54 protein-coding genes and 2 pseudogenes (2 of these 56 only partly in view) are annotated in these 55,463 nt (G+C 71.8%); 25 read left to right on the top strand and 31 right to left on the bottom strand.

The window, feature by feature from the left end; translation table 11 throughout:
* On the top strand, positions 1-121 hold the 3' portion of the coding sequence (locus ACIRJR_RS16155; RefSeq protein WP_403780359.1) for an ArsR/SmtB family transcription factor. It extends 257 nt beyond the left edge of the window; only the last 121 of its 378 coding nucleotides appear in the window; its start codon lies off the left edge, out of view; the stop codon is at positions 119-121.
* Between the two features lie 8 nt (positions 122-129).
* On the opposite strand, the gene ACIRJR_RS16150 is transcribed toward ACIRJR_RS16155, so the two are convergent.
* A complete protein-coding gene (locus ACIRJR_RS16150; protein WP_403780356.1) occupies positions 130-792 on the bottom strand; it encodes a DUF305 domain-containing protein in 663 nt (220 codons plus the stop codon).
* A 181-nt stretch (positions 793-973) separates the two neighbouring features.
* Between ACIRJR_RS16150 and ACIRJR_RS16145 the strand changes: the two genes are divergently transcribed.
* Complete coding sequence (locus ACIRJR_RS16145; RefSeq protein ID WP_403780032.1) at positions 974-2,464, top strand: LVIVD repeat-containing protein; 1,491 nt, start codon at positions 974-976, stop codon at positions 2,462-2,464.
* Between the two features lie 171 nt (positions 2,465-2,635).
* Here the strand turns inward: ACIRJR_RS16145 and ACIRJR_RS16140 are convergent, their stop codons facing one another.
* From ACIRJR_RS16140 to ACIRJR_RS16120, 5 genes are all read right to left on the bottom strand, one after another.
* Positions 2,636-2,815, bottom strand: coding sequence for a hypothetical protein (locus tag ACIRJR_RS16140; protein ID WP_403780029.1), 180 nt, complete (start codon positions 2,813-2,815; stop codon positions 2,636-2,638).
* A gap of 80 nt (positions 2,816-2,895) precedes the next feature.
* Positions 2,896-3,621, bottom strand: coding sequence for an HAD family hydrolase (locus ACIRJR_RS16135; protein WP_403780026.1), 726 nt, complete (start codon positions 3,619-3,621; stop codon positions 2,896-2,898).
* Positions 3,622-3,650: 29 nt separating this feature from the next.
* Complete coding sequence (locus ACIRJR_RS16130; protein ID WP_403780023.1) at positions 3,651-4,346, bottom strand: phosphatase PAP2 family protein; 696 nt, start codon at positions 4,344-4,346, stop codon at positions 3,651-3,653.
* A 34-nt stretch (positions 4,347-4,380) separates the two neighbouring features.
* Positions 4,381-5,316 (bottom strand): M56 family metallopeptidase, encoded by a 936-nt coding sequence (locus tag ACIRJR_RS16125; RefSeq protein ID WP_403780020.1) that lies wholly within the window; start codon positions 5,314-5,316, stop codon positions 4,381-4,383.
* An 87-nt stretch (positions 5,317-5,403) separates the two neighbouring features.
* Positions 5,404-5,994, bottom strand: coding sequence for a DUF5134 domain-containing protein (locus ACIRJR_RS16120; RefSeq protein WP_403780017.1), 591 nt, complete (start codon positions 5,992-5,994; stop codon positions 5,404-5,406).
* 180 nt (positions 5,995-6,174) lie between these two features.
* Here ACIRJR_RS16120 and ACIRJR_RS16115 point away from each other — a divergent pair, with 180 nt between their 5' ends.
* Entirely contained in the window at positions 6,175-6,723 is a 549-nt protein-coding gene (locus ACIRJR_RS16115; protein WP_403780014.1) for a GNAT family N-acetyltransferase, read from the top strand.
* A gap of 41 nt (positions 6,724-6,764) precedes the next feature.
* On the opposite strand, the gene ACIRJR_RS16110 is transcribed toward ACIRJR_RS16115, so the two are convergent.
* On the bottom strand, positions 6,765-7,415 hold the full coding sequence (locus ACIRJR_RS16110; protein WP_403780353.1) for a glycerophosphodiester phosphodiesterase: 651 nt from the start codon (positions 7,413-7,415) through the stop codon (positions 6,765-6,767).
* A 280-nt stretch (positions 7,416-7,695) separates the two neighbouring features.
* Here ACIRJR_RS16110 and ACIRJR_RS16105 point away from each other — a divergent pair, with 280 nt between their 5' ends.
* From ACIRJR_RS16105 to ACIRJR_RS16095, 3 genes are read left to right on the top strand one after another with little or no spacing between them, the layout of a single operon-like run.
* Positions 7,696-9,093, top strand: a complete 1,398-nt coding sequence (locus ACIRJR_RS16105; protein ID WP_403780011.1) for a DUF6421 family protein — start codon at positions 7,696-7,698, stop codon at positions 9,091-9,093.
* A gap of 26 nt (positions 9,094-9,119) precedes the next feature.
* Positions 9,120-9,884, top strand: coding sequence for an SDR family NAD(P)-dependent oxidoreductase (locus tag ACIRJR_RS16100; protein ID WP_403780008.1), 765 nt, complete (start codon positions 9,120-9,122; stop codon positions 9,882-9,884).
* A complete protein-coding gene (locus tag ACIRJR_RS16095; protein WP_403780005.1) occupies positions 9,863-10,945 on the top strand; it encodes a threonine aldolase family protein in 1,083 nt (360 codons plus the stop codon). Before ACIRJR_RS16100 ends, ACIRJR_RS16095 begins: the two co-directional genes overlap by 22 nt.
* 136 nt (positions 10,946-11,081) lie before the next feature.
* Here ACIRJR_RS16095 and ACIRJR_RS16090 read toward each other — a convergent pair whose 3' ends face one another.
* Complete coding sequence (locus ACIRJR_RS16090; protein ID WP_403780002.1) at positions 11,082-11,804, bottom strand: lysophospholipid acyltransferase family protein; 723 nt, start codon at positions 11,802-11,804, stop codon at positions 11,082-11,084.
* 219 nt (positions 11,805-12,023) lie between these two features.
* Here ACIRJR_RS16090 and ACIRJR_RS16085 point away from each other — a divergent pair, with 219 nt between their 5' ends.
* From ACIRJR_RS16085 to ACIRJR_RS16065, 5 genes are all read left to right on the top strand, one after another.
* Complete coding sequence (locus ACIRJR_RS16085; protein ID WP_403779999.1) at positions 12,024-12,350, top strand: TlpA family protein disulfide reductase; 327 nt, start codon at positions 12,024-12,026, stop codon at positions 12,348-12,350.
* A 197-nt stretch (positions 12,351-12,547) separates the two neighbouring features.
* On the top strand, positions 12,548-13,054 hold the full coding sequence (locus ACIRJR_RS16080) for a flavin reductase family protein (protein ID WP_403779996.1): 507 nt from the start codon (positions 12,548-12,550) through the stop codon (positions 13,052-13,054).
* A 201-nt stretch (positions 13,055-13,255) separates the two neighbouring features.
* A complete protein-coding gene (locus ACIRJR_RS16075) occupies positions 13,256-14,041 on the top strand; it encodes an electron transfer flavoprotein subunit beta/FixA family protein (RefSeq protein ID WP_033305351.1) in 786 nt (261 codons plus the stop codon).
* A gap of 57 nt (positions 14,042-14,098) precedes the next feature.
* Positions 14,099-15,061 carry an electron transfer flavoprotein subunit alpha/FixB family protein gene (locus ACIRJR_RS16070; protein WP_403779993.1) on the top strand — a complete coding sequence of 321 codons (963 nt, stop codon included), beginning with the start codon at positions 14,099-14,101 and terminating at the stop codon, positions 15,059-15,061.
* Positions 15,062-15,232: 171 nt separating this feature from the next.
* Positions 15,233-16,531 carry a DUF6986 family protein gene (locus ACIRJR_RS16065; protein ID WP_403780350.1) on the top strand — a complete coding sequence of 433 codons (1,299 nt, stop codon included), beginning with the start codon at positions 15,233-15,235 and terminating at the stop codon, positions 16,529-16,531.
* A 6-nt stretch (positions 16,532-16,537) separates the two neighbouring features.
* On the opposite strand, the gene ACIRJR_RS16060 is transcribed toward ACIRJR_RS16065, so the two are convergent.
* Positions 16,538-17,569: a LacI family DNA-binding transcriptional regulator gene (locus ACIRJR_RS16060; protein WP_403779990.1), complete on the bottom strand. Its 1,032-nt coding sequence runs from the start codon at positions 17,567-17,569 to the stop codon at positions 16,538-16,540.
* Positions 17,570-17,748: 179 nt separating this feature from the next.
* On the opposite strand from ACIRJR_RS16060, the gene ACIRJR_RS16055 reads away from it, so the two are divergent.
* Both ACIRJR_RS16055 and ACIRJR_RS16050 read left to right on the top strand, forming a co-directional pair.
* Positions 17,749-18,726, top strand: a complete 978-nt coding sequence (locus ACIRJR_RS16055) for an ROK family protein (protein WP_403779987.1) — start codon at positions 17,749-17,751, stop codon at positions 18,724-18,726.
* Between the two features lie 144 nt (positions 18,727-18,870).
* Positions 18,871-19,914 (top strand): NUDIX domain-containing protein, encoded by a 1,044-nt coding sequence (locus ACIRJR_RS16050; RefSeq protein WP_403779983.1) that lies wholly within the window; start codon positions 18,871-18,873, stop codon positions 19,912-19,914.
* A gap of 16 nt (positions 19,915-19,930) precedes the next feature.
* On the opposite strand, the gene ACIRJR_RS16045 is transcribed toward ACIRJR_RS16050, so the two are convergent.
* Together ACIRJR_RS16045 and ACIRJR_RS16040 are read right to left on the bottom strand one after the other, a co-directional pair.
* On the bottom strand, positions 19,931-20,611 hold the full coding sequence (locus ACIRJR_RS16045; RefSeq protein ID WP_403779980.1) for an MBL fold metallo-hydrolase: 681 nt from the start codon (positions 20,609-20,611) through the stop codon (positions 19,931-19,933).
* Positions 20,612-20,700: 89 nt separating this feature from the next.
* The gene (locus ACIRJR_RS16040; protein ID WP_403779977.1) at positions 20,701-22,065 is read right to left on the bottom strand and encodes a dipeptidase; all 1,365 of its coding nucleotides are present in this window, start codon (positions 22,063-22,065) and stop codon (positions 20,701-20,703) included.
* 194 nt (positions 22,066-22,259) lie between these two features.
* Here ACIRJR_RS16040 and ACIRJR_RS16035 point away from each other — a divergent pair, with 194 nt between their 5' ends.
* Positions 22,260-23,525 carry a geranylgeranyl reductase family protein gene (locus ACIRJR_RS16035; RefSeq protein WP_403779975.1) on the top strand — a complete coding sequence of 422 codons (1,266 nt, stop codon included), beginning with the start codon at positions 22,260-22,262 and terminating at the stop codon, positions 23,523-23,525.
* Here ACIRJR_RS16035 and ACIRJR_RS16030 read toward each other — a convergent pair.
* Positions 23,509-23,964, bottom strand: coding sequence for a nitroreductase family deazaflavin-dependent oxidoreductase (locus tag ACIRJR_RS16030; protein WP_403779972.1), 456 nt, complete (start codon positions 23,962-23,964; stop codon positions 23,509-23,511). The genes ACIRJR_RS16035 and ACIRJR_RS16030 overlap by 17 nt on opposite strands.
* Before the next feature lie 130 nt (positions 23,965-24,094).
* Here ACIRJR_RS16030 and ACIRJR_RS16025 point away from each other — a divergent pair, with 130 nt between their 5' ends.
* A complete protein-coding gene (locus ACIRJR_RS16025) occupies positions 24,095-24,829 on the top strand; it encodes a TetR/AcrR family transcriptional regulator (RefSeq protein WP_403779969.1) in 735 nt (244 codons plus the stop codon).
* Positions 24,830-25,220: 391 nt separating this feature from the next.
* Here the strand turns inward: ACIRJR_RS16025 and ACIRJR_RS16020 are convergent, their stop codons facing one another.
* The 4 genes from ACIRJR_RS16020 to ACIRJR_RS16005 form a co-directional block, all read right to left on the bottom strand.
* Complete coding sequence (locus ACIRJR_RS16020) at positions 25,221-25,514, bottom strand: DUF6332 family protein (RefSeq protein ID WP_403779966.1); 294 nt, start codon at positions 25,512-25,514, stop codon at positions 25,221-25,223.
* 81 nt (positions 25,515-25,595) lie between these two features.
* A complete protein-coding gene (locus ACIRJR_RS16015) occupies positions 25,596-26,342 on the bottom strand; it encodes a maleylpyruvate isomerase family mycothiol-dependent enzyme (protein WP_403779963.1) in 747 nt (248 codons plus the stop codon).
* Between the two features lie 24 nt (positions 26,343-26,366).
* Entirely contained in the window at positions 26,367-26,735 is a 369-nt protein-coding gene (locus tag ACIRJR_RS16010) for an SCO4225 family membrane protein (RefSeq protein ID WP_403779960.1), read from the bottom strand.
* Positions 26,736-26,815: 80 nt separating this feature from the next.
* Complete coding sequence (locus ACIRJR_RS16005; protein ID WP_403779957.1) at positions 26,816-28,057, bottom strand: MFS transporter; 1,242 nt, start codon at positions 28,055-28,057, stop codon at positions 26,816-26,818.
* A gap of 122 nt (positions 28,058-28,179) precedes the next feature.
* On the opposite strand from ACIRJR_RS16005, the gene ACIRJR_RS16000 reads away from it, so the two are divergent.
* Entirely contained in the window at positions 28,180-29,394 is a 1,215-nt protein-coding gene (locus tag ACIRJR_RS16000) for an ROK family protein (protein ID WP_403779954.1), read from the top strand.
* Between the two features lie 373 nt (positions 29,395-29,767).
* On the opposite strand, the gene ACIRJR_RS15995 is transcribed toward ACIRJR_RS16000, so the two are convergent.
* Together ACIRJR_RS15995 and ACIRJR_RS15990 are read right to left on the bottom strand one after the other, a co-directional pair.
* A complete protein-coding gene (locus ACIRJR_RS15995) occupies positions 29,768-30,292 on the bottom strand; it encodes an ATP-binding protein (RefSeq protein ID WP_403779951.1) in 525 nt (174 codons plus the stop codon).
* Between the two features lie 214 nt (positions 30,293-30,506).
* Entirely contained in the window at positions 30,507-30,869 is a 363-nt protein-coding gene (locus tag ACIRJR_RS15990; protein WP_403779949.1) for a hypothetical protein, read from the bottom strand.
* 227 nt (positions 30,870-31,096) lie between these two features.
* Between ACIRJR_RS15990 and ACIRJR_RS15985 the strand changes: the two genes are divergently transcribed.
* Positions 31,097-32,230 carry a PLP-dependent cysteine synthase family protein gene (locus ACIRJR_RS15985; RefSeq protein WP_403779946.1) on the top strand — a complete coding sequence of 378 codons (1,134 nt, stop codon included), beginning with the start codon at positions 31,097-31,099 and terminating at the stop codon, positions 32,228-32,230.
* 90 nt (positions 32,231-32,320) lie between these two features.
* Here ACIRJR_RS15985 and ACIRJR_RS15980 read toward each other — a convergent pair whose 3' ends face one another.
* The 3 genes from ACIRJR_RS15980 to ACIRJR_RS15970 form a co-directional block, all read right to left on the bottom strand.
* The gene (locus ACIRJR_RS15980) at positions 32,321-33,454 is read right to left on the bottom strand and encodes a PP2C family protein-serine/threonine phosphatase (protein ID WP_403779943.1); all 1,134 of its coding nucleotides are present in this window, start codon (positions 33,452-33,454) and stop codon (positions 32,321-32,323) included.
* 77 nt (positions 33,455-33,531) lie between these two features.
* The gene (locus ACIRJR_RS15975) at positions 33,532-33,966 is read right to left on the bottom strand and encodes an SRPBCC family protein (RefSeq protein WP_403779940.1); all 435 of its coding nucleotides are present in this window, start codon (positions 33,964-33,966) and stop codon (positions 33,532-33,534) included.
* Between the two features lie 67 nt (positions 33,967-34,033).
* Positions 34,034-34,864, bottom strand: coding sequence for a DeoR/GlpR family DNA-binding transcription regulator (locus ACIRJR_RS15970; RefSeq protein ID WP_403779937.1), 831 nt, complete (start codon positions 34,862-34,864; stop codon positions 34,034-34,036).
* A 141-nt stretch (positions 34,865-35,005) separates the two neighbouring features.
* Here ACIRJR_RS15970 and ACIRJR_RS15965 point away from each other — a divergent pair, with 141 nt between their 5' ends.
* Positions 35,006-37,519, top strand: coding sequence for a hypothetical protein (locus ACIRJR_RS15965; protein WP_403779934.1), 2,514 nt, complete (start codon positions 35,006-35,008; stop codon positions 37,517-37,519).
* On the opposite strand, the gene ACIRJR_RS15960 is transcribed toward ACIRJR_RS15965, so the two are convergent.
* From ACIRJR_RS15960 to ACIRJR_RS15940, 5 genes and pseudogenes are all read right to left on the bottom strand, one after another.
* Positions 37,489-39,924, bottom strand: coding sequence for a right-handed parallel beta-helix repeat-containing protein (locus tag ACIRJR_RS15960; RefSeq protein ID WP_403779931.1), 2,436 nt, complete (start codon positions 39,922-39,924; stop codon positions 37,489-37,491). The genes ACIRJR_RS15965 and ACIRJR_RS15960 overlap by 31 nt on opposite strands.
* Positions 39,925-40,130: 206 nt before the next feature.
* Positions 40,131-40,748 (bottom strand): hypothetical protein, encoded by a 618-nt coding sequence (locus tag ACIRJR_RS15955; RefSeq protein ID WP_403779928.1) that lies wholly within the window; start codon positions 40,746-40,748, stop codon positions 40,131-40,133.
* 149 nt (positions 40,749-40,897) lie between these two features.
* On the bottom strand, positions 40,898-41,722 hold the full coding sequence (locus tag ACIRJR_RS15950; protein ID WP_403779925.1) for an MOSC domain-containing protein: 825 nt from the start codon (positions 41,720-41,722) through the stop codon (positions 40,898-40,900).
* 45 nt (positions 41,723-41,767) lie between these two features.
* Positions 41,768-42,250: a DUF6643 family protein gene (locus tag ACIRJR_RS15945; RefSeq protein WP_403779922.1), complete on the bottom strand. Its 483-nt coding sequence runs from the start codon at positions 42,248-42,250 to the stop codon at positions 41,768-41,770.
* Between the two features lie 522 nt (positions 42,251-42,772).
* A pseudogene (locus tag ACIRJR_RS15940) lies at positions 42,773-42,934 on the bottom strand (transcriptional regulator); the annotation flags it as partial.
* Here ACIRJR_RS15940 and ACIRJR_RS15935 point away from each other — a divergent pair.
* Both ACIRJR_RS15935 and ACIRJR_RS15930 read left to right on the top strand, forming a co-directional pair.
* Positions 42,929-43,207, top strand: a pseudogene (locus tag ACIRJR_RS15935) (hypothetical protein); the annotation flags it as partial. The pseudogenes ACIRJR_RS15940 and ACIRJR_RS15935 sit on opposite strands and share 6 nt — an antisense overlap.
* 35 nt (positions 43,208-43,242) lie before the next feature.
* A complete protein-coding gene (locus ACIRJR_RS15930) occupies positions 43,243-44,526 on the top strand; it encodes a TerD family protein (RefSeq protein WP_403779919.1) in 1,284 nt (427 codons plus the stop codon).
* 27 nt (positions 44,527-44,553) lie between these two features.
* Here ACIRJR_RS15930 and ACIRJR_RS15925 read toward each other — a convergent pair whose 3' ends face one another.
* A complete protein-coding gene (locus ACIRJR_RS15925) occupies positions 44,554-45,735 on the bottom strand; it encodes a glycosyltransferase (RefSeq protein WP_403779916.1) in 1,182 nt (393 codons plus the stop codon).
* A gap of 58 nt (positions 45,736-45,793) precedes the next feature.
* Between ACIRJR_RS15925 and ACIRJR_RS15920 the strand changes: the two genes are divergently transcribed.
* From ACIRJR_RS15920 to ACIRJR_RS15905, 4 genes are all read left to right on the top strand, one after another.
* On the top strand, positions 45,794-46,585 hold the full coding sequence (locus ACIRJR_RS15920; RefSeq protein WP_403779913.1) for a glutamate racemase: 792 nt from the start codon (positions 45,794-45,796) through the stop codon (positions 46,583-46,585).
* Positions 46,586-46,654: 69 nt separating this feature from the next.
* Entirely contained in the window at positions 46,655-47,227 is a 573-nt protein-coding gene (locus ACIRJR_RS15915; protein ID WP_403779910.1) for a hypothetical protein, read from the top strand.
* A 76-nt stretch (positions 47,228-47,303) separates the two neighbouring features.
* Entirely contained in the window at positions 47,304-48,935 is a 1,632-nt protein-coding gene (gene lnt, locus ACIRJR_RS15910; RefSeq protein ID WP_403779908.1) for an apolipoprotein N-acyltransferase, read from the top strand.
* A gap of 9 nt (positions 48,936-48,944) precedes the next feature.
* Positions 48,945-49,424 carry an NUDIX hydrolase gene (locus ACIRJR_RS15905; RefSeq protein ID WP_403779905.1) on the top strand — a complete coding sequence of 160 codons (480 nt, stop codon included), beginning with the start codon at positions 48,945-48,947 and terminating at the stop codon, positions 49,422-49,424.
* A gap of 66 nt (positions 49,425-49,490) precedes the next feature.
* On the opposite strand, the gene ACIRJR_RS15900 is transcribed toward ACIRJR_RS15905, so the two are convergent.
* Positions 49,491-50,879: an MFS transporter gene (locus ACIRJR_RS15900; RefSeq protein ID WP_403779902.1), complete on the bottom strand. Its 1,389-nt coding sequence runs from the start codon at positions 50,877-50,879 to the stop codon at positions 49,491-49,493.
* 593 nt (positions 50,880-51,472) lie between these two features.
* Here ACIRJR_RS15900 and ACIRJR_RS15895 point away from each other — a divergent pair.
* Positions 51,473-52,393: an AEC family transporter gene (locus ACIRJR_RS15895; protein WP_403779899.1), complete on the top strand. Its 921-nt coding sequence runs from the start codon at positions 51,473-51,475 to the stop codon at positions 52,391-52,393.
* A gap of 75 nt (positions 52,394-52,468) precedes the next feature.
* On the opposite strand, the gene ACIRJR_RS15890 is transcribed toward ACIRJR_RS15895, so the two are convergent.
* The 3 genes from ACIRJR_RS15890 to ACIRJR_RS15880 form a co-directional block, all read right to left on the bottom strand.
* The gene (locus ACIRJR_RS15890) at positions 52,469-53,611 is read right to left on the bottom strand and encodes a polyprenyl synthetase family protein (protein ID WP_403779896.1); all 1,143 of its coding nucleotides are present in this window, start codon (positions 53,609-53,611) and stop codon (positions 52,469-52,471) included.
* Complete coding sequence (locus tag ACIRJR_RS15885) at positions 53,608-54,696, bottom strand: tetratricopeptide repeat protein (protein WP_403779893.1); 1,089 nt, start codon at positions 54,694-54,696, stop codon at positions 53,608-53,610. Before ACIRJR_RS15885 ends, ACIRJR_RS15890 begins: the two co-directional genes overlap by 4 nt.
* A 371-nt stretch (positions 54,697-55,067) precedes the next feature.
* A protein-coding gene (locus ACIRJR_RS15880) for a hypothetical protein (protein WP_403779890.1) crosses the window boundary here: on the bottom strand, positions 55,068-55,463 show its 3' portion. 105 nt of this gene lie beyond the right edge of the window; only the last 396 of its 501 coding nucleotides appear in the window; its start codon lies off the right edge, out of view; its stop codon occupies positions 55,068-55,070.

The raw sequence follows: 55,463 nt of genomic DNA, 5'->3' as shown, positions 1-55,463 counted from the left end.
CCGCGGCACGGCCAAACTGAGCTGTGTGCGGACGGAAGACCTGGACGCCCTCTTCCCCGGCCTGCTGGACAGCGTCCTCGGGGGAGCGGACCTGCAGGCCGAGCGCCTCGGCCAGGGCTGACGGCCCCCTCAGGTCATCAGCCCGCGCATACGGTCGATCTCCACGGTCTGCTGCGCGACGACGTCGTTGGCCATCTCCTCCACCAGTACGTTGTTGCCGTCCGCGAGAGCCTCGGTCGCCATGGTGACCGCCCCCTGATGGTGGGTGATCATCAGCTCGAGGAAGAGCCGGTCGAAGGCCTTGCCCCGCTCGCCGCGCAACTGCTCGATCTGCTTGTCCGTCGCCATGCCGGGCATCGCGTCGTGGTCGTGGGTCTCCTCGCGCTCGTCACCACCGTTGTTCTTCAGCCACCCCTCCATCGCGCCGATCTCGGGCTTCTGGGCTGCCGATATGCGCTTCGCGAGACGTCCGACCGACGTGGAGGACCCGCGCCCGGGAACGAGAGCGGTGAGCACGAGGGCCTGTTCGTGATGCTCGATCATCATGCGGGCGTACCGGAAGTCGGCGGAGTTGGGGGTGTCGTCCCCTGCGGCCTTCGCCGCTTCCTCGGCCGACAGCGTCCTGGCCGGCTCGCCGGGCTTCCCGGGTGCCAGGACCGGAGGCCCCGCGTCCGCACCGGTCTCCACCCCGTCGCCGCCGCTGCCCCCGTCGCAGCCGCCCAGGGTGAGGACGGCGGCCGCGAGCGCCGCCAGCAGGGCTGTCGCGCGTCCGCTGCGTGTCCGACGGGGCATCAGCACGGTGACCTCCATTGCCACATGAGTGTGTTGCAGACCGTCCTAACACCTATCACCGGTCGATGATCAAAAACTTTTATTACGTCTCTGTTGCCATCTGTTGGTGTGTACACGCGAGGGACGATACTGCCGGGGTCCATGAACCGTTGTTCGACGGACGGATACAAGGGAGGACGCAGTGACCTCGTTGCACACCACCAGCGTGCGGCGCAGACGTCTGGGAGTGGCGGCAGCCGCGGCCGGGCTCATCGCCACGCTGTTCACGGCCGGACCCGCGGCTGCGACACCCGACCCGGGCGACAGCGCCACCACCCCCAGCGGTGTCTCCGTGAGCGAACAGGCCGAAGCCAGGGCCGCCATCCGGAGCGGTGAGATACCCGGCGTGGACGAGATAGTCCACAGCGACAACATCGAGCACCTCACGAACATCCCCAAGGACGCGCTCCAGGGGCTCAACACGGACCTGGCCTTCCAGGGCACCTATGCCTACGCCGGCAACTACGACGGGTTCCGGATCTTCGACATCCGCAACCCGAAGAAGCCGAAGACCGTCGCGCAGGTTCTCTGCCCCGGCTCGCAGAACGACATCTCCGTCTCCGGGAACCTGCTCTTCCTGTCGACCGACTCCTCGCGCAGCGACGACTCGTGTGCCAGCACCACCCAGCCGGCAACGGAGAAGTCCTCCTGGGAGGGCATGAAGGTCTTCGACATCAGCGACAAGCGCAACCCGAAGTACGTCGCCGCCGTCGAGACCGCCTGCGGCTCGCACACCCACACGATCGTTCCCGAGCGCAAGGACGTGTACGTCTACGTCTCGTCGTACTCACCGAACGAGACGTTCCCGGACTGCCAGCCGCCGCACGACGGCATCTCCGTCATCAAGGTGCCGCGCGGCGCGCCCGAGCGCGCCCGGATCGTGAACTTCCCCGTGCTCTTCCCGGACGGCGGCAATCCGGGCGCACCGGACAACCCGGGCGTCTCGAAGACCACGGGCTGCCACGACATCACCGTGCTCCCCTCGAAGGACCTGGCAGCCGGGGCGTGCATGGGGGACGGTCTGCTGTTCTCCATCAAGGACCCGGCGAACCCGAAGATCATCGACCGGGTCCAGGACAACGTGAACTTCGCGTTCTGGCACTCCGCGACCTTCAACCAGGGCGCGGACAAGGTCGTGTTCACCGACGAGCTCGGCGGCGGCGGCGCGGCCACCTGCAACGACGAGATCGGCCCGAACCGCGGCGCCGACGGCATCTACGACATCACGGGCCGCGGCGACCACCGCAAGCTGGTCTTCCGCAGCTACTTCAAGATCGACCGCCCGCAGGCCGACACCGAGGTCTGCGTCGCGCACAACGGCTCGATCATCCCGGTCAAGGGCAAGGACCTGATGGTCCAGGCCTGGTACCAGGGCGGGGTCTCCGTGTGGGACTTCACCAACTCGTCCAAGCCGAAGGAGATCGCGTACTTCGAGCGCGGTCCCGTCTCCACGGACGCCGTCACCACGGCCGGCCCCTGGTCGGCGTACTACTACAACGGCTACATCTACTCCAACGACATAGCCAAGGGCTTCGACGTCCTGAAGCTCGACGACCGGCGCACGGACCCGGCGAAGAAGGTGCGGCTGCCCGAGCTCAACGTGCAGACGCAGCCGGACTACTTCGACCGCTGAACGACCCGCTGACTCCGCGGTGAGAACGAGTGCCCCGCCGGGCGGACACGTCCGGCGGGGCACCACGATCTCCATTGACCCGCGGGCGGCACGGGGACATGCTGTACCCCTGACTCCGGCGATGCGGGGGATCGCCGGAATCAGGCGGGGCGCAGCACGCCGCCCCGAGGCTCAGGCGGCCGGCCGGACACTCGTTCCCGCGGCCGCGGCCCACTCCACGAGCAGTCGCTGATACGTCGTCTCGTCGTCCGGGGACAGCAGTCCGCCCGCGCGCTTCCACAGGGTCCGGATCTCTTCATTGACCACGGAGGCGGGGCGCACGGCGACGGACGGGTTCGGATACGGGGACATGTCCACCAAGCTAAACCCCCGCAGGGCGCTCGACCCCACTCAGGGGCAGGGATATCCCTCACACTTCCTCCCGGAATCCTTTACGAACCGGGCCTGTGGGGCCCCTTCCCGGTCATTTCCGACAATCCGAGAGACCGCAGCCCGTCCGGTCGCTCCGTGACGGGCAGATGGTCCACGAAACGCACCTCACACCCGAGAACGGCCGCGCCCGCGTCCGCGTGGCGGTCGTCACCGATCATGACCACGTCCGCGGGATCGTGCCCCAGCAAGGCGCACGCCGTGCGGAAGAGGCGCGGATCGGGCTTCCGGGCGTCGTGCTCGTAGGACAGGACGTAGGCGTCCACCAGCTCGTCCAGGCCGTGCGCGCGGAAGACGGGACGCAGGTCCCAGCCGATGTTGCTCACGACGCCGACCGCGACGCCGTCGCGGCGGAGCCCGCGCAGCACCTCGGCCGCGTCCGGGTAGGGCTGCCAGGCATCCGGGCTCATGTGGCGCTCGTACAGCGCGTCGTGCAGGGCGGGGTCCGGCAGGTCCACCTGGCGGGCCAGACCGGTGTACGCCGCCCGGTGCAGCTCGGCACGGAGGTCACGGCCCGCCCACGCGGTGGCCAGCTCCGGTGGGATCCGCCCGGGCGGCGGGCCTCCCGGGAGCGCTCCGGAGGCGGTCAGGTCACGTGTGAACCGTTCGAAGTCCGCCTGTCCCACGATGACGCCCCGCGAGTCGAGGACGGCACGGAGCCACGTGGCGACGGACTCGATCCGGAAGAGGGTCCCGGAGAAGTCGAAAAGCGCACCCTTGATCTGCATGACGCGATGATGGCCGCTCGCCGAGGCGCCTACAAGGGCGGGTCCTGCTCGTCGGCCGGCCGGCGGGTGCGCGCGGTGTACCCGCCGTAGGCGGCCGTGGAGAGCGCGACCACGGTGCCTCCCAGCAGCGCGCCGCCCAGTACGTCGGTCAGCCAGTGCACGCCCAGGTACACGCGTGTCCACGCCACACCGGCCACGGAGACGGCGGCGAGCGCCGACGCGCCCCACCACAGAGGGGCCTGCGCGCCGTGGAGGCGCAGCAGCCACAGCAGCAGACCGCAGGTCACGGCCGCGGTCATGACATGGCCCGAGGGGAAGGCCGCGTACTGCGCCGAGTCCACCGGGTCGGCCCATCGTGGACGGTCCTTGCCGACTGCCGCCTTCAGCCCCTGCTGGACGAGCGTGGCGAGCAGACTGGTCGCGGCGACCCAGCCGGCGAGCAGCCGTGAGCCGCGCCACCACAGGGCGAGGACGACGGCGGCGGTCAGCACCCGCATCGTCCAGGGATCCCATACCCAGTCCGTCAGCACTCGGTTGACATGGACCCACCCCGGTTCGGTCACCGCGCGGCGGTGCAACGCCTCGGCCACCGTGGTGTCCAGTGAGGTGAGGGGCGACCAGCCTGCCGCGACCAGCACGAGCAGCGCGAGTGACAGGGCGGCGCAGACGAGGCCCGTGACGAGCTGGGGGGACCTGGTGCGTGGAGGGTGAGGGGGGGAGTGCATGGAGCCGATACTCGTTCACGACCCGCGCGTGAAGCTATCCCAGAGCGCTGAGTCCCGGCACGAAGGCCACCAGTAGCGGTACGACCGGCACCAGTGCGGCGGCGGCCGTCAGCCGCAGCCGCCGGCCCGCGGTCAGGCGTTCCACCGGTGTGAGCAAGCGGTTGACCCTGAGGGGGACATGGGCTCCGGATGCGGGCGCCGGTCCGAACACGCCCCGGTCCTCGTTCAGTTCGACCAGGGCGAGGGCGATCGTGAGGCGGCCGAAGCGCCGGGAGGCGACATCGTCCGCGGCCAGCTCGACGAGACGGTGCATCTCGTCGCGGAAGGCGGCGAACACCGGCACCTGCGGGAATCCGGTCGCGAGCGCGTCCGAGCAGTGCAGGAGCCAGTCGTGCCGGGCCTGCGCATGGCCCTGTTCGTGTGCCAGCACGGCATCGAGCTGACGGCCTTTCAGCCGGCCGAGTGCCGCGGTGGTGATGACCAGTTGGGGTGCCGAGCCCGGCAGCCACCACGCATCGGGCCGCTCCCCCTCCAGCACCACGAGGCGTCCGCCGCCGGGCTCCTCGCCCGGCAGCAGCGGGGCGCGGACCAGCAGTTCACCGCGCCGCTGCCTGCGGCGGGACCGGGCCCGGTGGATCTCCCGTACGAGCATGGCGGCCGTCCACATCCCGCCCAGTGCCAGCAGGACCGCGATGACCGCCGACCACGGGCCGTACGCGCCGAAGGCGTAGGCCTCCACCACGCCACTCGGGGCGGGGGCGAATACATGGCCGCGGACGGCCTGCCAGGCGGCGGCCGCGCTGAGTGTCATCGAGAGTCCGAACGACAGCAGGACCCCCGCGACCACGCACTGCCAGACCCACAGGGCCACGACCGGCTCACGCTCCGGCCAACGGGCCCTCGCCATCAGGCCCGGGGCCGCGACGGCGGCCAGTGCACCGAGCAGCAGCAGCGCGAGGGAGACCAACATGGGCGTCAGCCTATGAGTGCCGCGGTACCCACGGGTATGGCAGCGCACGCCAAGTGACGTACGACACGGGGCCGGGGACCCGCTGTCTCACAGAGTGAGCAGCATGGCGAACATGGCCGTCCCCATCGCCAGCCTGCAGGCCAGGGCCAGCTCCGGTCGCCCGCCCGGGCCCGCCAGGACGTCGGTACTGCCGCCGAGGGGCGGCCCGGCGGGCAGGGGAGCCGGTATCAGCCGACCGGCGGAACGCAGGACGTACAGCGCGTAGTACGTCAGGAACACACCCGTCAGCACGGGCACGCCTCCGGCCGCCCCCGCTCCGTGTCCGGAATGAGCGCCGTCCGCCGCGTGGGACGCTCCCGGAGCCATGGCGACGGCCATGTAGACCATGGCCAGCGAACCGACCAGATGATGGAGATGGTGCCCGCCGTCCCTGGCGCGTACCACCGCGTGCAGCGAGGCGGCTCCGAACACCGCCGCGTACAGCACCCACGTCCGCGCCGGGAGGGTGAGCAGGGCCGTGGGCACCGCCATCGCGGCCATCCCGAAACCCATCAGCGCCTCCGCGCGCGCCGATCTGCGTTCCCGCTCCGTGCCGTCACGGGTCCGCAGCAGGCAGTACGCCCCTGTGGCCCCGCACAACACCATGAGCAGCCAGCCGGACAGCGCCGGTCCGTGCACGGTGTACCTCCCCCTGCGGCGATCGACGCCGGTGTCGTCCCATCGATGCCCCGTTCCGGATGCCGTTACCGGGGCGCATTGGGGTACTGGGGGCGCGTGCCCGGGCCTGCGGGGGGCGGCCGGGGGGGCGGGTTAGTCTCGGGCATGCACAGCGGCGGCACATCACGGGAGAAGAACCACATGGACAGCGCACCGGCCACGACACGGGCGGAACCCACCTTCCGCGACGCGACCGACGACGACGTGCCGGTCCTGGTGCGACTCGTGGAGAGTGCCTACCGGGGCGACGCGAGCCGGGCCGGGTGGACCACCGAGGCGGACATCCTCCAGGGCCGGCGGACCGACGCCGACGGGGTGCGCGAGGTGCTCGCGACCCCCTCGGGCCGGGTCCTCGTCGTCGAACAGGAGGGCGTCCCGGTCGCCTGCTGTCAGCTCGAACACCGTGGGAAGGCCGCGTACTTCGGCATGTTCGCGGTGACGCCGCAGCTTCAGGGTGCCGGCCTCGGCAAGGTGATCATCGCCGAGGCGGAGCGCACGGCCCGTGAGGACTGGGGTGTGGGCGAGATGCACATGACGGTGATCTCGGTCCGTCATGAGCTGATCGCCTGGTACGAGCGCCGGGGCTACCGCCGTACGGGAGAGCTGACGCCCTTCCCGTACGGTGACGAGCGCTTCGGCGTCCCGCAGCGCGACGACCTCGCGTTCGAGCTGCTGGTCAAGGAGCTGTAGAGCGCCGGACCGGCGGCGCCCGCCGGCCCCGCGGCCCCGGTTCAGGCGGTGAAGCGGCCCGCGCGCCGGATCTCCGGGTAGTCGGTCGTCGCGCCGTCGAGTCCCAGCGCACGGACCAGCCGCAGCTGGTCCTGGGTGTTGACCACCCAGCCGATCACCTTCAGGCCCTCGGCGTGCGCCAGCTCGACCACCTCGAGGGTGAGGCGGCGGAGGTTCAGGGCGAGCGTGGCCGCGCCCACCGCCTTCGCCCGCGCCACCACGTCGCCCTCCCAGCGGCTGGCGATGAGCACCGTCCGCACCCCGGGGACCAGCCGCGCGATCTCGGCGACCGCCGCGTCGTGGAACGAGGACACCTCGACACGGCCGGTCAGATCCCGCCGCAGCATCACCTCGGCCAGGGCCCTCGCGGCCGCCTCGTCCTTGATCTCGGCCTGAACGGGGGAGCCGATCGCGTCGAGCACCTCCTCGAAGACGGGTACCCGCTCGCCCTGCCCGGCGTCGAGCTCCCGGAGCTCGGCCAGCGTCTTCTCCGAGATGAGCCCCCGTCCGTCCGTCGTGCGGTCCACGGCCGCGTCGTGCATCACGGCGAGCGCCCCGTCCTTGCTGAGATGGAGATCGAGCTCGACGGCGTCCATGCCGGCCTGCTCGGCGTGCGTGAACGAGCGCAGCGTGTTCTCCGGTTCGACACCCATGACCCCGCGATGACCGATGGTGAGAAAAGTCAAGGCACTCCTGCTTCCGTCCGTCGTGTCCGCCCCGCGCGCGGCTCCTACCCCCAGGGAACCAGTTCGCTCCCGCGGGATGCCCTTCGCCCGGTCACTCCGACGGAAGGAGTTGTCACGCTGAGGTGTGGCAGGAAAAATAACGGTGAGGATGGGGTGCGGCAGGATATTTTTCGGCCCCCCACTTGTCCGAAGGAACCGAGCATGGATACGGTTGCTTGACGAGAGGTTCTCCCGTGAAGGAAGTGTCATGACGGAAATTCTTGAGCAAGCGACCGCCACCGACCGGACAGCCGCCGCCCAGCGGGTCGTGGAGCACCCGGCCTGGCCCTTGCTCAAGAGCGCCGTGGAGGAGCTCCGCCCCTGGCAGTCCAAGGACGGCTCCGTCGACTTCGCCGCGGACGGTGCTCCGTCCCCCGAGACGGCCGGGGCCGTCGTCGAGCGCGTGGTCGCAGCGGTCCGGCAGCTCTCCCCACTGCTCCCGCACGACGACGCCTACCACCGCGCACTCGTCACCGACCTGCGCCGATGGGCCGAGGACGGCTTCGGCGTCCCGGACTTCCTCGACTCCCTGCTGGCCTTCCAGCCCGCCAAGGACCGCACCGACGGCCTCCAGCACCTGGCCGTGTTCGCGATGTACACGCAGAACGGCAACCCGGACCGCAATCTCGAAGCCGTCGTGCTGCGGATGGTGTGGCCCGAGTGGCTCGCCGACCTCGAGGCCACGCGATACGACAACCCGCTGTTCTGCGGGATCACCTTCGAGGACTTCACCTCGGGATACGACACCAACTCCGCCGTGCTCTTCCCCGAGACGATCGCCGTACGCGAGGCGCCGGAGCGCTTCAGCTGGGGCGGCATCTTCTGCGACCGTGAGGCCGCCCGCTTCCGCCGCGTGACCGAGGCGTCCGTGGGTCTGCTGGGTCTCGAGCTGCCCGACGACATCCGCGAGATGCTCGGCGACCAGAAGCGCTGCGAGCAGGCCTTCGTGCTCTGGGACATGGTCCACGACCGCACGCACAGCCACGGTGACCTGCCGTTCGACCCCTTCATGATCAAGCAGCGCCAGCCGTTCTGGATGTACGGCCTCGAGGAGCTGCGCTGCGACCTCACCGCATTCCGGGAGGCCGTGAAGCTGGAGGCCGACGGCTTCGGGCAGGGGCGCGACGTGCAGTTCGCCGTTCTCTTCGACCGGATGTTCCGCTTCCCCGTCACCGGTGAGCGCGTGCGCAACTACGACGGTCTCGGCGGCCAGCTGCTCTTCGCCTACCTGCACAAGCACGACGTCGTCCGCTGGACCGACAACACCCTCAAGATCGACTGGGACCGGGCCCCGCAGGTCACCAATCAGCTCTGCGGAGAGATCGAGAAGCTCTACCGCGACGGCATCGACCGCCCGAAACTGGTCCACTGGTTCGCGGCGTACGACCTGGTCTCGACCTACCTCGCACCCCATCCGGGATCCCGCTGGGCCAAGGGACCGGACGCCCTGGACCTGACACAACCCCCTCGCAAGCTCGTCGACGACGTGCTTCCTGACGAGTTTCCCCTGAGCATGTTCTATGAGGCGCTCTCCAAGAAGCTGAAGCACGTGATCGCCTCCACCAAGGGGATCACTGCGGCGGACTCCGGGCGGGCAGCCGCGTGAGCGTGGGTTCTGAGGAGGCGGTGGCGATGAACGGAACAGCCGGGGCCGACAGTGGTGTGCTCGAGGGTGCGGTGATCGCGGTGGCCGGGGCCGCCGGCCCGGCGGGCCGGGCCACGCTGCTCAGGCTCGCCGAGGCGGGGGCGACCGTGGTCGCCTCCGACGCGAATCCGGAGCGGCTCGTCGAAGCGGTCGACGCCGCGCGATACGCACACGGGGGAGCGACCGTCACCGGCGACACGGTCGATCTCCTCGATCCGGGTGCCGCGCGGGAGTGGGCCCTCAAGACGGAGAAGGAATTCGGACGGGTCGACGGCCTGGTCCACCTCGTCGGGGGCTGGCGCGGCGGATCCGGCTTCGCGGACACCAGCCTCGCCGACTGGGACTTCCTCGAGAAACTGCTGATCCGCACCGTGCAGTCGACCTCGCTGGCCTTCCACGAGGTCCTCCAGCGCAGCGACCGCGGCCGGTACGTGCTGATCAGCGCGGCCGGAGCCAGCAGCCCCACCGCCGGCAACGCGGCCTACTCCGCGTCCAAGGCGGCGGCAGAGGCGTGGACCCTCGCCCTCGCCGACGCCTTCCGCAAGGCGGGGGGCGACGCGGGGCCCACATCGGCCGCTGCGATCCTGGTCGTCAAGGCACTGGTGCACGACGCGATGCGCGCCGAGCGCCCGAATGCGAAGTTCGCGGGCTTCACGGACGTCAAGGAGCTGGCCGAGGCCATCGCCGGGGTCTGGGACAAGCCCGCCGGAGAAGTGAACGGAAAGCGTCTGTGGCTGACCCCGCAACCGTAAGGACCGACGCGCGACGGCACCACGACCCACAGGTGCGTGGTTTCGCGAGCGACAACTACGCCGGAGCGCACCCGGAGATCCTGGCGGCCCTCGCCCTCGCCAACGGCGGACATCAGGTCGCCTACGGTGAGGACGACTACACCGGACACCTCCAGCGGGTCATGCACAGCCATTTCGGCCCCACCGCCGAGGCCTTCCCGGTCTTCAACGGCACCGGAGCCAACGTCGTCGCGCTCCAGGCGCTGACGGACCGATGGGGCGCGGTGATCTGCGCCGAGTCCGCCCACATCAACGTGGACGAGGGCGGGGCGCCGGAACGGGTGGGCGGACTCAAGCTGCTCACCGTCCCGACCCCGGACGGCAAGCTGACCCCGGAGCTCATCGACCGGGAGGCGTACGGCTGGGACGACGAGCACCGGGCGATGCCGCAGGTCGTCTCGATCACGCAGAACACCGAGCTCGGCACCGTCTACACCCCCGGCGAGATCCGCGCCATCTGCGACCACGCCCATGAGCGGGGCATGAAGGTGCACCTCGACGGCGCCCGGATAGCCAACGCCGCCGCGTCGCTGGACGTGCCGATGCGTACGTTCACCAACACGGTGGGTGTCGACGTCCTCTCCTTCGGCGGCACCAAGAACGGCGCGCTCTTCGGTGAGGCGGTCGTCGTCCTGAACCCGGACTCGGTCCGGGCCATGAAGCATCTGCGCAAGCTGTCGATGCAGCTCGCCTCCAAGATGCGCTTCGTCTCGGTCCAGCTCGAGGCGCTGCTCGCGCGCGACCTCTGGCTGCGCAACGCCCGCCACGCCAACGCCATGGCCCAGCGGCTCGCCGAGGGGGTCCGGGCGGTGGACGGTGTCGAGATCCTCCACCCGGTCCAGGCCAACGCCGTCTTCGCGCGGCTGCCGCACGAGGTCACCGAGCGGCTGCAGAAGCGGTTCCGCTTCTACTTCTGGGACGAGAAGGCCGGAGACGTCCGCTGGATGTGCGCCTTCGACACCCATGAGGACGATGTCGACGCCTTCGTGCTGGCGCTCAAGGAAGAGATGGCGCGGCAGTAAGGGAACGCGCGTGCGGCCGGCCGGGAGCGTATCGCGCTCCCGGCCGGCCGCACCGCTGTGCCCGCCCCGCGACGTCGGAGGCGACCGTCCTGCCGCCTCCACGGCGGCGAGGCGTCTCCTCCGTCACGCGGCCGTGTCAGCCGCGCTCGCGCGCCTCTGCGGGTGTCGGAGCCGTACCGCCGAGGTGCGCCGGAACCCACCAGGTGTCGGCCGCGTCCCTGGGCCGTACCGGATAGGCGCGCTGCGCGGCTTCGAGGAGCTCCTGGACGCGCTCGCGCAGGCGGCGGGTGATCGCCCCCGCGTACTGGTCGGCGGGTGCCTCGACGGCCTCGCCCACCCGGATCGTGATCGGGGTGTGGCTGCGCCCGAAGTTGCGCGGGCGCCCCTTGGTCCACAGCCGCTGGGTGCCCCACAGCGCCATCGGGATCAGCGGTACGCCGGCTTCCTGTGCCAGTCGCGCGGCGCCCGACTTGAAGCTCTTCAGGGTGAAGGACTGCGAGATGGTCGCCTCGGGGAACACTCCGACGATCTCGCCCGAGCGCAAGGACGCCAGGGCGTGCGCGTAGGCGTCCTCGCCCTGGTTGCGGTCTACGGGGATGTGCTTCATGCCGCGCATCAGCGGCCCGGACACCTTGTGCCGGAACACCGACTCCTTCGCCATGAAGCGGACGAGCCGCTTCTGGGGCAGGGCGCCGAGTCCGGTGAAGATGAAGTCCAGATAGCTGATGTGGTTGCTGACCAGAACCGCGCCACCGGTCTTCGGGATGTGCTCCGAACCCTGGGTGTCGATCTTCAGGTCGAGCGCCTTGAACAGCGTGCGAGCGGCGCCGATGACCGGCCGATAGACGAGTTCTGCCATCTGGATGAAGACCCTTCTTCAATGCCTGGGGAGGGTTCTCCCGGCGGAAGTTACGCAGCCGTAGGTTTTCGGCATTGGGGCGATCGTGCCCCATGTGCGACGCCGTGGCCAGCCCCAAAGGGCCCGGGGCGAGAGATTCTCGTCACGTGAATCCTCCGGGAATGTAATGCGGCCGCAGGGTGCTGACCCTCTGCGCAGAGCTCTGAGAGGGAGGGCGTAATGGACGGGCAGACAGCTGCCGACACGCTGGACACGGCTCAACTCGGCGCGGAACTGGGGGATCGGGCCACTCTGGTGCAGTTCTCGAGTGCGTTCTGCCAGCCGTGCCGTGCCACCCGGCGCACGCTCGCCGAGGTGGCGGGCATGGTCGAGGGCGTGGCCCATGTCGAGATCGACGCCGAGGCACGTCTCGCGCTCGTACGCCGCCTCGGCATCACCAGGACCCCCACGGTCCTGGTGCTCGACGCGACGGGCCGCATCGTGCGCCGGGCGGCCGGTCAGCCGCGTACGGCGGATGTCGTCGCCGCTCTGGGGCAGGCGATGTGACGGACCGTGACGCATCTCCCACATGACGGGACGCACTTGACTGTGCACACCACGCATCGTCACTCTGACGCTATGCCGCCAGAACTCCTTCTCTTCGGCCGGGTCCATGTCGACCTCGTGCGTCACGCGAGCGCGCGCTGCCAGGGTGCCTGACGAACCCACGGACCCGTACACCCCCCTCGCAGAAGGACCTCCCCATGTCAGCCTCACCCGATCTCGGCACTTCCCGGACGGCTGCTCCCGAACTCCTCCGCTCCGTCTTCCGGCAGCACGCCGCCGGGGTCGCCGTGATCACCGCCGCGGGCGCCGGCCCGGTCGGCTTCACCGCGACGTCGCTCAACTCCGTCGCCGCGCAGCCGCCGCTCGTCTCCTTCGGTGTGGGCACCTCGTCCTCCAGCTGGCCCGTGGTCGCCGAGGCGGAGCACATCGGCGTGCACATACTCGGTGAGGGGCAGCGGGAGCTGGCCACGACGTTCGCGCGCAGCGGAGCCGACCGGTTCGGCCCGTCCACCGAGTGGCGCACGGGCCCGGAGGGAGTGCCTCTCCTGGAAGGTGTGGTGGCCTGGCTGGTCTGCCGGGTCGTGGCCCGGATCCCCGCGGGAGACCACCGCATCGTGATCGCCGAGGTGGTGGCGGGGGACCCCTCCGGGGGAGGCCGGCCGCTGGTCTACCACCAGGGCCGGTTCACGGCTCTGCGAGACTGAGGGCGAGCAAGGCGGAACCAGGGTCCGGCCGTTGGCTACGTCACAGTTCCAAGCGCTTGCTTATGGGTAACGTACTGGGTGTACTGGCGAGTAATATTTCAGCCGGGGGCTCGGTCGCCCCGACCGGAAACCGCCCGATAAGGCGCCTATGCTGCGTGCAACAAGGCAGCCCAGAAATGACGATGCAGTAGGAGAGCCGGCGTGAGCTTGAGGATCGTTGTCTGTGTGAAGTACGTGCCCGACGCCACCGGCGACCGGCACTTCGCCGATGACCTGACCCTGGACCGTGACGACGTCGACGGTCTGCTGTCGGAGCTCGACGAGTACGCGGTCGAGCAGGCACTGCAGATCGCCGACGAGGCGGACGACGCGGAGATCACCGTGCTCACGGTGGGCCCCGAGGACGCCAAGGACGCGCTGCGCAAGGCGCTGTCGATGGGCGCCGACAAGGCCGTCCACGTCGAGGACGACGACCTGCACGGCACCGATGTCATCGGTACCTCCCTGGTCCTGGCCAAGGCTGTCGAGAAGACCGGTTACGACCTGGTCATCTGCGGTATGGCCTCGACGGACGGCACGATGGGTGTGCTCCCGGCGCTGCTCGCGGAGCGCCTCGGCGTCCCGCAGGTCACGCTGCTCTCCGAGGTCTCGGTCGACGGCGGCACCGTGAAGGGCCGCCGTGACGGCGACTCCGCTTCCGAGCAGCTGGAGGCGTCCCTGCCGGCCGTGGTCTCGGTGACCGACCAGTCGGGCGAGGCCCGTTACCCGTCGTTCAAGGGCATCATGGCGGCGAAGAAGAAGCCGGTCGAGTCCCTGGACCTGGAGGACCTGGAGATCGAGGCGGACGAGGTCGGCCTGGGCGGCTCCTGGACCGCGGTGGACTCCGCGGCCGAGCGTCCCGCCCGCACCGCGGGCACGATCGTCAAGGACGAGGGCGAGGGCGGCAAGCAGCTGGCCGAGTTCCTCGCGGGCCAGAAGTTCATCTGAGCCCCGGCCGTTCCCTCCATCGCCCCGCCTCTTTCGCACGCAGGAGATTGAAGTCCCATGGCTGAAGTTCTCGTCTATGTCGACCACGTGGACGGTGCCGTCCGCAAGCCCACCCTGGAGCTGCTGACGCTCGCCCGCCGCATCGGCGAGCCGGTCGCGCTCGCCCTGGGCAACGGTGCCGCCGACACCGCCGCCGCGCTCGCCGAGCACGGCGCGGTCAAGGTCCTGACCGCCGACGCGCCGGAGTTCGCCGACTACCTGGTCGTACCGAAGGTCGACGCGCTCCAGGCCGCCTACGGCGCGGTCTCCCCGGTCGCGGTGCTGCTGCCCTCCTCGGCCGAGGCCAAGGAGATCGCGGCCCGCCTCGCGCTCCGTATCGGCTCCGGCATCATCACCGACGCCGTCGACCTGGAGGCCGGTGACTCCGGCCCGGTCGCGACGCAGTCGGCCTTCGCCGCGTCGTACACCACCAAGTCCCGTGTCTCCAAGGGCACTCCGGTCATCACGGTCAAGCCGAACTCGGCCGCCGTCGAGGCCGCCCCGGCCGCGGGCGCCGTCGAGGCCCTGGCGGTCACCTTCTCCGCGACGGCCACCGGCACCAAGGTCCTCTCCCGCACCCCGCGCGAGTCGACCGGCCGTCCGGACCTGACCGAGGCCGCGATCGTCGTCTCCGGCGGCCGTGGCGTCAACGGCGCGGAGAACTTCGCGATCATCGAGGCGCTCGCCGACTCGCTCGGTGCGGCCGTCGGCGCCTCGCGTGCCGCGGTCGACGCCGGCTGGTACCCGCACACCAACCAGGTCGGCCAGACCGGTAAGTCGGTCTCCCCGCAGCTGTACATCGCCTCCGGCATCTCCGGCGCGATCCAGCACCGGGCCGGCATGCAGACCTCGAAGACCATCGTCGCGGTCAACAAGGACGCCGAGGCCCCGATCTTCGACCTCGTCGACTACGGCGTCGTCGGCGACCTCTTCGCCGTCGTCCCCCAGCTCACCGACGAGGTCAAGACCCGCAAGGGCTGACCCCGCAGGAGCTGTGCCCGTACGACGGCCCGGGGCCGCGTGGTGTTCGCACCGCGCGGCCCCGGGCCGTTTCCGATCACCATTGACGCACGACCGGCGGGCTTATAACTTCACTATGCGGATGAAAGATTCCGGGAAGTGGAAAACACTGAGCACATGGAGGGTACGGTCATGGGTCAGCAGGAGAAGGTGGCGACGAGCCTCACCGGCACGGTCGGTCAGGAGATCAGCGCCTCCCTCACGGCGGTGGACGCGGAACTCGCCCGCCGCTACCCGGGGGATCCCGGTACACGCCAGCCCGTCCACACCGTCTACGTCCCCGCCGACGCCTTCGCCGCCACCACCGTGCGCACCTGGGGCGACCAGGCGCTCGCGGCGCTCGACGAGCACGCCCCCGACGCCACCGCGCTCGCCGAGGTGCTCTCCATCCCCCGGGAGCTCGCCGGGCCCGTCCACGACCGCGTACGCGCCAAGCTCGAGCGCGAGCCCGTCGAGGACCTCCGGATCGACTTCGAGGACGGCTACGGGCCGCGCCCGGACGCCGAGGAGGACGAGGCGGCGGCCCGTGCGGCCCGCCTGGTCGCCGAGGCGTACGCCGACGGGACCGCGGCCCCGTACATGGGTATCCGGATGAAGTGCATGGAGGCCGCCGTGCGTGACCGGGGCATCCGTACCACCGACATCTTCCTCACCGGCCTGATGCGCGCCGGAGGCCTCCCCGAAGGCCTCGTGCTGACGCTGCCCAAGGTGACGTACCCCGAACAGGTCACCGCCTTCGTACGGCTCCTGGAGGCCTTCGAGGAGACCCACGGCCTGCCGGCCGGGCGCCTCGGGTTCGAGATCCAGATCGAGACCAGCCAGTCGATCCTCGCAGCCGACGGCACCGCCGCGGTCGCCCGCATGATCGACGCCGCACGGGGCCGGGCGACGGGCCTGCACTACGGGACCTTCGACTACAGCGCGTGTGTCGGTGTCAGCCCCGCCTACCAGGCCAGTGACCACCCGGCCGCCGACCACGCCAAGGCCGTCATGCAGGTCGCCGCGGCGGGCACGGGCGTGCGGGTCTGCGACGGTTCCACCAACGTGCTTCCGGTCGGCCCCACCACACAGGTCCACGACGCCTGGCGGCTGCACCACGGCCTCACCCGCCGCGCCCTGGCCCGCGCCTACTACCAGGGCTGGGACATGCACCCGGGGCACCTGCCCACCCGGTACGCCGCCGTCTACGCCTTCTACCGGGAGGGCCTCGGGCAGGCCGCGTCCCGGCTCGCCGCCTACGTCGCCAAGGCCGGCGGGGACGTCATGGACGAGCCCGCCACCGCGAAGGCGCTCAGCGGCTACCTTCTCCGCGGCATCGACTGCGGAGCCCTGGACGCCGACGAGGTCACCGGCCTCACCGGCCTGACCCGCGCGGACCTGGACGGCTTCGCCTCGCCCCGCCGCGGCGGGCTGACCGTGACGGCGCCGTAAGGCTCCTCAGGAGGCGGGTGGCAGCTCCCCCGAGCCGCGCGGGATGAGCCGGGTGGGGAGCTCCACCCGGGCGGGTGCGTGGGCGGCGCCGTCGAGGCGGCGGAAAAGGTGTTCCGCCGCGGTCCGGCCGACCGCCGACGCGTCCTGCGAGATCACGGTGATGCCCAGCAGGTCGGCCAGCTCGATGTCGTCGAAGCCGACCAGGGCGATCCGGCGGTCGCACTCGGCCAGGACGCGGACGGCGGTGACCGTCACACGGTTGTTGCCCGCGAAGAGCGCGGTCACCGGCTCGGGGCCGCTCAGCATGGTCTCGGCGGCCGCCCTCACGCGTGCCGGGTCGGTCGGGCCGAGGGAGACCCAGGCGTCCTCGACCTCGATCCCGGCGTCGGCCAGGGCCGCGTGGTAGCCGCGCAGACGTTCCGTCGCCGTGTGGATGCGCGGCTGGTCGCCGATGAAGCCGATCCTGCGGTGGCCGTGCGCGATCAGATGGGCGACGCCCGCCCGTGCGCCGCCGAAACTGTCCGAGAGGACCATGTCCGCGTCCACTCGGCCGGCCGGACGGTCGACGAACACGGTGGCGATGCCCGCCTTCATCTCGGGTTCGAGATACCGGTGGTCGTCCCCGGCCGGAATCACGATCAGGCCGTCCACCCGGCGGGCGCAGAGGGCGAGGACGAGTTCCTGCTCACGCTCCGGGTCCTCGGCGCTGGAGCCGTTGATCAGCAGTGCGCCGTGGGCGCGCGCCACTTCCTCCACGGCGCGGCTCAGCGGGCCGTAGAACGGGTCCGCCAGGTCCTCCAGCACCAGCCCGATGGACGCGGTGCGCCCCTTGCGCAGGACGCGCGCGCTGTCGTTGCGGCGGAACCCGAGTGCTTCGATGGCCTCCTGGACGCGGCGCTCGGTGTCGGGGGTGACGCCGGGCTCGCTGTTCACCACGCGGGAGACCGTCTTGAGGCCCACCCCGGCACGGGCCGCCACGTCCTTCATGGTCGGCCTGTTGCCGTAGCGGGACTCGGAATGGCGGGCGGTCTCGGCCACGGTGCGCTGTCCTGTCGTCGGGGACGGGTGATTCGGGCCCTCGCGGGTGGCGGGAGGGGTCCGGATGCTGTGGCGTCGAGCATAGGCCCTGGACAACGTTGTCAAGAGAATGGAGACTGGGCGGACCGACTATTGAACTCGCAGGTCCTGCGCCTCACCCCTCCGGAGAGTCCACACCGATGCTTACCGACCTCGTCGCCGCGCTCGACATCGGCGGCACCAAGATCGCCGGAGCGTTGGTGGACGGCGGCGGAACCCTGCTCCTGCGGGCACAGCGCCCCACGCCCGCCCGCGAGGGCGCCGAGGCCGTGATGGGCGCGGTGGCCGACGTCCTGGCGGAGCTGACGGCTTCCGAGCTGTGGCACAGGGCCGGAGCGGTCGGCATCGGCAGCGCGGGGCCCGTGGACGCCTCCGCCGGCACGGTCAGCCCGGTGAACGTCCCGGGCTGGCGCGGCTTCCCGCTGGTGGAGCGGGTGGCGTCGGCAACCGGCGGGCTGCCGGTCACGCTCGTCGGCGACGGGGTCGCGATGACGGCGGCCGAGCACTGGCTGGGTGCCGCCCGCGGTTACGACAACGCGCTGTGCCTGGTCGTCTCCACCGGCGTCGGCGGTGGCCTCGTACTCGGAGGGAAGCTGCACCCCGGCCCCTCGGGCAACGCCGGACACATCGGCCACATCAGCGTCGACCTGGACGGTGACCGCTGCCCCTGTGGCGCCCGCGGCTGCGTGGAGCGCCTCGCCAGCGGACCGAACATCGCGCGGCGAGCCCTGGAGAACGGCTGGCGCCCCGGCCCGGACGGGGATGCCACGGCCGCCGCGGTGGCCGCCGCCGCCCGGGCCGGCGATCCGGTCGCGGTCGCTTCCTTCGAGAGGGCCGCCCAGGCGCTCGCCGCCGGAATCGCCGCCACCGCCACGCTGACCGACATCGACATCGCTGTGATCGGCGGGGGAGTGGCCGGAGCGGGAGAGGTGCTCTTCGCGCCGCTGCGCAGGTCCCTGCGCGACTACGCGACCCTCTCCTTCGTCGAGGACCTCACCGTGACGTCAGCCGTGATGGGCACCGACGCGGGCCTGGTCGGCGCGGCGGCCGCGGCCTCCATGGCCCGGCCCGGCACCGCGAACGGAGTGCGGGCCCTGGCGTCTCCGCAGCCCCTGTAGTCCCCGCCGGTCCCCCGCGGCCGCGGGGGACCGGTGCCGGTCTCCGGCCGTTCCGGGCCACCCGCCGCAACCGCATGACCCCGGCGGGTTTCCGGAGCGGGGTGATGCGGGCAAGCCACAGGGGGCTACGGAAGAGGGGGACCCGTGATCGTCTGGATCAACGGTGCGTTCAGTGCGGGCAAGACCAGCGCCGCGTGCGAACTGATCGATCTGATCCCGAACAGCACCTTCTACGACCCCGAACTGACCGGCGGGGGACTGCGCGGGCTGCTGCCACAGAAGAAGCTCGCCGAGGTGACCGACTTCCAGGACCTGCCGATATGGCGGCGCCTGGTGGTCGACACGGCCGCCGCGCTCCTCGCGGAGGTCTCCGGGGTGCTCGTGGTGCCCATGACCCTGCTCAGACAGGACTACCGCGACGAGATATTCGGCGGACTCGCCGCCCGGCGCATACCGGTGCGCCACATACTGCTCTCACCTGAGGAAACGATCCTGCGAAGACGGATCGCCGGGCGTGAGGAATTCGCCGACGATCCCGAGCACAGCGAGCGGATCCGGCAGTGGGCGTACGAGCACATCGAGCCCTACCGGGCGGCGCTCGGATGGATCGAGGCGGACGCCCACGTGATCGACACCAGCGCGCTCACCCCGTACGGGACGGCCGAGCGGATCGCCGAGGCGCTGCGCACCGGTGAGGCCGGGGAGTGCGGCATAGTCCAGACCCCCGAACCGCGCGCGGAGACCGTCGCGTCGGGGGTGCTGTTCTTCGACGAGCAGGACCGGGTGCTGCTCGTCGACCCGACCTACAAGCCCGGCTGGGAGTTCCCCGGCGGTGTGGTGGAGGCGGGAGAAGCCCCCGCGCAGGCGGGTGTCCGGGAGGTCGCGGAGGAGCTCGGGCTTCATCTGGACACGGCGCCGACGCTCCTGGTGGTCGACTGGGAGGCGCCGAGGCCACCCGCGTACGGAGGGCTCCGCTTCCTGTTCGACGGCGGCCGCCTGCGCGCGGAGGAGGCCGCACAACTCCTGCTGCCGGGTTCGGAGCTGCGCGGCTGGCGGTTCGTCACCGAGGAGGAGGCGGCCGGCCTGCTCCCGCCCACCCGCTTCGAGCGGCTCCGCTGGGCGCTGCGCGCCCGCGAGCGGTCCACCGTGCTGAATCTGGAGGCCGGGGTGCCCGTGGGCGGCAGGTAGGTCATGCGGCCGCCGTTCACCCCGCGGCGGCCCGCAGGACGGCCGGCGCGTCGATGGTGAGCGGGTCACCGTGCCCGAAGCAGGTGACCGAGGGCGCGAGGGCGGCGAGCCGGCGGAAGGAAGACCGCGCCTGCGCGTGGTCGGTGTTGAACACTCCCTGCATCACCCGGCCGACCCCGGCCACGGAGTCCCCGGTGAACAGGACACCGTGGCCCGGCAGGTGGACGCCGATGGAGCCGGGGGTGTGCCCGGGGGAGTGCACCACCCGTGCGCCACCCCCGAAGGACAGTTCGTCGCCGTCCTCCAGCTCCTGGTCGACGCGTGTGGGCGGTGCCTCGGGGACCGTCAGCGCGTGCGTGTACAGGGGCCGTTCCCAGTCGTGCAGCACCGGATCGGGGACAGGCTCCTCGCCCCGGACGTACGGCGCGTCCGCCCGGTGGGCCAGGATCTCCGAGCCGTGGCGGTCGGCGAGTTCCTGTGCGGCGCCGTAGTGGTCGCGGTGGCCATGGGTGAGGACGATGCGCCGGATCCGGCCCGGATCCAGGCCGAGCCGGCGCAGGGCGCCCTCGATCGCGCCGGCCGCGTGCACGTCACCGGCGTCGATCAGGGTCAGGTCCGCGCCGTCACGCCAGACGTAGGCCTGACCGATCGGGAAGCGGAACATGTGGAGCTGCGGGAGTACCTCGACGGTGTCCATACGGCGAACGTACGGACGACAGTCGGCCGCCGCCCGGAATTCTGCTCCGGGCGACTTCTCCGAGCGCGTACGCCGGGGCCGGTGAGCCCTCAGCCCTTCCTGGACTCCGCGTAGTTGCGCAGGAACAGCGCCTCGGCGACCGAGAGGCGCTCGAGTTCCTCCGGGGACACGCTCTCGTTCACCGCGTGGATCTGAGCCTCGGGTTCGCTCAGCCCGATGAGCAGGATCTCGGCCTGCGGGTAGAGCGCGGCGAGAGTGTTGCAGAGCGGGATCGAGCCGCCCATGCCGGAGGACTGCATCTCCTCACCCGGGTACGCGAGGCGCATGGCCTCGGCCATCGAGGTGTAGGCAGGGCTGGTGACGTCGGCGCGGAACGGCTGTCCCTGGCCGACCTGTTCGACCGAGACCCGCGCGCCCCAGGGGGCGTGCGACTCGAGGTGGGCGGTCAGCAGCTCGGTCGCCTCGGCGGCGTCCTGGCCCGGCGGCACCCGGAGACTGATCTGTGCCCGTGCGCTCGCCTGCAGCGACGGGGTGGCACCGACCACCGGCGGGCAGTCGATGCCGATGACGGTGACCGCGGGCCGGGCCCAGATGCGGTCGGCGACCGTGCCGGCTCCGATGAGCTCCACGCCGTCGAGCACCTTGGCGTCCTTGCGGAACTCGTCCTCCGGGTACTGCAGTCCGTCCCACTCCGCGCCGGTCGTGAGCCCGTCGACCGTGGTCGAGCCGTCCTCGGCCCGCAGCGACGCCAGCAGCTGGATCATCGCCGCCAGGGCATCCGGGGCCGCGCCGCCGAACTGTCCGGAGTGCAGATTTCCTTCAAGGGTGTCCAGCTTCACCCGCAGCATGGTCATGCCCCGCAGGGTCGCGGTGACGGTCGGCAGCCCGACGCGGAAGTTACCCGTGTCGCCGATGACGATCGTGTCGGCGGCCAGCAGTTCCGGGTGCGCCTCGGCGTACTGCTCGAGGCCGCCGGTACCCTGCTCCTCCGAGCCCTCCACGATCACCTTGACGGAGACCGGGACACCGCCGTTCGCCTTGAGGGCGCGGAGCGCGAGCAGATGCATGATGAAGCCGCCCTTGCAGTCCGCGGCGCCCCGCCCGAACCAGCGGCCGGCGCGTTCGGTCAGCTCGAACGGCGGGGAGATCCAGGCGGACTCGTCGAGAGGCGGCTGCACGTCGTAGTGCGCGTAGAGCAGCACCGTCGGTGCGCCGGCCGGGCCGGGCAGGCGGCCGTACACGGACTGGGTCCCGTCCGGCGTGTCGAGGAGAGCGACGTCCTGGAAGTCCTCGGCGCGCAGCGCGTCGGCGACCCAGCCCGCCGCAGCCTCGCACTCGCTCCGGGGGAACTGCGCGGGGTCCGCCACCGACCGGAAGGCCACCAACTCGGCGAGCTCCGTCTTCGCGCGGGGCATCAGCGAGGAAACGGTCTCGGAAATCGGACGGGCGGTCATGGGCACGCTCCTCGTGGGTGCGACGTTAGGACTATGGCGCGGTGTGTACGCGGCCGGGGGTGACGCCGTGGATGCGACGTCGCGTGTACAACGAATTCATGGCTGATCCTCCCACAGCGGAGTTCGGCCGGGACGCGCCGTAGGATGCCGTGAGCAGTTGGGGCCACTGGTCGGATCGGGAGCAGAAGCACATCGTGAGCAGCGAGAACGCAGACGCCGGACGTGAGCCGGATGAGTCGTCGTCGGAACCGCAGGAGTCCTCGGTCTGGGACGTCGTCGTGGTCGGCGCAGGCCCGGCCGGAGCCTCCGCGGCGTACGCCGCGGCCGTGGCGGGCCGTCGGGTGCTGTTGCTGGAGAAGGCGGAGATCCCCCGGTACAAGACGTGCGGCGGAGGAATCATCGGCTTCTCGCGGGACTCCCTGCCGCCCGGATTCGAACTCCCCCTGAAGGACCGGATCCACGCGGTCACCTTCTCGCTCAACGGGAAGCTGTCCCGCACCCGCAAGTCCCGGCGCATGCTCTTCGGGCTGATCAACCGGCCGGAGTTCGACGCCGGACTGGTGGAGGAGGCCCAGAAGGCGGGCGCCGAGCTCCGGACGGGTGCGGCGGTGACGCGGGTGGAGCAGCACGGCCCCGCCGTCCCCGACCGGCGCACGGTCGCCGTGGTGCTCGCCGGCGGTGAGACGGTGCTCGCCCGGGCCGTGGTCGGTGCGGACGGCAGCGCCGGCCGCATAGGAGCTCATGTCGGCGTGAAGCTCGACCAGGTGGACCTCGGGCTCGAGGCGGAGATCCCGGTCCCGGAGACGGTCGCCGAGGACTGGGCGGGCCGGGTGCTCATCGACTGGGGTCCCATGCCCGGGAGTTACGGCTGGGTCTTCCCCAAGGGCGACACGCTCACCGTCGGGGTGATCTCGGCGCGTGGTGACGGAGCGGGGACGAAGCGGTATCTGGAGGACTTCGTCGGCCGGCTCGGTCTCGCCGGCTTCGAGCCGACGGTCTCCTCCGGTCATCTGACCCGGTGCCGCAGCGACGACTCACCGCTCTCCCGCGGACGGGTGGTGGTCTGCGGCGACGCGGCGGGCCTGCTGGAGCCGTGGACCAGGGAGGGCATCTCCTTCGCCCTGCGGTCCGGGCGGCTCGCGGGCGAATGGGCTGTGCGGATCGCGGAGTCGCACGACGCGGTCGACGCCCGGCGGCAGGCTCTCAACTACGCGTTCGCGATCAAGGCCGGGCTGGGTGTGGAGATGAGTGTCGGCCGCCGCATGCTCAAGCTGTTCGAACGCCGCCCGGGCCTCCTGCACGCGGTGCTGACCGGCTTCCGCCCCGCCTGGAACGCCTTCGCGGGGATCACCCGGGGGACGACCTCGCTCGCCGAGCTGGTCCGCTCGCATCCGCTGGCGCAGCGGGCGCTGCATGTCATGGACCGCCGGGGAGCGGACGGGGTCAGTTCTCGACCGTGATCCGGAAGACGGGGTGATCGGGGCAGGCGGCGAGGAGTTCGGCGTCGGTGGACTTCACGGTGACGCCCTGGAAGTACTGGTTGACCTCCCAGCCCCACCGCTTCAGGTAGGCGCGGAGGACCCGCGCCTTCTGCTGGTCGTCCGCGATCTCCACGGCGGTGAACGTGCGGGTTCTCCGGCCCACCTTGAGCTCGCCGCCCCCGGCCGCACGCATGTTGCGCACCCACTGGGAGTGGCCGCGGGCGGAGACCAGGTACTGGGCGCCCTCGTGGCGGTGGGGGTTGACCGGGATGCGCTGCATCCGGCCGCTCTTGCGGCCCGGCACCGACATCTCGGCCGAGCCGAGGATGCTGACGCCGTGGCGTGCGAGCCATCCGATGACGCTGTTCATCCGCTGGGCGAAGGCGTTGGTCTGCAGGTAGTAGGGCTGCTGCGACATGTTGTGACTCCTGCTCCATTAGGAGAGCGGTGCTCTCGCTTGAGATCAGTGTGCACGAGAAAGGTGCCCTGAAGCAAGAGCGGTGCTCTCGTTTTTGTCCGGTGCTCCGATTTCGTGGCAGAGTGGAGTCATGAGCACCATTCGAGGAGCCAGGGAACGCGCCCGCATCGAAGTCACCGCGGCGATCAAGGACGAGGCCAGGAAACAGCTCGCGGCCGAAGGTGCCGCGAAGCTCTCCCTGCGCGCCGTCGCCCGCGAGCTCGGCATGGTGTCCTCCGCGCTCTACCGCTACTTCCCGAGCCGCGACGACCTCCTGACGGCCCTCATCGTCGACGCGTACGACGCGGTGGGCGACGTCGCGGAGGCGGCGCGGGGGAAGTCGGACGACCCGGCGGCAACCGCCCACACGGCCCGCTGGACGGCGGTCACCTGCGCCGTTCGGGGGTGGGCACTCGCCCATCCCCACGAGTACGCGCTGATCTACGGTTCGCCCGTCCCCGGCTACACCGCCCCGCAGGACACCGTCGGCCCCGCGTCCCGTGTGGGCCAGGTCCTCATCGCCCTGGTCCGGGATGCCCACCGCGCCGACGGCCTCGCCGTCCCCCCGCTGGCTGCCGAGCTGCGCCCCGAGGCCGCACGCATGGCCGCGGATCTGGCCCCCGACCTCCCGCCGGCCGTGGTGGCCTCTCTGGTCTCCGCGTGGGCCCAGCTCTTCGGGCTGATCTCCTTCGAGCTCTTCGGTCAGTTCAACCGTGTCGTCGAGGCTCGTGAACAGCTCTTCCGGCACGCGGTGCACGAACTCGGGCGCTCGGTGGGCCTGCTGGACGGCCGCACGCCGGCCCGGCCCGGCGCAACGGGGGCCTGACGGGCGCGCGCCGACCGGTCGGCCACCGGGCAGCGCGCCCGCCAGGACACCTGGCTGGAGGCGGGTCGGCCCGCCTCCGCGATCCGGCCGCGTCGGAAGGCACGGCGCGTCGGGAGGCCGACGCGCCGGACGAGCCCGGCGCCGTAGCGCCGACAGGCTGGCTGACATCCGAAAGTCGGCCCTGGACCGGTTCATCGATCAGGTCAAGGAGGTCGCACGGATCCCCGCTTCCGACGAGGACGGAGACCTCGTCCAAGGACTGTTCCTCGTCAGCCACGAAGCCGATGGAACGAGCGAATGGCAGGTCCGTGAAGGCCGGCTCCTCACGTCGCCGGCCGACACCAGACACCGCTACCTCGACGGGTGGCCGGAGAGCAACTCGTCGTGCCCGCTACGAATCGGAACCGGTACGCCCCGGCCGGCCGGGCTGACCGGAGAGCGGCCGTTCCTCCGCGCGGCGGGGGAGGCGCCACAGCACATGGACCACCCGGACGGCGAACACCAGCGCGCCGAGTACGGTGCCCGCCCGGAACAGCAGGCGCTCCGCAGGGGCCGGAAGGTCGAGCAACAGGGCCGGGAGGCAGACCCCGGCGAAGGCGGCCGCCCCCACCAGAGCTCCGGTCACGAGCGCGTAGCCGGTCTCGACGGTCATCGCGTCCCGCTCCGCCTGCGTGCGCCGTGGCATGGGCCCAGTCTCACAGGAGCCGTGGCCCGCGGCAATGGCGTCTCCGCGCCGTTCCCGGGTAGGCCTGGCCCCCACTCACTGTCAGACGACCGAGGAGTTCCTCGCCCACAGCTCGGCGACGTCGCGGTCTCCGGAGAGTTCGACGGACGAGAGCGGCAGGCGGTTCCAGAGCACCAGGAAGAGATCCTCGGCCGTGCCGCTCAGGGTGCAGTCGGCGGCCGCGTCCGGGGCGGCGGTTCCGCGTACGGTGAGCGGCGGCTCGGCCGACAGCCGCACGGTCCACACCGCGTCGGTGTCCACGGCCCTTATACGCAGGGTGCGCGGGAGTGCCGTGCGCACCCTGCTCTTGGCGCGGGCGTGGAAGCCGGCCAGCAGTTCGTCGATGCCGTCCACCGCGTGCGGCGGCGGCACGGGTGTCAGGGGGCCGCCCCGCGCCGACTCGGCGTCCACCCGGTGGATCCTGGTCTCGTGTGCCTGGCGGCGTGTCCAGAAGGCCAGGGGCGACGCGCCGGGAAGGAAGGTCCAGCACTCCAGGCCGGCGGGTGCGGCCCGGAGTGCGTCGACCAGTAGTCGGTGGCCATCGGTGAAGTGGCCCAGGAGCGCTTCACCGTCCAGGGCCGGCTCCCCGCCGTCCGGGTGGTAGGTCCGGTGCCCCTCGACGATGAACGCGGTCGCCCAGCGGTGCACCATGCACGTGTGCCGGAGGAGGTCGCGCACTTGCCATCCGGGGCAGGTCGGGACGAGGGCCGACAGCCCTGCCCCACGGGCGGCCGCGGCCAGCGATTCGCCTTCTGTGGCAAGGGCGTTCAGATGTTCCAGGGTCTCCACGCCGGTGATTGTGCCAGAGCTGGATCAGGCGCCCTGAGGGTGTGCCGGGTGGCTGCGGCGGGGGCCCCGGAGGAGCCGGGCGAACCAGCCCAGCGCGCAGGCCTGCGCGAGCACCGACACGACCAGTGCGAGATAGACGAACCAGGCGGGCCCGCCCGCGTCGGCACCGGCCATCGAGCCGCCGAGGAGGAAGAGGAACACGGTCGGCGCGGCGAGGAAGAACACCCAGACACCGGCGAACGAGGCGTCCTCGTGGGACACGAACACCGTGTCCACCGCGACGAACACGGAAACCGCCAGGACGAGGCCGAGATAGATCCGCGAAGCCGTGTTGCCGAAGGTCAGTCGTGCCAGTGCGTGCAGCTGCCGCATGTTGATCACCTGTTGGTTCATGTCCCGCTCCCCGTTGACGGCTGTTGCCTCCATCGTGCGCCGGGGGAGCGGGGCGTGCATGAGTACGACTACTCAATCGGTCAGGTGTTCGCCGCTCTGCGGGCGGCGTGCCCCAGGACCGCCGCCGTGGCGGCGAGCAGTGTCACCGTGGTGAGGGCCACGGGGAGGGAGAACCAGTCGGCCAGGAAGCCGATCACCGGCGGCCCCAGGAGCATCCCGCCGTAGCCGAGGGTCGACGCGGCCGCCACCCCGCTCGGCCCGGCGAGCGCTCCTGCCCGGCCGACCGCGACGGGAAATATGTTGGCCAGGCCGAGCCCGGCCACGGCGAAGCCGGCCAGGGCGAGCCACACGGTCGGAGCCAGCGCGCCGAGCAGCATCCCCGCCGCGGCCGTCGCCCCGCCCGTCACCAGCGTGCGGGTCTGCCCGAACCGCTCCAGGAGAGCGGTGCCGCTGAGCCTGCCGATGGCCATCGTCAGCGCGAACACGGAGTACCCGGCGGCGGCGAGACCGGGCCTGGCGCCCAGGTCCTGGCTCAGGTGCAGTGCGCCCCACTCGGCCAGCGCGCCCTCCCCGTACGCCGTGCACAGGGCGATGACGCCGAACAGGATCACGATCCGGCGGACCTGGACGGTCATCCTCGCGGGCCGCTCCATGGCGCCCGCGTCCTGCCGCGCAGGAGCGTCCCCCGCCCGGTGCTCCTCGGCCGTCCGTCCGGCGCGCAGGAGTACGGGGCCGGTGACCGCGGTGACGAGGAGGCCGGCCCCCGTGAGGGCCAGGAGGTGGGTCGCGGGCGAGAGGCTGCCCGCCACCAGTCCTCCGAGTCCCGCGCCGGTCATACCGCCGAAGCTGAAGGCGGCGTGGAAGCTCGGCATCACCGGGCGGCGCATCGCGGCGACCAGATCGACGGCCGCGCTGTTCATCGCCACGTTCATGCCGCCGTACGCGGCGCCGAAGAGCAGAAGTACGAGGCCGAGAGCGGGAGCCGAACTCGTCTGTGCGGGCAGAGCGATGCTCAGCGAAAGCAGGACTCCGCAGGCCACGGTGACCGCGTGGCTGCCGTAGCGCCTGCAGAGCCTGCCGGTGAGCATCATGGTGATCACCGCCCCCGCGGAAACACCGAGCAGGGCGAGACCGAGGGTGGAAGGGGTGGCTCCGGTCTGGTGCTTGATGGCCGGGATACGGACCACCCAGCCGGCGAAGAGGAACCCGTCGAGGGCGAAGAACATGGTCAGCGCGGTACGGAGGCGAGCCGACGAGGGTGAGGCGGTGTCTCCGCCGAAATCCCCCGACAGGGTCGTCCGCAGTTTGTTTACTTGCGGCACAAAATGAGCATAGGGTGGCTCCGACGGCCCGCGCAAGGCGGCTGCCGCAGTGGCTGTCCGGTGGACGGGGGCGGGATGCCGAAGCGTCGGCAAGGGCTCCGGATCATGGGAGACTCGCCCCCATGAACGGCAAGTTGACCACCACGCGGACGAAGTTGGAGAGGGGCCGCAGCGCGCTCGGGCCCGCCCTGGAGCTCGTGCACACAGGGCGCGCTCCCACCCGCGCCGTGCTGACCTCCGAACTCGGCGTCACCCGTGCCACCGCCGGCGCGGTGGCCGCGGAACTCGAGGCGCTCGGGCTCATCAAGGTCGACTCCAGCCCCGGATCCGCCGCCGGTTCGCAGGGCCGGCCCTCGCACCGGCTGTCCGTGCGGGACGGCGGACCCGTGGTCCTCGCCGCCCAGGTGCACTCCGACGGTTTCCGTGCCGCGCTCGTCGGGCTCGGGGGCAGGACCGTCGCCACCGCGCCCGGCTGCGTCGCCGTCATGGCCGATCCCGCCCAGGTCCTCGGCGAGGTGGTCGAGGCCGGGGCCCTGCTGCTGCGCGAGAGCGGGCTGCGCTGCGTCGGTGCGGGGCTCGCCGTGCCCTCCGCCGTGGCCGAGCCCGACGGGACGGCTCTCAATCCGCTGCACATCGCCTGGCCCGCCGGTGCTCCCGTCCGCGAGATCTTCTCCGCCTGCGTACGCGCTGCCGGGATCACCGGCCCCGCCTTCACCGGCAATGACGTCAACCTCGCCGCCCTCGCCGAGCACCGGCACGGCGCGGGACGCGGTGCCCAGCACCTGCTCTGTGTCGCGACCGGCCACCGGGGGGTGGGTGGCGCCCTGGTCCTGGACGGCCGTCTGCACAGCGGGAGTTCGGGGCTCGCCCTGGAGGTGGGACACCTCACGGTGAACCCCGAGGGCCGCCCCTGCCACTGCGGCGGACGGGGCTGCCTCGACGTCGAGACGGACCCCCTCGCCTTCCTCACCGCGGCACGCAGGGAGCCCGGCCCCGAGGAGTCTCTGCTCAAGCAGTCCGGTGACCTGCTGCGCACGGAGAGCGGCGACCCCCAGGTGCGGGCCGCCGCCGAGGAGTTGATCGACCGGCTCGGTCTGGGTCTCGCCGGGCTGGTCAACATCCTCAACCCGGACCGGATCATCCTGGGCGGACTGCACCGCGATCTCCTGGAGGCCGACCCCGAACGGCTGCGGGCCGTGGTGGCCGACCGCAGTCTGTGGGGCCGCAGCGGGAGCGTGCCGATCCTCGCCTGCACGCTGGACCACAACAGCCTGGTGGGCGCGGCCGAACTGGCCTGGCAGCCCGTGCTCGACGACCCGCTGGCCGCCCTGGCCTGACCGGCCGGGCGCGCACCGCTCCGGCCCGTGGCCGGAGCGCGGGACCTCGCCGGATCGGTGACGGGTGTCTCCCGCAGGAGCCCCTCGCCGGCCGACCGCACCAGCCGTGGACGTGGCCGCCGCAAGAGGTACGCCACACCCGGGATCCCCTCCGGCGGAGAATCGCCGCCCGGCCTCCGGGCCCACGGTCGCCGCGGGCGGGATCGACGAGGACGAGTACTGGCGCGGTCTCCGTCCTGCACGAGCCCTGCGGCCGTCACGGCGAGGACGGCCTGCCATGACCGAGGAGGTCACGTGGGCCCCGGGCAGCGCGGAGCGCGTCGATCGCCAACGGATCGACGCGCTCCCCGGTGTGCTGTGTACGCGGTTCCCGTCAGCCGACGACGGCCGACCGGGCCCGTGTCCGTGCCGCTGTCGGCTCCATGAGCCCGGCGACGTCCGAACCGAACGGGCCGTCGGTCGTCGACCCGTACACCGGGAGAGGGGGCAGAGCGGTGGTGAAGGATGGTGCGGGCAGGGTGAACCAGATGATCTTCCCCGCGTCATCGCTCGGTCGTACGCCCCAGCTCTCGCTGACCGCGGCGATCATCGCCAGTCCGCGCCCGGAGGTGGCGGACGAATCGGCATCGCACACGGTCGGCAGCCGGGGGTCGTGGTCGTGGACGGAGACCGTCAGCCGGTCGAGCAGCAGCTCGACCTCGACGGTGCACGATTTGTCCGGCTGTGCATGCCGGTGGACGTTGGTCAGCAGTTCGGTGACGCCGAGCGCTGCATGGTCGATCAGAGGATCGAGATGCCAGTAGCGCAGTTGCGCCGAGATGATTCTGCGGACCTGACCGATCCGCGACGGCAGGGCCTGGAGCTCCACCGCGCAGTGCCTGCTTGGCTCGCTGATCACGGCTGCGACTCCCCGAAATAGGTCCGGAAGAAGACGAAGGAACGGATCCAGCAGATGGCTGACTGCTGTTTCTGGTCATGCGTGGTCCGCCCTGCGTGGCTCCCGGCGGGGGCGGCTTCCGCTGTCACCGCCGGTGCACCATCAGTGACGTGTGACCAGCGTGACTCAGGGGGTTGGGCTCCGCAACTCGCGGTGTCCGCGCAGGACCGCAGTGTCAGGCACGCCGCCCCGCGGCGGCCCGCAGCGCCTCCAGGAATCTGCGGACCGGTGCGGCTCCGCCGGGCCGGCGGTCGCGCTGCCCCATGGTCAGCCGGTACCGCACCCCGTTGATACGGGTGACCGCGGAGTCGGCGGCCGGGAACCACGGCCGCCCGGCTCTCACCGCCGTCACCGGGGCGCTGGCGATCTCCCGCCCGTTGCTCGTGAGCAGTGCGATCCGGCCGTCCTTCACGATCACTTGGCCGGCTCTGGTCAGTGACCTGGCCCACCGCTGGATCCTGACGTCGCTCGCTCTGAACTCCACCGCGCCGAAGTCCGGCGCACCGAAATCCGCAGCACTGAATTCTGTCTCGGCCATGGCGACTTCGCCCCCCTTGTACCGGCTTCTGCAAGTCTGCCCGCAGAACGCGTTCCTGCACCAGGGCGCATGACGACCGAATCCGTCCCGGCCCCGCGCGGGGCCGGGAGACCGTGACTCCTGGGGGCAAGGAGAGGCCATGGGGCATCAAAGTAAATGTTTGTGCAGGTGGGGGGAATATCGTGGATCCCACGGAGCAACGCCGTCACCACCGAAGGAGACCGCTGATGGACACCAGTGAGCACACACCCGGCGGTGGTGTCATGGAGACCGTGGACATCGACCGCAGTGACCCGGACTACCGGGACTGGCTCAAAGAAGCGGTGCGCAAGGTCCAGGCGGACGCCAACCGTTCGGCGGACACCCATCTCCTGCGCTTCCCCCTGCCGGAGCACTGGGGCATCGATCTCTATCTCAAGGACGAGTCGACGCACCCCACCGGCAGCCTCAAGCACCGGCTGGCCCGTTCGCTCTTCCTCTACGGACTCTGCAACGGCTGGATCAGGCGCGGCAAGCCGGTCATCGAGGCGTCCAGCGGGTCGACGGCCGTCTCCGAGGCGTACTTCGCGAAACTGATCGGTGTGCCGTTCGTCGCGGTGATGCCCCGGACCACCAGTCTCGAGAAGTGCCGCCTGATCGAATTCCACGGTGGACAGTGCCACTTCGTCGACGACTCCCGCCGGCTGTACGAGGAGTCCGCCGCCCTCGCGGCCGAGACCGGCGGACACTACATGGACCAGTTCACCTACGCCGAGCGTGCCACCGACTGGCGGGGCAACAACAACATCGCCGAGTCCATCTACCAGCAGCTGAGGCTGGAGCGGTATCCGGAGCCCGCCTGGATCGTCGCCACCGCCGGCACCGGTGGCACGTCCGCGACCATCGGGCGATACGTCCGCTACATGCAGCACGACACGAGGATCTGCGTGCCCGACCCGGAGAACTCCTGTTTCTTCGACGGGTGGACCCGGCACGATCCGCTCGCCGTCAGTGAATGCGGCTCTCGGATCGAGGGGATCGGCAGACCCCGGATGGAGCCGAGCTTCGTGCCCGGAGCCGTCGACCGGATGATGAAGGTGCCCGACGCGGCCAGCGTCGCGGCAGCCCGGGTGCTGGAGCGTGCCATCGGCCGCAAGGCGGGCGGCTCGACCGGCACCGGGCTGTGGAGCGCCTTCAAGATCGTTTCGGAGATGGTGGGGAGGGGAACCACCGGAAGCGTCGTCACGCTGTTCTGCGACCCGGGTGACCGCTACCTCGACAAGTACTACTCGGACGACTGGCTGCGGGAGCAGGGCCTGGACATCAGGCCGTACACCGAGACGATCGACCACTTCCTGGCCACCGGGACCTGGCCCGCCTGAGCGGCCCACGCGCCGGCCCCACCAGGGGCGCGTCCCGTCCCCGCGTCCCGTCCCGTCCCGTCGCCCCGTCCCGTCCCCGACGGGACCGGATCAGGCCGGGTCCTGGAGCCTCTCCACCGCGACGATGGCCGCGTCGTCGCCCAGGCGGCCCCCCGCGTGCCGCAGGAGATCGGCGCACGCCTCCTCCAGCAGCCGCTCGGGTCCCAGGCCGGTCCATGATGCCGCCCGCTCGGCCAGCGGGTAGAACCGTCCCGCGCGGTCCCGCGCCTCGGTGACCCCGTCGGTGTACAGCAGCAGCATGTCACCGGCCCGGAAGGCGAACACGTCCTCCGTGGGCGGGACCTCCGACAGGGGCCCCACCCCCAGGGGCGGGCCGGGTTCCGTGGCGTCGAGCGCGTGCACCCGGTCCGCCCGCAGCAGCAGGGGCGGCGGATGCCCGCAGCTGACCAGCCTGAGCTCCGGAGCCACGTCCGGCAGGTCCAGGACGGCGGCGGTGACGAAGGCCTCGGCGATCCCGGGGTCGTCGGGCCGGCCGTCGCTCTCGTTCAGCGAGTCGATCCGGTGGGCTGTCACGCTCCCGTCCAGCCGCGTCACCAGCCCCGGCAGACGCTCCTCCTGGCGGGCCAGGGCGCGGAAGGCCCCCAGAACCCCGGCGGCACCGCTGATGGCGTCCAGGCCCTTGCCGCGCACATCGCCGATGATCACGCGGGTGCCCACCGCCGTCCGCGCCGCCGCGTACAGATCGCCGCCGAGCTGTGCGCCCTCCTCCGCCGCCAGGTAGAGCGAGGCGAGACGCAAGGGGCCGCTGCGTACGGGCAGGGGGCGCAGGACGCTGCGCTGAGCGGCCTCGGCCACCGTCCGCAGCCGAACCGTCTCGGCCGCGTTGCGTTCCCGCAGGTGGGCGAAGAAGGTGACGATCGCGGAGAGCAGGAACAGGGCGACGATCTGGTACATGTGATTGAGGTCGGTGATGCTGGAGCGGGTCAGCGCCACGGCAGCCTGGGCCAGGACCGCGACCACGCCGACGAAGGCGGTCAGGCGCGGACCGGCGAACGACGCCGTGAGCGCCGGAGCCGCCACGAGGAAGGGCCCGAGATGCACGTCGGGCGGCACATTGATGTCGATCACGGTCACCACGGCGATCAGCGCGAACGGCACCGCGAGAAGTGCTCTGCTCGGCCGGATGCCGTCCCGCAGCTCTTCCTGCCATTGCCGGAAACCCATGAGTCCGGAATACCCCACCGGCCTGGATGCCGCCCCTTCTGGGTGAACACCTCGCCGGCACGCGCGCTCCGCGGCCCTCAGTCCTCCAGCAGAACGCCGAGTTCGCGGGAGAAGAGCCGTCGCCCGGCGGACGCCAGCAGGGGATCGAACAAGCGGGGCAGCAGCCGTACCCGCAGCTCCTCGACCCAGACGACATGCGAGCCCGAATCCGTCGGCCGGATGTCGATCGACGCCCGGCCGCGTACCACCGGACCCCGCTTCTCCAACCGGCACACACCCGCCCGGCCGGCGGCGGGCGGGGTCCACCGCACCACTTCCATCGGATCGTCGAAACCCAGCGGGCCCACAGCCGTCCGGGCCACGAAGACCGTCCCGGCCCGGGTGGGCGGGCCCGTCCGGACGGTGACCGAGGTGAACGGAACCGCCCCGCCGTGCCGCTCCCAGTCGGTCACCCGCCGCCACGCCTCGGCAGCGGGGAGGGGAGTGAAGCGCTCGATACGGAATACGGCCACAGACCGATCCTAGGACGTGCGGCACCCACGGGCCCGGCGAGCGGAACACGCGGCGGGCCCCCGCGGGCTACTCGTCCGACGCCCCGCCCGCCACCACCAGGCCGGGCAGATGCTCCTCTATCTCCTGCCGGGCGCCGTCCGGCAGCCCGGCGTCCGTCACGAAGGTGTCCACCTCGTCGAGCGTGGCGAAGGAACTGAGCCCCACCGTGCCCCACTTGGTGTGATCGGCGACCACCACCACCCGGCGGGCCGCGCGGACGAGACGGCGGTTGGTCTCGGCCTCCGCGAGATTGGGCGTGGAGAGACCCGCCTCGGCCGAGATGCCGTGCACGCCGAGGAACAGGACGTCGAAGTGGAGCGAGGCGATCGCCCGGTCCGCGACCGGACCTACGAGCGAGTCCGACGGCGTACGGACACCACCGGTCAGCACCACCGTCGCCGCCCCGGCCCGCGCGCCGCCCGACGGCGCCGGACGCTGCGCCCCGTGGAACACGTCGGCGACACGGCCCGAGTTCGTCACGACCGTCAGCCCGGGTACGTCGAGGAGGTGCCGTGCCAGCGCGAAGGTGGTCGTGCCGCCGGAGAGCGCGATGGCGCTGCCGGGAACGACCATCGCGGCCGCCGTGCGCGCGATGTCCTCCTTGGCGCTGAGCTCCAGGGTCGACTTGGCCTCGAAGCCGGGTTCGTGGGTGCTCGCCTCGACGACGGGCACGGCTCCGCCGTGCACCTTCTCGATGACGCCCTGACGTGCCAGGGCGTCCAGGTCCCGGCGGATGGTCATGTCGGAGACACTCAGCTTGCGGGTCAGCTCGTTGACTCTGACCCCGCCGCGCTTGCGCACATCGTCGAGAATGAGCGCACGCCGCTGCTCCGCGAGCAGGTTCTGGTTCTCGCTCAACGCCGGGCCCCGGCCCTTCCCTCTGTCCGCACGGTCCGGCAGCGGTCCTGCGGGACTTCCTCATCCTCCCACGCACGCCCGCAGGCCGTCCCACTGGGGAGATTCCGTGAGAGCCGGTGCGGCGGGCGCCCCTCGTCCGCGATGGTGGTGACTGCGCATCAGCTCCGATCCCATCCCCCTCCCACCGGCCGAGAGCCGGACGGACCAGAGAGCGAGTCACCGACCTTGCCCCCTGCCTCCCAGGCCCAGGCCCAGGCCGAGGCCGCGCCGAGCAGCGGCGCCGCGCTGGAACTGCTCGTCCACGGCGTCGGCGGAACCACCCCGCAGGAGATGCTCGGCGATCCGCGTACGACCAGGATCACCGGCGACGCCACGGCCGCCGTCCACCGGCGCACCGAGGACGTCGGAGCCGAGCAGCACCCCGAGCGGCACCGGGACGGCCCTGTCGCCGAGGCCTACTGCTGGTCCAACCTGACCTCGGGCAACGGATCCCGGGCCCTGTGGCTGCTGCTGCTCCCCTTCATGGTGGTCAACCTCGCCCACTGGATGCGGCCCACCGCGCAGGGGCGCACCCGGGCCGTACGCCTGTACGGCGTGCTGGTGCGGCTCGTCGCCCTCACCCTCACCGTGCTGCTGACCGCCGCGGCCTGCGAGGTCGCGCTCGACCTGGTGGCCTGGCAGTGCGCGGGAACTCCCGAGTGCTCCGCGCAGCGCTCCTGGCTCGGCTTCCTGTCCACCCACCAGGACGGGTGGTTCGCCCAGCCCGGACGCCGCCTCGCCGTCGCCGCGCTCGTGCCCGCAGCCCTGGTCGGACTGCTCTGGTACCTGTCCAACCGCACCTGGAGTGCCTACGAGTCGCAGCGTCCCCTGACCATGGACGAACAGGACGGCACGGACGCGGACACCGAAGCGGACGAGGACGCGGACGTCGCCGCGGCATCCGGCACCACCCTGGTCCGTCCCGCCCTCGGCAGGCCGGGGTTCTGGTACGGCCGGCGGCTGGTGGCCCGGCTGCGCGCCGCGCACACCGCGGCCGGCTTCCTCACCGTCGCGGCCGCGGTCGGCTCGACCGCCGCCCGGTACGACCGGACGGCGGACGGTCCCGTGCCCGCGGTGACCGGCGTCCTGTTCGAGGCCGGCCTCGTCCTGTGCGGTCTCGCCGTCGTCGCGGTCGTCTGCCACCGGGGGCGCAGCGAGCGACGCCTCGACAACCGGGTCGACCGAGCCGTCACCACGTTCCTGCCCGGCGCCGCTCTCGGCCTGCTGCTCTGCGCGGTGGCGTACGCCGCCTGGTCGCGTCCGGGCTGGGTGTCCTCCGGCACCCTGCCCGGAGAGGCCGTCTTCCGCGCACTCGCCCTGGGACAGGGGCTCCTCGTCGTCGTCCTCGCCGTGGTGGCCCTGACGCTGTACCGGCGTGCCCCCGAGCCGCGCACCACCCTCCACGGCCTCGGAGGGCCCGTCGTGGCCATGCTCGCCTGCGCCCTCGGCGGGGTGATGACCGGCGGCGTCGCCCAGCGCGTCGCCGACTGGCTCGACGGCCCCGGGACGCCGGGCATGGGCGCGGGTGCCGACATACCGGGACCGCCCGTGCTCCTCAGCTGGCAGGCCTCCGTCATCCCGGTCCTGCTCCTGCTCCTGCTGCTGCCGGTCGTCTGGCTGGCGGTCCGCACCCTGCGCCGCGCCCGCCGGGCGGGACCCGCGATCGAGGCGGAGTACGAGGAGCGGCAGCCCGAGCCCGGCCGCACCCGGCAGATCGCCCGTACCAGGGCCACCGCCGCGCTCACCGACTCCGCTCCCGGGATCCTCGGACTGCTTGCGGCGGCCACCCTGCTGCTCGGCACGGGAGCGGTGACCGGTTCCTGGCTGACCGGCGAGGTCCCCGGCCTCGCGATGGACGGAACCGGCCCGTTCGTCGAGTCGCTCGCGGAGACGGCCCAGTCGACCGGTTCCTGGCTGACCGGATTCGGCGCCATACTGTTCGTCACCTGGGGCCGGCGCGCGTACCGTGACGTCTCCGCCCGCCGGACCATCGGCATCCTCTGGGACGTGGGTACGTTCTGGCCGCGCGCCGCCCATCCCTTCGCGCCGCCCTGTTACGCGGAGCGAGCCGTTCCGGACCTCTCGTCCCGGATGTGCGCCTGGACGGGGCTGACGCGTGGCAGGCTCGTCATCTCGGGCCACTCCCAGGGCAGCGTGCTCGCCGCCGCGGCGGTCTGGCAGCTCCCCGACTCCGCCCGGCGCCGCGTCGCACTGCTGACGTACGGCTCTCCGATCGAGCGACTCTACGGGCGCTGGTTCCCCGCCTACTTCGGGCGGGTCCCCCTGGAGGGGCTGCACCGCTCCGTGCACTGCTGGCGGAACCTCTGGCGTGAGACGGACCCGATCGGCGGCCCGGTCCGTATCGACGAGGGGCAGGGCCATGAAGTGGACCGGGGCCCGCTGAAGGACCCGCTGGTCTACGGACGCACCGCGGAACACCCGCTCCCCGAACCGGTCCTGGGGCACTCCGACTACCAGGCCGACCCGGTCTTCGCCGTGGAGCGTGCCGCCCTTCTGGAACGCCTCGGGCCCGTCGTGCCCCAGCAGGCGGGCGCCCGCGGCGGCAGGGGTCAGGACGGCACCGCTCAGGGGAGCGCGGGAAGGTCCTCGGGATAGAGCATGGTCAGGTCGTCCGTGCTCGGGTCGGCGAGCTGGGCGACCCGGCCCGCGTGCCGCTCCACCATCGACTCGAAGGTCTGACGGGCCGTCCTGCCGTTACCGAAGGCAGGGCCCTTGGGGAGCACCGTGAAGTACTTGACCAGTGCTTCCGCCGCTCCCTCCGCCAGGCTGTACTCGTGCTCCTCGGTCTGCTGCTCGACGATCCGCAGCAGTTCCTCGGGCTCGTAGTCGCTGAAGGTGATGGTCCGTGAGAACCGCGACGCCACACCGGGGTTGACCGTGAGGAACCGCTCCATCTCGTGGGTGTACCCGGCGACGATCACCACCACGGCGTCGCGGTGGTCCTCCATCAGCTTCACCAGCGTGTCGATCGCCTCCCGGCCGAAGTCGCGGCCCGAGTCCTCCGGTGACAGCGCGTACGCCTCGTCGACGAACAGGACTCCGCCGCGAGCCCGGTCGAACGCCTCCTGGGTACGGATGGCCGTGGACCCGATGTGCTCGCCGACCAGGTCGACGCGGGAGACCTCCACGAGGTGACCGTGCTCCAGGACGCCGAGCGAGGCCAGGATCTCGCCGTACAGACGGGCCACCGTTGTCTTGCCCGTGCCGGGCGAGCCGGTGAAGACGAGGTGCCGGCGCACCGACGCGGCCTTCAGACCGGCCAGCCGCCGGCGACGTCCCACCTCGATCATGTCGGTCAGTGCCCGCACCTCGCGCTTGACGCTGTCCAGGCCCACCAGGGCGTCGAGCTCGCCCAGGACGGCGTCCGACTCGCGCGCCGGTTCGGCGGGGGGCGTGGGGTCCGGCGGGACGACGGGCGCGGCGGTCCGCTGTCCGGGCATCGTGCCGAGCAGACCGGGGGTGGCCTGCGTCGCCGTCAGAACCGCGGGTGCCGGGGGAGTGGCGCCGCGCAGGGCGCTCTCGTCGCTGGTGCAGTCTCGTGCCACCGGGCCGGCCGTGTGCCCGTCGCCGGAGCCCTCGGCGAATTCGTAGCCGCCGCGTGCGCACCGCTCGGTACGGCAGCGCGTCAGGGTGGAGCGGCAGCCGTCCATCACGTGGAAGCCGTAGCCCTCGCTCCCTGTGACCCGGCAGCTGTCGAAGGTGCCGCGGCCCTCGGCCGAGACGTAGAAGCCGGCCTCCGCGGGGGAGGTGACCGTGCACCTCTCGATGGTCGGGTCGGCCCCCTTGGTCACGATGACCCCGGTCTGCGCCGCGTCGATGGTGCAGTTGTTCAGCGTGCCGCCGCTGCCGTGGTCGCGGAACCACGCTCCGGTGGACGCCTCACGGATCCGGCAGTCGTCGAGCTGGGCCGTGGCTCCGTCGCTCACCGAGACGGCCGTGTTGCGGATCTGTGACAGGTCGCTGTCCACGACGTCCGCGCGCGAACCCCGGTCGAGGACGAAGAGGGCGTCCGGAACGTCGTGGACACGGCAGGCGTCGAGTATCACCGTGGCACCGTCACTGACCCAGACCGCCGGGTAGTCGCCCGTGCTGTCGTGGATCTCGCACTGGTTGGCGTCGACCCGGGTGCCCGGGTCCCAGACCGAGAGGCCGTTGCGGCCGAATCTGCGGACGGTGGAGCGGGTCAGGGTGAGTACGGAACGGGAACGCAGATCGACCGCGTTCTCCGGGATGTCGTGGATGTCGCAGTCGGCGAGGGTCACGACGGCGTCGGTGTCCAGTGTGACTCCGTCGGAGGAGGTGCGGTGCACGGTGCAGTCCGTCAGGTGCGCGGTCCCGCGGGACGTGACCTGCACCCCGCTGCCCTTGATCTCGTACACCTCGCAGCCCACCGCCTCCAGGGCGCTGCCCTCCCCGGTGACGCCCAGTCCGGCGCCCGACGCGTGGTGCACGCGGCAGCGTTCGAGCCGCGGATGCGCGCCGTCCCGCACGGAGACGCCCGACTGGCCGGCCGAGACGATCTCGCACTCCTCGAACACGCCCCCGGAACCGTCGAGTACGGCGATGCCCACGCCCGCCGGATTGTCGACGGTGCAGCGGCGCACGGTCGGCCTGGCCGCGCCCCGTACTTCGATCCCGGCGGCCGACCTGGTCACGATCCGCAGATCCGACAGCTCGGGAGCGCCCTCCTCGACGAGCAGCGCGGGAGCCGCGGAGTCCTGGCCCTCCACGTGGAGGTCCTGGAGGACCGCGGAGGCGCGGACGGTCAGGGGGACTCCGTCGGCCGGGGCGATCCGGACGGAGCCCGCGGATCCCTCGGGCCCGCGCAGCGTCACCGCGCGGTGGACCACGAGATTCTCCCGGTAGGTGCCGGGGGCGATGGTGAGGACGTCACCGTCCGCTGCGGCCTCCAGGGCGGCGGTGAGGGAAGCGTATTCGCCTGTTCGGCGCCGCCATCGCGATGTGCCGGTGTGCGTCACCTGGACCGTGCCCTGTGCCATGGTGCTGCTGAGCCCCCACCTCGTGCCGTGTGCGCTGCCTCGTGCCTGTCCGCCTGACCCGCCGGTTCACCGGCAGCCCGTCGTCCCGCCTGCCGAGGAGTCGGGCGGGCCGGTCCACCGTAGCGCGCGTGAAGGGCGCGAGTTGACGGTCGGCCGCCGCTGGAGGCCCACCTCAGCCGCACACCAGGAGATCTGCGTCCCCGGGCTCAGCTGCCCGTACCCGTTCTGCCCCAGTCGGGGCCGACTTCGGCCCACGCGCGGTCGAGCCGGGCGTACCGCCGTTGCATCATGCGCCATACGACTCCTCTGCGGGCGATTTCCGCCAGTGCCCCCGCGACCAGCCCGGCGCCGATGCCCGCCAGCACCGCGTGGGTGTGAGCCGTGGACGTGTCCATGGGGCGCATCACCGGGTTGCCGCGATCGTCCGTCCAGATCCGGATCCGGGTGCCGGGCGCGGTCAGCGTGGACGCCGTCGACACGGTGCCGGTACGTGCCGTTCCGTCCGGGGCGCGCCAGTCGGCCATCACCGACGTGCGCATGGAGCCCTCGGTGACGGCCGCCTCGGGGTCCTGGGCGAAGCGGGACGTGCCCGAGGACGCGCGGACCACGACGGCCGCGGCGAGATGGCGTTGCTCGTGCTGGGCCCGCACCGTCTGCTGGAGCGCGTCGTCCGTGAGCGAGCCGACCTGCCATCCGAGCGCCGGTGCCGCCAGCACCATCAGCAGCAGCGCGGCCAGTGCCACCCATGCCTCGTGAAGGTCGGTGGGCCGGCACACCGGATTGCGCCGCCACCGCCGGATTTCCAGAACCGCTCGCACTGTCATGCACCCCCTTACCCGTCCGTGATAACCGGACAGGGCGTCGAAAACGTCCGCCGACGGCGAAGAGAGAGCAACCTCACGCCGTCAACGCCCCCCATGCCCCTCGGTGTTCTCTGGAATTCTCCCTCAGGAAGCGGAGAATCCTCGTGCGGTCAGCCGATGATCCGTACCGGGTCCCCCACGCGGATCACGCCCGTGCCCTCCGGAATCATGTTCTGGCCGAAAAGGAGATGCTTTCCCCGGCGGCGGTGCCGGGCCAGCGTGTGCAGCGGCTCCCTGCCCCGCTCGGCCGTCCGCTGGTCGGTGGTCGTGATGACGCACCGGCCGCACGGCTTCACCACGCGGAACACGACCTCCCCGATCGTGATCCGCTTCCAGTCGTCCTCCGCCCAGGGTGCCGTGCCTTCCACGACCACGTTCGGCCGGAACCGGTCCATCGGCAGCGGCCCTTCCTCCGGGTGGTCCCCGTCGGCCACCAGCGAGTTGAGCGCGTCCAGCGAGGCACGCGTGGTGAGCAGCAGCGGGAAGCCGTCGGCGAGGGACACGGTCTCGCCCGGGAGGCCGTACTCCGGATCCACGGGTCTGCGGTGCGACGGCGCGTCGAGATGGACGAGCCGGACCTCCGCACCGAGACGCTCGCTGAACCAGGTGTGCGCCTCCCCGGGAGCCGCCACCACCTCGACCTTGCTCCGGTGGAGCTGGGCCGTGACGGTGTGGACGGGATCGGGCACCTCCACGGCCAGTGAAGGACTTCCCGGCGCCGACAGCGACACTCCGCCACCGGGCAGCGGCTCGGCGGAGAGCCTCGCCATGCGGGGCTGCTGACGCTGGGTCACCACCCTGTCCTCGTGGTCGAGCAGCATCCAGCGACGGTCGCCGCGGAGTCCCCATGGCTCGACGACGGCCTGGTCCGCCGCGCGGGAGGCGAGCGACTTGACCGGGTGGATGTGCACGGCACCGAGTGCAGGAGAGAACATGTCTTCATCCTGCCAGCCGTCACTGACAGTGCGCAGGAGAGTCGGTCAGTATCCCCGTCCCTGGTACGGACGGTCGTAGGGGTCCTCGTACGGCGACTGGGCGGGAGCGGGCGCCGGGCGAGGCGACGCGGGGCGCATCGCCTCGTACCCCGTGCCGGGCCGCTGCTGCTGCGGGTAGCCGCGCGGCGCCGACGGCTGCTGCGGGATGTACGGCGCCGGCGCGTGCTGCAGCTGTGCGGGCTGCATCATCGGTGCCTGCTGCATCCCGGTGTTCTGGTACTGCGGCTGCGCCGCCTGCTGCGGGTAGCCGTAGGAACCGGTGTGCTGCGACGGCGCCGCGGGCAGAGCCGGCAGCGCCGAAGGCAGGGCCGGCAGATAGCTGTTCCCTGTGTCGTAGGCGGCAGGGACCCGGATCGGTGCGATCTGAGGGGTCCCCCGCTCGGCTACCAGGGAGTCGTAGATCGGCGTGTCGGGGAACGACGGCGCGGCGTAGTAGCCGCTGCCGTAGGTGGAGCGGGGGGAGGTCATGACACATAAGTTAAGCCCACGATGTGCCGGTTGGGGAGTCCCAATCTTGGGCTCATCCTTTTTATGCTGTTTCTGTCTGTCTGACCTGCCGAAACATTGTCGAATCTCCTGTCTGTGGCGGGGCTTTTCCGGCGGAGCGGCCCAATGGCTCACAGGAAGTGGCGGAGGGGCTACAAAGGGCGACAGTCGCGTGGATTCCGTGGGGACGCGCCAGTCGCGTCGGATTCCGCGGTGACGCACCGGAGAAGACCCGTACGGGACGCGTGCATTGCGCCCGGCGGGTCGATTCCAGGACGGCGGGGAAAGCCGTGACCGATCTTTCCGGATCACCGGCCGACGTGACCGCCGGTCTTTCCGGATCACCGGCCGACGTGACCGCCGGTCTTTCCGGATCACCGGCCGACGTGACCGATGCGGTGACCGTGTATACGGCCCGGCCCGCCCTCGTATACGGCCCGTCCTCGGAATTGCTCCGACGCGGGCCGCCTTCGCGGAGGCGCGCGCTCGGCCTCGGCGGGCGCGTCACATCGGTGAGGAGGCTTCCTGGGGGGCGGTCCAGGAGGCGAGCAGGCGCAAGGAGTCTTCGGAGGGCGAGCCGGGTTCGGCGGTGTGGACGGTGAGCGTCAGGCCGGGTTCGGCTGCCATTTCCAGGCCCTCGTAGGCGAGGGTGAGGTCGCCGACGGCCTGGTCGGCACCCGCGACGGCGACCTCGTACGCGTCTCGGCCGGCCAGACCGTCAAGTGCCCGCCCGGAGAGGAGCACTGGCACGGTGCCGCCGACACCACGCTCATGGCCCACATCGCCATGGTCGTCGGGGACTTCGACGGTGACGGCGCCACCTGGCTGGAGCCCGTAGGGCGGCGGTGCCGCAGGCCGGCGGGGAGCGAGGCCACCGCCCGGCGGATCGCCGGGACCGGTCCGTCGGGACTGTGGGCTCGCCGGCGGACCGGGGACTAGGGTCGCGGGAGACTCTCCGGGTAGCCGGACTCGTGATGGGGGCGAGCATGACCATGCAAAAGGGAACCAATGTCGCGGTGCCGGCCCAGGCCGTGCGGGTCGAACTGGGCTGGCGCACCTCTCCCGGGACACCCGACGTGGATACCTCGGCGCTCCTCCTGGTGTCGGGAAAGGTGCGCAGCGACGCGGACTTCGTCTTCTACAACCAGCCGGAGCACAACTCCGGCGCGGTGCGCCACGAAGGCAAGCGGACGGCAGGTGACACCGTCACGGACGGTCTCGCCGTCGACTTCGCGCGGATCGAGCCCACGATCGACCGCGTCGTGGTGGTGGCCTCGGCGGACGGTGGCACCTTCGGGCGGGTCACCGGCCTCTTCGTGAGGGTCGTGGACCCGGCGAACGGCTCCGAGATCGCGCGGTTCGAGAGCGCGGACGCGACGGTCGAGACCGCGTTCATCCTCGGTGAGCTGTACCTGCGCCAGGGCGCCTGGAAGTTCAGGGCCGTGGGCCAGGGCTACGACACCGGGCTCGCGGGCCTCGCGACGGACTTCGGCATCTCGGTCGACGAGCCGCAGCAGGCACCGCCGCCCCCGCAGCCGCAGAGGGCGCCCCGGCCCCCGACGGCACCGGTCGCACCCCAGGCCGCCCCGACGCCGCCCGCGCCCCCTGCCGTGCAGGGCGTCAGGCTGACCAAGGTCACCCTGACGAAAGAGGCCCCCACGGTGTCGCTGTCGAAACAGGGCGGCACGTCCGGAGCGTTGCGTGTCAATCTCAACTGGGAGGTGCGCAAGCAGTTCAAGGGGTGGGGTGCGAAGCTCGGCAGGGCGGTCGCCATGCACGCCGACCTGGATCTCGATCTCTGCGCGCTGTACGAACTCACCGACGGGAGCAAGGGAGTCGTGCAGGCGCTGGGAAACGCCTTCGGCGCCCTGCGGCAGCCGCCGTACATCCACCTCGACGGGGACGACCGGACCGGCTCGGTGTCCACCGGCGAGAACCTCACGGTCAACCTCGACCACAAGGACCGGCTGCGCCGCGTGCTCATCTTCGTCACCATCTACGAAGGCGCCCGGAGCTTCGCCGATCTGCACGCCACCGTCACCCTGCAGCCTCAGAACGGTGCGGCGATCGACTTCTCCCTCGACGAGTGCACCGTGCCGTCCACCGTGTGCGCGCTCGCGCTGATCACGAACAACGGGGGAGACCTCACCGTGCAGCGCGAGGCCCGCTACCTCGTCCCCCAGCGCGGGGTGAGCCCTCAGCGGACCATCGACGCCGCCTACGGGTGGGGCATGAACTGGACCCCCGGGCGCAAGTGACCCGGGCCGCTCGGGCGGAGGCCGGGCTCAGGCTTCCGGTGCGGCCTCGGGGCGGGCGTACGTACGCCCCTTCCAGGCCGCACCGAGCCCCCGGTGGTGCCGCACGGCGGAATCCACCGTCATCAGGAGGTAGAGCACCGCGGTGAAGGGCAGCAGCGGCGCCAGCCAGAACGACTGCCGGTAGTACCTGAGCATCGGCATGTAGGTCCCCGTCATCACGGCCCACGCCGCCCCGCCCGCCGACGCGGCCACCGGATCCCCCGCCGGCAGTCCGACGATCAGCGTGACGGGGGGCACGACGTAGACGAGGCCGAGACCGAGGACCGTGCCGGCCAGCAGGACGGGGCTGTGCCGCAGTTGGGAGTACGCGCTGCGGGACACCATCCGCCACAGGTCGAGGAGGCGCGGATACGGCCGCACGCTGTCCACCCGCTCCGCCAGCCCCAGCCAGATGCGGCCGCCCGAGCGGCGGACCGCACGCGCCAGCGAGACGTCGTCGATCACCGCCTGGCGGATGGACTCAGGGATCCGGGCGCGCTCGGCGGCTTCCGTCCGCAGCAGCACACAGCCGCCGGCCGCCGCCGTCGTCCGTGACCGCTTCCCGTTCACCCGGCGGAACGGATAGAGCTGCCCGAAGAAGTAGACGAAGGCGGGCACGACCAGCCGCTCCCAGGTGCTCGTCACCCGGAGCCGGGCCATCTGCGAGACCAGGTCGAACCCGTCCGCACCCTCGGCCCCGGCCGCGGCCACGAGTTCGCGCAGGCTGTCCGGCTCATGGGCGATGTCGGCGTCGGTCAGGAGCAGGAATTCGGGCTTCCGCCGCCGCGCCAGCGCCATCCCGTGCCGCAGAGCCCAGAGTTTGCCCGTCCATCCCGGCTCCGGCTCACCGGGAGTGACCACCGTCAGCGCCAGGCCCCCGCACCGGTCGGACAGCGCCCTGGCCAGCTCGCCCGTGCCGTCCTCGCTGCAGTCGTCGACCAGGAAGACCTCCGCGTCGCCCGGATAGTCCTGGGCCAGCAGCGACGGCAGGCTCATGGGCAGGACCTCCGCCTCGTCCCTCGCGGGTACGACCACGGCCACCGAGGGCCATCGCTCCGGTTCCCCGCGCACGGGCAGCCGTTGGTCGGTCCGCCAGAAGAACCCCTGGCCCAGCAGCAGCCATACCCATACGGTCAGTGAACCCACGGCGATCCAGGCAAGGGCGCTCATCCGTCGAAGTCTGCCCCACTCCGACGGTGCCGCAAGGGCTGTCGACTATGGTGACCGGGTGAAGATCGCACTCATGGACTCGGGAATCGGCCTGCTCGCGGCAGCGGCCGCAGTGCGCCGGCTGCGGCCCGACGCCGACCTGGTGCTGTCGTCGGATCCCGCTTCGATGCCCTGGGGACCCCGCACGCCCGAGGACGTGACCCGGCTGGCGCTCGCCGTGGCGCGTGCGGCGGCGGACCACCGGCCGGACGCGCTGATCGTCGCCTGCAACACCGCCTCCGTCCGCGCCCTGCCCGCGCTGCGCGCCGCACTGGAGCCCGGGCTGCCGGTCGTCGGCACGGTGCCCGCGATCAAGCCCGCCGCCGCGGGCGGTGGCCCCTTCGCCATCTGGGCGACGCCGGCGACCACGGGGAGCCCTTATCAGCGCGGGCTGATCCACGATTTCGCCCGCTCCGTGGACGTGACCGAGGTGCCCTGCCCGGGTCTCGCGGACGCCGTCGAGCACGCCGACGAGGAAGCGATCGACCGGGCCGTGGCCGCCGCGGCCGCGCTCACGCCCGCGGACGTGACGGACGTGGTCCTCGGCTGCACCCACTACGAACTGGTGGCGGAACGCATCCGTGCCGCGGTCGAGGGCGATCGTCCCGGCCGCGCGCCGCTCGTGCTCCACGGCTCGGCCGACGCGGTGGCGGCCCAGGCGCTTCGCCGCATCGGAGCGCAGCCCGCTCCGTCGGCCGAACCGTCCGGCACTCTCACCGTCCTCCTCGGCGGACGCGCCGCGGATCTCACGGAGCCCGCTCTGGCCTACGCCGAGGGCCGGCTGCTCAAGGCCGTCAGCCCCGCGGTCTGACCCCGTCCGGGGCCCCGCCGGGGTCGCGCATCCCCTCCTCGCGGGCGGGAACGTGGGTACGCTGCTGGCATGACGGACCACCCCGGCAAGACGCGGCACGGTTCGAGCCAGGCCCCGAGCACGGTCTGGACGGGACGGGCCACCAACCGCTTCCAGTGGCTGCTCGCGGCCGTGGGAGCAGGGTGCCTGGCGCTCGGCGTCGAACTGGCTGTCGACTCCGCCTGGAGTGCCGGAATCGCCCCGCTGCTCATGTCCGTCATCGGTTGTGTCGCCGCCGGGCTCCTCATCCTCTTCGGGACCCTGGCTTTCGTCCACGTCGCGGTGAAGGTCGACGGCGACGCCCTCGAGGTGCGCTGTGGCCACGCAGGACTGCCCAGGCGCCGGATCCTGCTCACCCATGTGGTGGGTGCGGACTTCGCCCCCAAGGTCACCCCGCGCCAGTGGGGAGGCTGGGGCTACCGCTGGCGCCCCGACCAGGGCACGGCCGTGGTCGTCCGGCGGGGGGAGGCGCTCGTCCTCCTCCTGGGGGACGGCAGGACCTTCACCGTCACGGTGGACGACGCGGAGGCCGCCGTACGCTTCATCCGCGACCGCCTGCACCTCCCGGCTGCCGGTAAGGCCCCGGGCCCGTCGGGCCCCTGAGCCCGGTCCGGGCCCCGCTGTCCGGCCGGCAGGAGCCGCTGCCGCCCGCACAGCCGTTCACCGTAGACTCCGGCAGGTGAGCGCCACCATCACCACCGCCGAACCGCCGCCCGCCCCCGTGTCCCGCAGCAGCAAGCTGTGGCCGCGGCTCGTCCGGCCGGCCGCAGCCGTCCTGTCCGGTGCGCTGCTCTACGCGAGCTTCCCGCCCCGGCCCCTGTGGTGGCTGGTGCTGCCCGGCTTCGCCCTGCTGGGCTGGGTCCTGACCGGGCGCAGGGTGCGCGCCGCGCTCGGCCTCGGCCTTCTCGCGGGCCTCGGCTTCATGCTGCCGCTGCTCCACTGGACGGGCGAGGAGGTCGGCCCCGTTCCCTGGCTGGCCCTGGCCCTCGCCGAAGCACTGTTCATCGCCATCGGCTGCGTGGGTGTCGCCGCGGTCTCCCGGCTGCCGTACTGGCCCGTCTGGGCGGCCGCCGTCTGGACCCTCGACGAGGCGCTCAGGGCCCGTGTCCCGTTCGGCGGCTTCCCCTGGGGCAAGATCGCCTTCGGTCAGGCCGACAGCGCCTTCCTGCCGCTCGCGGCGGTCGGTGGCACCCCACTGCTCTCGTTCGCCGTCGTGCTGTGCGGCTTCGGACTCCTGGAGGCCGTCCGGCAGGTCCGCCGGTACAGGGCCGACGGCACCGTGCCCCGCTCCGCCGTGATCGCGGCGGCCGTCACCGTGGCCGCCCCGGTCGCCGCGGCACTGGCCGCCCTCCCGCTGGTGGACGACGCACCCGAGGACGGCACCGCCACGGTCGCCGCCGTCCAGGGCAACGTCCCGCGCCTGGGCCTCGACTTCAACTCCCAGCGCCGGGCCGTCCTGGACAACCACGCGAAGCGCACCGAGGAGCTCGCCCGGGACGTCGCGGCGGGGAAGGAGGCCCAGCCCGACTTCGTCCTGTGGCCGGAGAACTCCTCCGACCTCGACCCGTACCGCAACCCCGACGCCCGCGAGGTCATCGACCGGGCCGTGCGGGCCATCGGAGCCCCCACCGTCATCGGCGCCGTCCTCGCCCCGGACACCGGCCCCCTGCGCAACACCCTCATCCAGTGGGACCCGAAGAGCGGTCCCGTGGACACCTACGACAAGCGGCACATCCAGCCGTTCGGCGAGTACATGCCGATGCGGTCCGTCGCACGGATCTTCAGCAAGGACGTCGACCGGGTGCAGCGGGACTTCGGCTCCGGCGACAAGGTCGGCGTGTTCGACCTCGCGGGCACGAAGGTCGGATTCGTGACCTGCTACGAGGCTGCGTTCGACGACGCCGTGCGCGACACGGTCAAGGACGGCGGGCAGCTGATCGCCGTCCCGAGCAACAACGCGACCTTCGGGCGCAGCGAGATGACCTACCAGCAGCTGGCCATGAGCCGGGTGCGGGCGGTCGAGCACGGGCGGTCCGTCGTCGTGCCCGTCACCAGCGGCGTCAGCGCGGTGATCCGGCCGGACGGCACCGTCGTGCAGAAGACGGGGATGTTCACCCCGGACGCGCTGGTCGACGAGGTGCCCCTGCGTTCCTCGCTCACGCCCGCCACCCGTCTGGGCGCCCTCCCCGAGGGCGTTCTGGCGCTGCTCGCCGTGGCCGGACTCGGCTGGGCGACGACCCGGTCGGTGCGCGCGAGGAAGGCGCGGAAGGACCTCGGGGCCGCCCCGCTGAGCGCGCCGGAAGGCCCGTAGGCTCGCCGCATGGCTACTCCAGACTTCATCCGCGAGATCCGTGCCACCGCCGGCCACCAGTTGCTTCTGCTGCCTGGGGTCACCGCGGTCGTCTTCGACGACGAGGGCCGGGTGCTGCTCGGCCGGCGGTCCGACACCGGGGAGTGGTCGGTCATCGGAGGCATCGGGGAGCCGGGCGAGGAGCCGGCGACGACCGCCGAGCGTGAGGTGTACGAAGAGACGGCGGTGCACTGCGTCGCGGAGCGGGTCGTGCTCACCCAGGCCCTGAAGCCGGTGCAGTACGCCAACGGTGACCGCTGCCAGTACCTCGACATCACCTTCCGCTGCCGGGCCACCGGCGGGGAGGCGCGGGTCAACGACGACGAGTCGCTGGAAGTCGCGTGGTTCGGCGTCGACGCGCTGCCGCCGCTCAGCGAGTTCGCACTCTTCCGGATCAAGCAGTCCCTCACGGACGGCCCCACCTGGTTCGCGCGCACCCCCGAGGCCTGACGGGCCCGGCTCCACCGGTACACGGCGGAGGCGGGCCCTTCGGCACGCGGTTCCGGGCCGGCTGCCTCAGACGGTGCGGGCGGCGTCGGCGGGGGGCGCCACGGAGTCCGCGGCCCGCCGGCCGGTGTCCGGCTCGATGTCCGCGAGGTCCCGGCTCCTGGTCTCCTTCGCGCAGACGATGGCCAGCACCGTCAGGAGCGAGGCGGCGATGACGTACAGCGAGATCGGTGTCGAGCTGCCGAAGTCGGCGAGCAGCGCCGTGGCGATGAGGGGCGCCGGGGCGCCCGCGGCGACCGAGGAGAACTGGGCGCCGATCGACGCGCCCGAGTAGCGCATCCGCGTCGCGAACATCTCCGCGAAGAAGGCCGCCTGCGGGGCGTACATCGCGCCGTGGAAGACCAGCCCGACCGTGACGGCCAGCAGCAGGCTCCCGAAGCTGCTGCTGTCGATCAGCGCGAAGAACGGGAACATCCACAACGCCACACCGATGGCGCCGACGAGATAGACGGGCCTGCGGCCCACACGGTCGGAGAGCGCACCCCACAGCGGGATCACGGCGAAGTGCACCGCGGACGCGATGAGTACGGCGTTGAGGGCCGTCTGTTTGCTCAGGTCCGCCGACGTCGTCGCGTACACGAGGATGAACGCGGTGATCACGTAGTAGCTGATGTTCTCGGCCATCCGCGCACCCATGGCGATCAGCACATCGCGCCAGTGATGACGCAGGACGGCGACCAACGGCATCTTCTCGGCCTGGGCGTCGGCGGCCTTGCGCTGCTCGGCCTGGGCCAGGGCCGCCTTGAAGACGGGCGATTCATCGACAGAGAGACGAATCCACAGTCCGAGGATGACGAGGACCCCCGAGAGCAGGAAGGGGATCCGCCATCCCCACGCGCCGAAGGCGGAATCCGACATGATCGCCGTGAGGGCGGAGAGCACCCCGGTCGCGAGCAACTGCCCCGCCGGCGCGCCCGTCTGGGGCCAGGAAGCCCAGAACCCCCGCCGTTTCGCGTCGCCGTGCTCCGACACGAGCAGCACGGCGCCGCCCCACTCGCCGCCGAGGGCGAAGCCCTGCACCAGGCGCAGGACGGTGAGCAGGACGGGCGCGGCGGACCCTATGGTGGCGTGCGTGGGCAGGAGCCCGATGGCGAAGGTCGCGCCGCCCATCATCAGCAGGCTCAGCACCAGCAGCTTCTTGCGCCCGAGCCGGTCCCCGTAGTGCCCGAACACCAGGGCCCCGACGGGGCGTGCGGCGAAGCCCACCGCATAGGTGAGGAAGGAGAGGAGGGTTCCGACGAGCGGGTCGGAGTCGGGGAAGAACAGCTTGTTGAAGACGAGCGCGGCGGCGGAGCCGTAGAGGAAGAAGTCGTACCACTCCACCGTGGTCCCGACGAGGCTCGCGGCGACGACGCGGCGGAGGTTGGACGGTGGGGGAGCGGTTGCTGGGGCGGCCATGTGTACCACTTCCGGACAGTTGGCGGGGACGGTTCCGTGTCGCCATACCGTAGGAAGGGCCAGGTCAGGCGCGTATGTGGCGGGGCACCATAGTTCGGGCGGCCGGTGTGCGTGCGGGCGCTACGAGGCGGGACGGCAGGGCACCACGCGCCGTGCCCTGCCGGGGGAGGCGCCGTTCGCGGGACAGCCGGAGTGACCGCCCGTCCCGCTATCGAGGGACAGCCGGAACGACCGCCCGTCCCCGTACGCCCGCGGCGGTCATCGACCGGGTGGAGCGGTGGTCACCGTGCTGCCGGTCGCGGTCCCGGGCATGCCACGACCTGGACAGCTGAAACGATTCCGCGGTGGTGATCGTAGGCTGTGCCCCGGCCGGCGCGTCAGTGTGCGGTTTCGATTCAGGGAGGGGCGGGGCAGTGGCTCGAGGGCAGGTCAGCCCCGGCCGTCCTCTCCCGGGCCCGTCCGGCCCCGACGGCGGATCGGCGCCTGGCTCGGCGGTGCCCTCACCCGCCGAGCAGGTGGCCCCGGGCGCCACATGACGGGCGGCCTCCGCCGACCGCTGACCAGCCGCACACGATCCATCAGCAAGGATTTTCATGCAGGGAGTTCTCACCGGCTTCGCGGTGATCGCCGTCGTCATAGGCATCGGCTACGTCCTGGGGCGCCGCGGACACCTGGGGGACGACGGCCGCACGGTCCTGACCCGGCTCGCCTTCAACGTGGCGACCCCCGCACTCCTCTTCACCACGCTGGCGGGAGCCGATCTCTCGGTCGTCTTCTCCGAGCGCCTCCTGGTCACGGCGGCGGCGACCGCGGCCACAGCGGCCGTCTTCCTCACCATCGGGGTCCTGCGGGGCTGGGGCGCCGGACAGCTCACCATCGGCGCCCTGTGTTCCAGCTACGTCAACGCCGGCAACCTCGGCATCCCGATCGCCGTCTACGTGCTGGGGGACGCCTCGCTCGTCGCCCCCGTCCTGCTCTTCCAGCAGATCGTCGTCACCCCGCTGGCCCTGACCGTCCTCGACCTGAACCGGCCCGGCGAGCCCCGCCCCCTCCGGCAGCGCCTGACCACGCCCCTGCGCAACCCGATGGCCGTCGCCTCGCTGTCCGGCGTCACCGTGGCCGCCACCGGGTGGACCGTACCGGCGCCCGCCTTCGAACCGCTCACCCTCATCGGCAACATGTCCGTGCCCGCCGTCCTGCTGGCCTTCGGGATCTCCCTGCGCGGCAGCGGCATTCCGGCCCGCGGGGACAACCGGCCGGCCATCATCCTGTCCGCCACCCTCAAGACGACCGTCCAGCCGCTCATCGCCGTGGCCGTAGGCGCGGGAGTCTTCCATCTGCGCGGCGCGGAGCTCCTCGACGTCGTCGTGATCTCGGCCCTGCCCGCCGCCCAGAACCTCTTCACCTACGCCAGCCAGTACCGGGTCGCCGAACAACTCGCCCGGGAGTCCATACTCCTGTCCACCGTCGCCTCCGTGCCGGTCCTGATCACCATCGCCGCTGTTCTGGGGTGAACCAGGAGCGGGTCCCGGGCCCTCGGCCGGTGCGGCCCGGGAGCGCTCCGTACGCCCTCATGCGTGGATCCGCACTCACATCCTGCGGTGGAGCAGGAACCCGAGCAGTACCTCCGTCTCGTGCGCCGCACGCGGGGCCAGGGGCGCGCTCCGCAGGCAGGCGCGGGCGGCATCGAGGTGGTGGCGGGCCTCGGCGAGAGTGGCGGCGCGACCGCCGCATGACTCGACGAGCGCGGCGGCGCGCACGGCACCCGTGCCGTCCAGAGGAAGCGGGGAGTTCAACAGGGAGGTGAGCTCCTCGGCGTGGGGGCCGTCGTGCGCCAGGGCGGCCAGGACGGGGAAGGTCTTCTTCCGCTGCCGCAGATCGCTGTGCACGGGCTTGCCCGTCACCGCCGGATCGCCCCAGACGCCGAGCAGGTCGTCGACGGCCTGGAAGGCCACCCCGAGATGGCGGCCCGCCCGGTCCAGTACGGCCACGGTCCGGTCCGGCGCCCCGCCCAGAAGGGCGCCGAGCGCCGCGGAACACCCCAGCAGGGTGCCGGTCTTGAGTTCCGCCATGGCCCGGTACTCATCGGTCCGCACGGCTTCCGGTCCCGTCCACGGCCGGGTCTCGAAGAGCAGGTCCTCCGCCTGACCGCGTACGAGACCGCTCAGCGTCTCGGAGAGACGGCCCACAGCCGCGCCCGCGCGCGGCCCCGGCGCCTCGGCCAGGGTCTGCACCGCGAGCGCGAGGAGCGCGTCGCCCGCGAGTACGGCGGGCCCGGTGCCGTAAGCCTTCCACACGGTCTCCCGCTGCCGCCGTGTGCCGTCCCCGTCCATGATGTCGTCGTGCAGCAGCGAGAAGGTGTGGACCAGCTCGACGGCCACCGCCCCCGCCACGGCGCTCTCCCCGGGCGCCCCCACGGCCTCGGCGCAGAGCACCGCGAGTGCCTGGCGTACGCCCTTGCCCTCGAAGGAGCCGTCGGTGGGCGCGCCTGCGACGCCGCACCAGCCGAGTGAGAAGGCGGCCATCTCGCCCGTCCACGGATGGAGCCGCGCGACCGCCGCGGACAACGAGGGGCGCACCAGTTCGCGACAACGGGCGAGTACGCGCGGGGCGGTGACCGGAGCCGCGGTGCCGGAAGGAGCCGTCCTCCCGGCGGATGGGGCCTCACGTCCCGACTCGGCGGGAGCGTTGTCGTGCAGCGGCTCGGCCGGCACGGTCGCGGGGGAGATCATCGGGCCACCGCCTCCTCGGCGCGGTGACCGGCGTCGGGCAGCGGCCCCACCCCCAGCTCGGCCGTCGCCTTGTCGACCATGTCCCGCGCGTGCCGCAGGCCCATCCGGTCCAGGGCGCTGCGGAGCTCGGCCAGTTCCACGACCGTCTCCGCCGGGTTCCGCCCCAGCCGGGCCAGTGACTTCGCGAGTCCGAGCCGGGAGAGCGCGGTCCCCCGCGGTTCGTTCATCTCCTGGAACTCCGCGAGCGCCTGCGCGTAGGTGTCACGGGCCTGCGGGTACTGCCCGGCGCGGTAGTGCACATTGCCCCGCATCTTGTGGTTGTACGCCAGCGCGCTGGACAACTTCATCTCGCGGCACGCCGATTCCGCCTCGGAGAGCAAGGCCAGCGCGCGTTCCACGTCACCGTCGCGCACGGACACCACGTCGGCGATGCCGCGCAGCGCCCAGGCCCGCCCCCGCCGGTCGTCGGCCCTGCCCGCGGTCTCGGCCGCCTCCTCGAAGAGGGCGAGTGCCCTGTCGTACGAGCCGGTGTTCCGGTGCATCTGGGCTATGCCCTCCAGTGCCCAGACCGTGTGCCTGGCCTCGCCGCGCCTGCGGGCCTCCGCGAGGAGCTGTTCGTGCAGTTCGCCGACGGCCTGGTAGTCGCCCTGGATGCGCCCCGTCTCCGCGAGACCTGCGAGCGAGTAGCCGCGCACCACCACGTCGCCCCCTCGCTCGCCCAGGTCGGCCGCGAGTCCCAGCAGCCGGTACGCCAGGGCCAGGGAGCCCCGTTGACGGGCGAGCGTCCCGCCGCTCCACAGCGCCCACGCCATCGCCCCGAGGTCCCCCGCCGAACGTGCCGCACGGTAACTCGCCTTCCACGCGGCGTCGGCGTCGGCCACCCGGCCCAGACGCCGGTACGCCTCTGCCACCGCGAGCCCGCAGCGCGCCATCTCCCGCCGCTGCCCGGTACGTTCGGCCGCGCGCAGTTCCTCGATGCCCTTCGCCAGCACCTCGCTGAGGGAGGAGTTCACCGACAGGGAGCCGAGCGCCCCCTGGTACTCCGGTGCGAACGCCTTGTCCTTCGGCCGATCCTGCTGAGTCACCCGTGCCACCCGCTCACTGTCTCGCCTGTCTACGGAACCGTCCCGGCGGTGGTCGTCCGCCGTCCTTGATCAAGACGGTATGAGCGGGCAGGGGTTCCATGAATCCCTCTCGGCGCCGGTCGTGGGTCATACCTGAGGGCCACGGGAGTGCCCGGCCTAGTCAGCGAGACGGACGCCGCACCGCGGGCCGGGCAGCACGCCCGCGACCCCGGCCGCCCGCCGTCCCCGCCGTGAACGGCCGCGACGACGGGGCGGGACCCCGCCGCGGCGGCCCGGGCGGCGGGGTCCTCCGCACGACGGAGGCGGAGACGGGCCGACGACGATGGGCGGGGCTCGTCAGGCGGCGGGCCGGACCCGGACCGTGCCCCGAGTCAGTCGTCGGCGACCTGGAGGGCCATGACGTAGTACTCCCCGTCGGTTCCGGCGACCAGGCTGTCGAACACCGGGGTGACCAGGTTGGTGGCTCCGCAGTGGGCGTCGTGGTTGGTCCACCAGGTCGCGCCGTCCCCGAGCAGGGAGACCGCGTGCGCCGCCGTGCGGAGCGCGACCTCGCGGTCCAGGAGACGGTGCGAAGGCCAGACGATGTCGACCGAGGCGAGGGACGCCAGGAGTGCCGCCGCCGCGTCGCCCTCGACGGGCTCCAGACTGGCCTCGATGCTCCGGGGCGGCATCGGCTCGGCGGGGGAGAGGAAGCGCCTCCAGGATTCGTCCTCGAAGACCTGGACGAGCAACTCGTGGATCTGCGCCGTCAGTTCCCCCATGTCCGC

Origin of the sequence: Streptomyces sp. NPDC102402 (genome assembly GCF_044765765.1) — a bacterium.
Taxonomy (GTDB): Bacteria; Actinomycetota; Actinomycetes; order Streptomycetales; family Streptomycetaceae; genus Streptomyces.
The sequence above is the reverse complement of the archived record's forward strand: the minus strand, read 5'-3'. Positions and strand labels throughout refer to the sequence as shown.

Bases quoted from the DNA above. Each gene is read 5' to 3' on its own strand.
- ACIRJR_RS16150 (WP_403780356.1), bottom strand. From the start codon at position 792: ATGCCCCGTCGGACACGCAGCGGACGCGCGACAGCCCTGCTGGCGGCG.
- ACIRJR_RS16140 (WP_403780029.1), bottom strand. From the start codon at position 2,815: ATGTCCCCGTATCCGAACCCGTCCGTCGCCGTGCGCCCCGCCTCCGTG.
- ACIRJR_RS16135 (WP_403780026.1), bottom strand. From the start codon at position 3,621: ATGCAGATCAAGGGTGCGCTTTTCGACTTCTCCGGGACCCTCTTCCGG.
- ACIRJR_RS16130 (WP_403780023.1), bottom strand. From the start codon at position 4,346: ATGCACTCCCCCCCTCACCCTCCACGCACCAGGTCCCCCCAGCTCGTC.
- ACIRJR_RS16125 (WP_403780020.1), bottom strand. From the start codon at position 5,316: ATGTTGGTCTCCCTCGCGCTGCTGCTGCTCGGTGCACTGGCCGCCGTC.
- ACIRJR_RS16115 (WP_403780014.1), top strand. From the start codon at position 6,175: ATGGACAGCGCACCGGCCACGACACGGGCGGAACCCACCTTCCGCGAC.
- ACIRJR_RS16110 (WP_403780353.1), bottom strand. From the start codon at position 7,415: ATGGGTGTCGAACCGGAGAACACGCTGCGCTCGTTCACGCACGCCGAG.
- ACIRJR_RS16105 (WP_403780011.1), top strand. From the start codon at position 7,696: ATGACGGAAATTCTTGAGCAAGCGACCGCCACCGACCGGACAGCCGCC.
- ACIRJR_RS16100 (WP_403780008.1), top strand. From the start codon at position 9,120: ATGAACGGAACAGCCGGGGCCGACAGTGGTGTGCTCGAGGGTGCGGTG.
- ACIRJR_RS16090 (WP_403780002.1), bottom strand. From the start codon at position 11,804: ATGGCAGAACTCGTCTATCGGCCGGTCATCGGCGCCGCTCGCACGCTG.
- ACIRJR_RS16085 (WP_403779999.1), top strand. From the start codon at position 12,024: ATGGACGGGCAGACAGCTGCCGACACGCTGGACACGGCTCAACTCGGC.
- ACIRJR_RS16080 (WP_403779996.1), top strand. From the start codon at position 12,548: ATGTCAGCCTCACCCGATCTCGGCACTTCCCGGACGGCTGCTCCCGAA.
- ACIRJR_RS16070 (WP_403779993.1), top strand. From the start codon at position 14,099: ATGGCTGAAGTTCTCGTCTATGTCGACCACGTGGACGGTGCCGTCCGC.
- ACIRJR_RS16065 (WP_403780350.1), top strand. From the start codon at position 15,233: ATGGGTCAGCAGGAGAAGGTGGCGACGAGCCTCACCGGCACGGTCGGT.
- ACIRJR_RS16055 (WP_403779987.1), top strand. From the start codon at position 17,749: ATGCTTACCGACCTCGTCGCCGCGCTCGACATCGGCGGCACCAAGATC.
- ACIRJR_RS16045 (WP_403779980.1), bottom strand. From the start codon at position 20,611: ATGGACACCGTCGAGGTACTCCCGCAGCTCCACATGTTCCGCTTCCCG.
- ACIRJR_RS16040 (WP_403779977.1), bottom strand. From the start codon at position 22,065: ATGACCGCCCGTCCGATTTCCGAGACCGTTTCCTCGCTGATGCCCCGC.
- ACIRJR_RS16030 (WP_403779972.1), bottom strand. From the start codon at position 23,964: ATGTCGCAGCAGCCCTACTACCTGCAGACCAACGCCTTCGCCCAGCGG.
- ACIRJR_RS16025 (WP_403779969.1), top strand. From the start codon at position 24,095: ATGAGCACCATTCGAGGAGCCAGGGAACGCGCCCGCATCGAAGTCACC.
- ACIRJR_RS16020 (WP_403779966.1), bottom strand. From the start codon at position 25,514: ATGCCACGGCGCACGCAGGCGGAGCGGGACGCGATGACCGTCGAGACC.
- ACIRJR_RS16010 (WP_403779960.1), bottom strand. From the start codon at position 26,735: ATGAACCAACAGGTGATCAACATGCGGCAGCTGCACGCACTGGCACGA.
- ACIRJR_RS16000 (WP_403779954.1), top strand. From the start codon at position 28,180: ATGAACGGCAAGTTGACCACCACGCGGACGAAGTTGGAGAGGGGCCGC.
- ACIRJR_RS15990 (WP_403779949.1), bottom strand. From the start codon at position 30,869: ATGGCCGAGACAGAATTCAGTGCTGCGGATTTCGGTGCGCCGGACTTC.
- ACIRJR_RS15985 (WP_403779946.1), top strand. From the start codon at position 31,097: ATGGACACCAGTGAGCACACACCCGGCGGTGGTGTCATGGAGACCGTG.
- ACIRJR_RS15980 (WP_403779943.1), bottom strand. From the start codon at position 33,454: ATGGGTTTCCGGCAATGGCAGGAAGAGCTGCGGGACGGCATCCGGCCG.
- ACIRJR_RS15965 (WP_403779934.1), top strand. From the start codon at position 35,006: ATGGTGGTGACTGCGCATCAGCTCCGATCCCATCCCCCTCCCACCGGC.
- ACIRJR_RS15960 (WP_403779931.1), bottom strand. From the start codon at position 39,924: ATGGCACAGGGCACGGTCCAGGTGACGCACACCGGCACATCGCGATGG.
- ACIRJR_RS15955 (WP_403779928.1), bottom strand. From the start codon at position 40,748: ATGACAGTGCGAGCGGTTCTGGAAATCCGGCGGTGGCGGCGCAATCCG.
- ACIRJR_RS15950 (WP_403779925.1), bottom strand. From the start codon at position 41,722: ATGTTCTCTCCTGCACTCGGTGCCGTGCACATCCACCCGGTCAAGTCG.
- ACIRJR_RS15945 (WP_403779922.1), bottom strand. From the start codon at position 42,250: ATGACCTCCCCCCGCTCCACCTACGGCAGCGGCTACTACGCCGCGCCG.
- ACIRJR_RS15930 (WP_403779919.1), top strand. From the start codon at position 43,243: ATGGGGGCGAGCATGACCATGCAAAAGGGAACCAATGTCGCGGTGCCG.
- ACIRJR_RS15925 (WP_403779916.1), bottom strand. From the start codon at position 45,735: ATGAGCGCCCTTGCCTGGATCGCCGTGGGTTCACTGACCGTATGGGTA.
- ACIRJR_RS15915 (WP_403779910.1), top strand. From the start codon at position 46,655: ATGACGGACCACCCCGGCAAGACGCGGCACGGTTCGAGCCAGGCCCCG.
- ACIRJR_RS15905 (WP_403779905.1), top strand. From the start codon at position 48,945: ATGGCTACTCCAGACTTCATCCGCGAGATCCGTGCCACCGCCGGCCAC.
- ACIRJR_RS15900 (WP_403779902.1), bottom strand. From the start codon at position 50,879: ATGGCCGCCCCAGCAACCGCTCCCCCACCGTCCAACCTCCGCCGCGTC.
- ACIRJR_RS15895 (WP_403779899.1), top strand. From the start codon at position 51,473: ATGCAGGGAGTTCTCACCGGCTTCGCGGTGATCGCCGTCGTCATAGGC.
- ACIRJR_RS15890 (WP_403779896.1), bottom strand. From the start codon at position 53,611: ATGATCTCCCCCGCGACCGTGCCGGCCGAGCCGCTGCACGACAACGCT.